Here is a 53,087-nt window from a genome sequence, read left to right as displayed (position 1 = left end):
CTGGCCTTCAGCCCGAGAACGAGCCGAAGCTCTCGAAATCGGAGGGTGGGACCACCTTGCCGAGCGCGTCCCCGCGCGCCGGCGTGTTCTGATTCCTCGATCCGACGGGAGCCGCCTTCTGGCGCTCGCGGTTGTGCAGGTGGGCGGTGCCGTATCCGGGCTGCTTCGACACGGACGGCCAGGCGCAGCGATCGGACTTGATGTGATTGTGCATTCACGCGTCCCATGGATGTGCGCAGAAGCGCGAGGTGTGCGTAGAATGCGGCGGCCCGGCCGGCGTTCCGGCGATCTCACCCAGAGTGTGATCCCGTACCAAGCGTCGGCCTTCGCCCCTCCGTAGCAGGCGATCCGCGACGATGCGGCGACGCATTCCGGACGGCTCCTCGCCGTGTAGCCCTGACAGGGGCGCGTCCTATCTAGGCCCCTACACCGAACGCCCCGCCTTTCCCGACACCTCCTTTTTCGGCCGAACGACATGATCGACCTCACCCTCGCGGCTGCCCAGACCATCGTCTCGCGGGCCCTGGAACAGGCACGAACCTCCGGGTTGAAGCCGCTTGGCGTCGTCGTGCTCGACGCCCGCGGCGCCCTCAAGGCCGCTCAGGTGGAGGACGGAACCTCGCTGCGCCGCGCGGAGGTCGCCTTGGGCAAGGCCAACGGCGCCCTCGCGCTCGGCATCGGCTCACGGGCGATCTCGGCGCGGGCCGAAGCGCAGCCGCATTTCGTGGCCGCCGTGAGCCACGTCATCGGCCCCGCCGCCCTCGTGCCCGTGCCGGGCGGTGTGCTGATCCGGGCGGGCGACGGCCGCCTGCTCGGCGCGGTTGGGATCTCGGGGGACACCTCGGACAACGACGAGATCTGCGCGGTGGCCGGCATCCGCGCCGCCGGTCTCGAGCCCGAGACGGGCGCGTGATCCACGGGGCAACCTTCCTCTTCGCGCGCACGCCACTCTAAGTCGTCGGCCCGCCTCGCGCGGCGCCCTCAACCGCGTGGCGAGGTCGGCGCGGACTGGGTCGGGGTGATCCTGCCCATGACGAGGCGACGTCCGGCGCTGAGCGGCCCCCAGAACAGGAGCAGCAGCCCGACCACCATCAGCGTCGAGACGAGCCCATTCGAGAAGAAGACCGAGAGGTCGCCGCCTGAGCCCAGCAGCGCTTGGCGGAAGGCGTCCTCGGCGCGGTCGCCCAGCACCAGGGCGAGGACGAGGGGTGCCAGCGGGTAATCGAGCTTCTTGAACACATAGCCGATCACCCCGAAGACGAGCATCAGCCAGATGTCGAAGCGCGAGGATTCCACCGTGTAGGCGCCGATGGCGCAGACGATGAGGATGATCGGGGCCACCAGCGCGAAGGGAATGCGCATGATCGCGGCGAAGACGGGCACCGTGGCCAGCACTATGAGAAGGCCCGCGACGTTGCCGAGATACATCGAGGCGATCAGGCCCCAGACGAACTCCTTCTTCTCGACGAAGAGCAGCGGACCGGGCTGGAGACCCCAGATCATCAGGCCGCCGAGCAGCACCGCGGCGGTGGCCGAGCCCGGGATGCCCAGCGCCAGCATCGGCAGCAGCGCCGAGGTGCCGGCGGCGTGGGCCGCGGTCTCGGGGGCGAGCACGCCCTCCATCTCGCCGCGCCCGAAATTCTCAGGCGTGCGCGAGAAGCGCTTGGCGAGGCCGTAGCCCATGAAGGAAGCCGCGATCGCGCCGCCCGGCGTCACGCCCATCCACATCCCGACGACGGAGGAGCGGATCAGGGTGGCCCAGTAGCGGGGCAGCGAGGCCCAGGTGCGGAGCACCACCTTGAGGTCGATCGCGGCCTTCTTGCCCTTGAAGTGCAGCCCCTCCTCGATGGTGAGCAGGATCTCGGAGACGCCGAACAGGCCGATCACGACGACGAGGAAGTCGAAGCCCTTGATCAGCTCGCTGACGCCGAAGGTGAGCCGCAGGTCGCCCGAGATGGTGTCGAGGCCGACCGCGGCGAGGAGGAAGCCGATGGCGAGCGACGCGACGATCTTGGCCTTGTTCTCCTTGCCCATGCCGATGAAGGAACAGAAGGTCAGGAAGAACACCCCGAAGAACTCGGCCGGCCCGAAGCGCAGGGCGAACTTGGCGACGAGCGGGGCGACGAAGGTGATGAGCACGACGCCGGCGAGCGCGCCGATGAAGGAGGCGGTGAAGGCCGCCGTCAGGGCCTCGCCCGCCCGGCCCTGCTGGGCCATCGGATAGCCGTCGAAGGTCGTGGCCACCGACCAGGCCTCGCCGGGGATGTTGAACAGGATCGAGGTGATGGCGCCGCCGAACAGCGCGCCCCAGTAGATCGAGGACAGGAGGATGATCGCCGAGGTCGGGTCCATGCCGAAGGTCAGCGGCAGCAGGATCGCGACGCCGTTCGGGCCGCCGAGCCCCGGCAGCACGCCGACGACGATGCCGAGCAGCACGCCGACGACCATGAACATGACGTTGGTCCAGGACAGGGCGACCTGGAAGCCCAACAGGAGCTGGTGGAGATCGTCCATGGCGGTTCCTCGGTCTCTCTATCGGCGGCCTAGTAGCCGAGCATCGCCTCGACGGGACCTTTGGGCAGGGACAGCCGGAACTGCACCTCGAACACCCAGAAGGCGATGAGCGGCACGGCGACGACGGCGAGGAGCGTCTGCCACCAGCGGAAATCGCCGAGCATGATCATGAACAGCGCCATGAAGAGCGCCGAGGCCACGTAGAGGCCCAGGAACTCGATGCCGGTCACGTAGAGGAGGAGCGGCAGGAAGACGGAGGCCACCATGCGAAGCTGGCCGTAGGTGACGAAGACGCTGTCCTCGCGCCTGAGCGCGCTCACCAGGGCGGCCACCGCCGCGATCAGCAGGATCCAGCCGACGCGGGCGGGGAAGAACCCGTTCTGCGGGCCGCCGTCCCAGCCCGCGCCGCGCTCGTAGGAATCCCACAGCACCATCGCCGCCAGGCCCATCAGGATCAGGGCGACGAGGATCTCCACGACCCGGCGCGACAGGCCGGCCTCGGGAGCCGTGTCAGAGGCATCCGCCATCATCAACTCGTTCCGGTAGAGGAGGAGCGGGCCCGGTGGTCCGGACCCGCCGCAGGGCTCAGTTCGTGCCGATGAAGCCGGCCTTGCCCATCAGGTCCTTGTGCTTCTGCTCGTCGGTCGTGAGGAAGTCGACGAAGGCCTGGCCGGAGCGGAAGTCGGGCACGAGGGCGTTGCGCTCGACATAGGCCTTCCAGTCGGCCGTCTCCGTCACCTTCCGGAAGAGCTCGACGTAGAAGGCCTGCTGCTCCGGCGTGACCTTGCCCGGCATGAACATGCCGCGCAGCATCTGGTAGTTCACGTCGAGGCCTTGCGACACGCAGGTCGGGACGTCCGCCCAGGACATGTCCGCGGTGATCTTCTGGTTGTACGCCAGCGGCTTGTCCGAGAACACGCAGAGGGGCTTGACGGCGCCGGAGCGCCAGTTGGCGATCTCCTCGGCGGGGTTGTTCATGTTGGCGTCGATATGCCCGCCCGCGAGCTGGACCGAGGACGGCCCGCCGCCCTGATAGGGGATGTAGGTGATCTTGATGCCCGCTGCCTGCTCCATCGTGACGGAGATCAGGTGATCCTCGCGCTTCGAGCCGTTGCCGCCGGTCTTGAGCGGCGGGTTGGCCTTCTTGGCGGCCTCCACGAAGTCCTTGGCGTTCTTGTAGGGCTGGCTTGCGTTCACCCAGAGCAGGAAGGCGTCCTGGGCCATCATCGCGATGGGGGTGAAGTTCTTCCAGCTCACGGGGAGCTTGGTCGCGAGCGGGGTCATGTAGATGCCGCTCGAGGTGGTGATCAGCTTGTGGGGATCGCCCGCCGATTTCTGGATGTCGAGCATCGCCTCACCGCCTGCCGCGGCCGGCTTGTTCACGATGATGATCGGCTGGGAGACGAGGTTGTTCTTCTGGATCGCGCCCTGGATCGTGCGCGCCATCTGGTCGGACGAGCCGCCGGGCGGGAAGGGCACGATGATCTCGATGGGCTTGGTCGGTTCCCAGGCCTGGGCCGACGCGACCGGCAGCGCTGCGGCCAGCACGGCCGCCGTCACGAAGCGTCTCATGGGCGTCTTCCTCTCAAGGGTGCTCTTCTCGGCACCGTCATCCTGCGACAGGTATGAGGCTTTGGGAGCCGTTGGCAACCGGCCGGGATGGACGCCTCACCGTCAAAGCGAGCTTGTATTACAAATACCAAGCGTTCAAGGGGCTGACATCCCCGGCAATCGCTTCGAATCATCAAAGGCTTGATGGATCGATCCCGAGACCGGGCTGCGCGGCAAGGATTGCGCCTCTCGCGGGAGGCCACGGACGAACGGGGGCAGCATGGCGCAGAGCGCGTCGGGAAAGCACGGTCCGTTGCGCGGCCTCAGGGTGATCGAGCTCGCCCACATCATGGCGGGTCCGGTCTGCGGCCTGATGCTCGGCGACATGGGCGCCGAGGTGATCAAGATCGAGAAGATCGACGGCGGCGACGACACCCGCCGCTCGGTCCCACCGGTGATCCAGGGCGAGAGCGCCGCCTACATGATGATGAACCGGGGCAAGCGCGGCATCGCCCTCGACCTCAAGAGCCCGGAAGGCGTCGCGATCCTGCGCCGGCTGCTCGCGGAGGCCGACGTGCTCATCGAGAATTATCGCGCCGGCACCATGGAACGCCTCGGGCTCGGCTACGAGACGCTGAAGGCCGAGTTCCCGGGGCTCATCTACTGCGCGCTCTCGGGCTTCGGGCGCAGCGGTCCCTACGCGGAGTGGCCGGGCTTCGATCTCGTGGCGCAGGGCATGAGCGGGCTGATGTCGGTGACGGGCACCGGACCGGGTGAGGCGCCGATGAAGTGCGGCGCGCCCGTCACCGACATCACGGCCGGCATCCTCGCGGCCATGGGCGTGCTCGCGGCCTACACCCACCGTCTCAAGACAGGCGAGGGCCAGGCCGTGGACACCTCGCTGTTCGAGGCCGGCATCACCCTGACCTACTGGCAATCCGCCATTGCGATGGCCACCGGCGTGGCGCCTACGCCCATGGGCTCGGCCCACCCGCTCAACGCGCCCTACGAGGCCTTCCGGACGGCCGACGGCTGGATCACGGTGGGCGCGGCGAACCAGACCAACTGGCTGCGTCTGCTCGCGGTGCTCGGCGCCGAGGCGCTCGCCGACGACCCGCGCTTCGCCCGCAACGCCGACCGCCTGGAGAACCGGGCCGCGCTCGCCGAGCGGCTCGGCCCCTATTTCCACGCGGCCTCGTCCGAGATCTGGCTCGCGCGGCTCGAGGCCGGCGGCGTCCCGGCCGGCCCCGTCCTCGACGTGCTCGCTATGCACGCCGATCCGCAGGCCCAAGCGCGCGAGATGGTGGTCGAGGTCGACCACAGCCGCATCGGCGCGATGCAGACCCTGGGGCTTCCGGTGAAGTTCTCGGAGACACCGGGCCGCGTGCACGGGCCGGCGCCCCTGCTCGGCGAGCACAGCCGCGCGATCCTGCGGGAGGCGGGGTACGACGAGGCGGCGATCGAGGGGTTTTTCGAACGGGGCGTCGTGCGCGAGACGGTGGGATAGCCAATCGCGAACCCTCCCCCGCAGAGGGAGGAGGGAAGAAGCCGAGGGTTTCGATCCTTCACGCCGCTTTGAGCGCCCCATCCAGCACCCGCGCCACGTGCTGCGCCTCCAACCCCAATCCGTCGTGGATTTGATGCCGGCAGCTCGTGCCGTCGGCGATGACGAGGTCGTCGGGACCGGTCTTGCGCAGGGCCGGGAACAGCGACAGCTCGGCCATGGCGAAGGACACGTCGATCGTGTCCCGGCCGTAGCCGAAGGCGCCGGCCATGCCGCAGCAGCTCGATTCGATGACCCGGACGTCGAGCCCCGGCACGCCCCGCAGAACGGTTTCCACCGCGCCCATCGCGCCGAAGGATTTCTGGTGGCAATGCCCGTGGAGATGCGCGACGCGCCCGCCCTGGTCCGCCAGCGGCAGCGTGATCCGTCCCGCCGCGAGGTCGGCCGCGAGCAGCTCCTCGAAGAGCAGGCTGCTCTGGCCGAGCCGCGCACTGTCCTCGCCGGGTAGGAGCGCGGCGAACTCATCGCGGAAGGTGAGCAGGCAGGAGGGCTCCAGCCCGACGATCCGGGCCCCGGCCCGCACGAAGGGCAGAAGAGCGTCGAGGGTGCGTCGCGCCTCCGCTCGCGCCTTATCGGTCTGGCCCGAGGCGAGGTAGGTCCGCCCGCAGCAGAGCGGCCGCTTGCCCTTGTGCGGGAAGACCTTGTGCAGCCGGTAGCCCGCCGCGAGCAGCACCCGCTCGGCCGCCTCCAGGTTCTCGCGCTCGAAGGCGCGGTTGAAGGTGTCGCCGAACAGGATGATGTCGCGGAACTCGCCGGCCACGTCGGTGGGGTGGGCCGCCTCCCCCTCCTCCCGCCAGGGCCGCCGCCAGGGCGGCAGGGTCCGCCGCGCCGAGATCCCGGCCACCCGCTCGGCGAGCCGCGCCAGGGCCGGCACCCGATTGCGCAGGTTCAGGAGCGGGGCGAGCATGGCCGCCACGCCGGCATAGCGCGGCAGCTCGCCCACCAGCCGCTCCTTCAGGGGCAGACCGTGGCGAGCATGGTAGTGGTGCAGGAACTCGACCTTCATCTTGGCCATGTCGACGCCGGTGGGGCATTCCCGGCGGCAGGCCTTGCAGGAGACGCAGAGATCGAGCGTCCGCTTCATCTCGTGGCTGGTGAAGGCCTCGGGCCCGAGCTGGCCGGAGATCGCGAGGCGGAGAGAATTCGCCCGGCCCCGGGTGAGGTGCTGCTCCTCGCCCGTCGCGCGGTAGGACGGGCACATCGCCCCGCCGACGCGCTTCCGGCAGGTGCCGTTGTTGTTGCACATCTCGACGGCGCCGCCGAAGCCGCCCCAATCGGACCAGTCGAGAGCCGGCTTCACCGGCTCGGTGACGGCGTAGCCCGGCGCGAAGCGCATCAGCGAGCGGTCGTCCATCTTCAGCGGGCGCACGATCTTGCCCGGATTCAGGCGGTTGTCGGGATCGAAGCCGTCCTTCACGGCTTCGAACGCGCGGGTCAGCCGGGCGCCGAACAGCGGCTCGACATATTCCGACCGCGAGATGCCGTCGCCGTGCTCGCCCGAATACGAACCCTTGAACCGGCGCACGAGGGCGGAGGCCTCCTCGGCGATGGAGCGCATCTTGGCGACGTCGCCGCCCTGCTTCATGTCGAGGATCGGGCGCACGTGCAGGCAGCCGACCGAGGCGTGGGCGTACCAGGTGCCCCGCGTGCCGTGCCGCGTGAACACGTCGGTGACCGCGTCGGTGTAGTCGGCGAGGTGCTCCAGGGGCACCGCGCAATCCTCGATGAAGGAGACGGGCTTGGCGTCGCCCTTCGTCGACATCATAATGTTGAGGCAGGCCTCCCGCACCTCCCAGACCGAGCGCTGGCGCGCGGGCTCGGGCACCTCGACGACGGCGTTCGTGAAGCCGTGATCGCTCATGCAGGCATCGAGGCGCTTGAGGTCGCCCAACAGCGCGTCGCGGTCCTCGCCGGCGAATTCCGTGAGCAGCAGGCAGTTCGGCCTGCCCCGCGTGATGTCGGCGAGCGTCGTGCGGAAGAGCGGGATGTCGGCGCCGAGCACGAGAACGTTGTTGTCGACTAGCTCGACTGCGACCGGGTTCAGGTCGACGATCGCCTTCGTGGTCTCCATCGCGGCACGGAACGAGGGGAAGTGGCAGACCCCCATCACCCGGTGCATCGGCAGGCGCGAGAGCTTGAGCGTCACGCTCGTCGTGGCGGCCAGCGTCCCCTCCGAGCCGACGAGGAGATGGGCGAGGTTCGGGCGCGGCTCGATCAGCGCATCGAGGTTGTAGCCACCAACCCGGCGCTGCACCCGCGGATACATCGCCAGGATCTCCTCACGCTCGGATTCCGCCAGCGCCAGCATGCGAGCGGCCAGGTCCTCGGCCCGCGCCGAGCCCCGCACGCCCGAGGCGTCGTTGCCGGTGAGCGCGAAGCCGAAGGGCTCGCCGTCGTGGAACAGGGCGTCCAGGGCGAGGACGTTGTCGCTCATTTTGCCGAAGCGCAGGGAGCGGGCGCCGCAGGAATTGTTGCCGGCCATGCCGCCGATGGTGCAGCGGCTCGCGGTGGAGGGCTCGACGGGAAAGAACCAGCCGTCGGCCTTCACTCGCGCGTTCAGGTGCTCGAGCACCATGCCGGGCTCCACCGTGATCGTGCCGGCTTGCAGGTCGTAGGCGAGGATGCCGTTGAAGTGGCGCGAGCAATCGACGATAAGCCCCCGCCCGATCGGCTGCCCGTTCTGGGAGGTGCCGCCGCCGCGCAGGATCACCGGCACGTCGTGCTCGGCCGCGACCTTCAGGGTCGCGGCGATGTCGGCCTTGCTCTTGGGAAAGACCACGCCCGCGGGCATGATCTGGTAGATCGAGGCGTCGGTGGCGTAGCGCCCGCGCGTGAAGGCGTCGAAGCGGACCTCGCCCCGCACCGCCTCGGCGAGACGCCGGGCTAGGCCCGCACCGTTTCGCCCCGCCGCGCGGGGGGTCGTCGCGGGCTCAGCCGTCGCTGCCATGGATCGCTGCCCTCGAACCTTGCTTCACAGGATTGTCTTGCCGGTCGCCGCCTACGTAATACGGTATTCCAGGGGCGTGAACACGGAAGCGGCGATCCGTCCCGCCTCTCCCGGCGCCCGCGGTGACGGAACGACGGGGTGCATGGTCCCGACGACCCGAGACGGCTAAACCGCCCTCATCCGCGCCGGGTTCAGTGGGCCGAAGGACCCTTCAGATGATCGATCTCTACAGCGATACGCAGACGCGGCCGACGCCCGGGATGCGCGAGGCGATGGCCCGCGCAGTCGTGGGCGACGAGCAGTCGAACGACGACCCGACCACGCGCGAGCTCTGCGCCCGCGTCGCCGCGCTGCTCGGCAAGGCCGACGGCGTGTTCATGCCGTCCGGCACGATGTGCAACCTCGTCTCGATCCTGGTCCAGACGCGAGCGGGCGACGAGATCATCGTCGACGATCAGTCCCACATCTACAACACGGAGGCCGCGGGCGCCGCCGCCATCGGCGGCGTCTCGGTGGCGCCGCTGCGCACGCCCGCGGGCATCTACACGCCCGAGGCCTTCGAGGCCGCGATCCGCACGCCCGGGCGGACGGCGCCGCGCTCGGCGCTCGTCTCGGTCGAGCAGACGACGAGCTTCAGCGGCGGATCGGTCTGGCGCCTCGAGGACATGCGCCGCATCCGCGACATCGCCCATGACCGCGGGCTGATCGCCCATATCGACGGCGCCCGCCTCCTCAACGCGGTCGCCGCCACCGGCATCCCGGCGGCGGAGTACGCGGATGGCTTCGACAGCGTCTGGCTCGACCTCAGCAAGGGCCTCGGCTGCCCGGTCGGCGCGGTGCTCTGCGGTTCGAAAGACTTCATTGTCGAGGCCTGGCGCTGGAAGTACCGGCTCGGCGGCGCCATGCGCCAGTCGGGCGTGATCGCGGCCGCCGGGCTCTACGCCCTCGACCATCACGTCGAGCAGCTGGGCCGCGACAACGCTCATATCCGCCTGCTCCACGAGCGCATCGCCGACCTGCCCGGCCTCGCCTTCGACCCGACGGCGGGCCAGTCGAACATCCTGTGCTTCTCCGTCGAAGGCCTCGGCGTCACCGCCGCGGAGTTCGCGCGTGCCTGCCTCACCGAGGATGTCCGCGTGCGCGCGATCGGCGCCTACCGGATCCGCGCGACGACCCATCTCGACGTTGACCGCGCCGGTGTCGAGCGCGCGGCCGAGGTGATCCGCGCCAAGGCCGCCTCCTTCCTGTCAGGCCGCTGAGTCGGAGCGGATTCATTCCGATCGCGCAGGAAGACCGAGAGTTTGGCCGACGGCGTTCACGGGTTGAAGATCGACCGGGTGCGGGCGACGCTCCGAGGATGGGTGACGGAATGACGACCACGCTCGCGGATCATATCGGCCAGGCTGCGACCCGAGCGCGCCGGCAGGCGCTGAACTTTCCCGGATCGATCAAGAAGGACGACCTGCCCTGGGCGGTCATCGATGCCTTCGACGCGGATATCCGCGGGAATGTCGAGCGCGATCGCCGGATCGAGGAGGAACGCGATCGCGTCCTGATCGCCTCGGTCAAGCTCGCCGAGACCCCGCCGGACGAAGAGGACGAAATCGCCGCCGCCCGCCGCCATCTCATCGATGCCATCGACTACCTGGAGCAGGCCGTGCTGCGCTTCGGCATCGTGAACCGCCGCGGGGCGAAGCTCGGCCTGAGCTAGGGGCCGACGCCGCGCCCGGCGGACGCTAGTCTTCTCGGCGCCCGCCTCGCGCCTAGGCGGCCTGCGGCAGGAACGCGCCCGCGAGCGCCTTCTCGATCAGCGCCCGCGTCTCGGCGACGCCGTAGAGGGCGATGAACGAGCCGAAGCGGGGGCCGCGTGCCTCCCCGAGGAGCACGTTGTAGATCGCCGTGAACCAAGCCTGAGAGACGCCGGGCCGTCCGTCGGGGCTCTTGGCCTTGCCGCTCAGGTCGGGGAAGTGGCGCCGCCCGACCTCGTAGACCACGGCCTGCAGCGCCTCCGGATCGGTCGAGCCGGCATGGTCGGCCAGCGTCGCGGCGAGGTCGGCGAGCGCCGCGTGCTCGGGCTCGCTCGCCGCGCGGTAGGTCTTGGCCGGACGCACGAAATCGCGGAAGTACGCGACCGCGTGCCCGACCAGGCGGTCGAGCCCCGGATGGCTCTCCGGCCTGAGATCCGGGGCGTAGCGCCGGATGAAGCCCCAGAGCACGCCCGGATCCTCGGTGTTGGCCACCGCCGCGAGGTTGAGGAGCATGGCGAAGGTCAGCGTGCCGCCGGCCGCCTCGGGCTTCGGCGGATCGCCGGCATGGAGGTGCCAGACGGGGTTGCCGAGCTGGAGCTTCGGCTCCTGTCCCCGGAATCTTTCCAGGAAGTTCAGGTAGTCGTCGACGTGGCGCGGGATGACGTCGAAGAACAGGCGCTTGGCCTCGCGGGGCTTGTTGTACATGAACAGCGCCAGGCTCTCCGGCGTGCCGTAGACCAGCCATTCGTCGATGGTGAGCCCGTTGCCCTTCGACTTCGAGATCTTCTGGCCCTTCTCGTCCAGGAAGAGCTCGTAGTTGAAACCCTCCGGCGGCTCGGCCCCGAGCGCGCGGGCGATCTCACCCGAGAGCTTGACCGAGTCGATCAGGTCCTTGCCGGCCATCTCGTAATCGACGCCGAGCGCCACCCAGCGCATCGCCCAATCCGGCTTCCATTGCAGCTTGGCGTGCCCGCCGGTGACGGGGGTCTCGTAGGCCTCGCCCGTCTTCGGGTCCCGCCACACGAGGGTGCCGGAGGCGGGCCGCACCTCGTCAATCGCGACCTGCATCACCTCGCCCGTCACCGGGTGGATCGGCAGGAAGGGCGAGTAGCTCGCCGAGCGCTCGGCGCGGAGCGAGGGCAGCATGATCGCCATCACGGCGTCGTAGCGCTCCAGCACCGTCATCAGGGTCGCGTCGAAGACGCCCGACCGGTAGCATTCGGTCGCCGAGCGGAACTCGTATGCGAAGCCGAAGGCGTCGAGGAAGCGGCGCAGCTCCGCGTTGTTGTGCGCCCCGAAGCTCTCGTGGGTGCCGAAGGGGTCCGGCACCCGGGTCAGCGGCTGGTTCAGGTGAGCCTGCAGAAGCTCGCGGTTCGGCACGTTGTCGGGCACCTTCCGCAACCCGTCCATGTCGTCGGAGAAGGCGACGAGGCGGGTCGGGACGCTGCCTTTCGTCAGCACCCGGAAGGCGTGGCGCACCATCGAGGTGCGCGCCACCTCGCCGAAGGTGCCGATATGCGGCAGGCCCGAGGGGCCGTAGCCGGTCTCGAACAGCACTTCGGGTTTCGGGTTGCGCTCGATCCTGGCCAGAAGCTTGCGCGCCTCCTCGAAGGGCCAGGCGGCGGCATGGGTGGCGGCCTCGATCAGGGCCGGGTCGAGGGAGAGCGGGGACGGCATGGGGCGGGAACGCGCGGTCTGTCAGGGATTTGCGGGAGTGCCGGCACCCTAGGCAGCCCCCTCCCCCCGGTCAACGCGAGGCGGGCGATCGACCGGCCCCGCTAGAAGGGGCTGATGGGGAAGAAGCGCAGGTAAAGCTCGGCGTACTTCCCGTCGTCCCAGATCCGTTGGAGAGCGTCGTCCAGCGCGCGCGCGAGCGCCGCATCCTCCTGCCTCGTGACGAGGCCGATCCCCTCGCCGAAATAGCGGTTCTCGAGGTAGCTGCCGCCGACGAGGGCGCAGCAGCCCCCGGCCTCGATCCCGCCGACCCAGAGGGCGAGGCTGAGCCCGTCCGCGAACAGGTACTCGGCCTCTCCGCGGCGCAGGGCGCCCTGCGCCGCGGAGAGATCGGTGAACTCCTTCGCCTGCGCCTCGGGGAAGAAGGCCTTGAGGTAGGCCGCGTGCGCGCTGCCGGCGAGCACCGCGACGCTCCGGCCGGCGAGCGCCTGCGCCGAGGGGGCCGGCGCGGCGCGGTCCGAGCGGGCGGCGAAGCGGGCCGGCCACCGGAAATAGGGCCGCGTCGCCAGGAACCGGCTGCGGAGCGTCGGCGTCAGGGGAATCGCGGCGGCGACGACGTCGCCCTGCCGGTCGGCCAGCGCGTCGAGCAGCGTGTCGAAGCGCCGGGCCTGCACCGTGCAGGCGATCGACAGGCGCTCGCAGACGGCGCGGGCAAGCTCGACCACGAAGCCCGTGGGGGTGCCGTCGGGACCCGCGAAGTGCAGCGGCGGGAACTCGTCATCCGTGAGGAAGCGAATCGCGCGTCCCGTCTGCGGCGCCTCGATCCGCTCGCCCCGGCTGCGCGGGTTCCAGAAATTCGGGATCGTGACGCCCGTGGCGGGCTTCTCCTGTGACCGCGCCGCGTCGGTGCCGACGAACAGGAGCGCCATCACCAGCAAAGCGACGGACGCGCCCTGCACCCGCCTTGACGCAGAAGTTGTACGCGTGATGCGCTGGTTGCAGGCAGGGGCGATTGGGCTCACCCTGCCTCCCTAGCACGTTCCGGAGCCGCCGGGAGCCGGTCCTTTGTCGATCCTGGGCTTCAGGTTTCCGCTGCGCGACGCGGTGGCGCTGCCGCCGGAGATCGCCTTTCTCCTCGCGCAGGGTTTCGCGCCCGCCGTCCTGACGAGAGCCGTCGCCGACGCCCGGGCAAGCGGGAGCGATGCGGCCACGGCCCTCATGAATGCCGGGCTCATCGCGAAGGAGACCTACTATCGGGCCTTCGCCCGGGCGCTCGGGGCGCCCTTCCTCGCGGGCGACATCCCCCTCGGCGAGGGCGCCCGCTTTCCGGAGAGCCTGATTGCCGGCGCCGCACCTCTCGCGCCTGGATCCGCGGCCGCGCTCGTCCTCGCACCCCGCGGCAGGGCCATCGTGGAACTCCTCGAAGGCCGCAGTCCAGCCCGCCGTCTGCCAGCCATCACGATGCCCTCGTCGCTGCGCGCAGCGATCTTCGCCGCCATGCCCAAGGGCATCGCTGCCTATGCGGCCGACGCGCTCCAGGTGCACCGTCCCGATTGGGCCTTCAAATCCGCGCCGAAGGGACCGTTCCTGGCCATTGCCGGCATGGTTCTCGGGGCAATCCTCCTCGCGGCCGTGCTCCTGCCGCCGGCGGTTGCTGTGACGGCCTGGGTCGTTCTGCAATTCCTGACGCTCGGGACGCTCACCTTCCGGATCGCGGCGCTCGGGATCAGGGACGGTCTTGACGCCCCACGGGCCGGATCGCGGGTGCCGGACCGCGATCTTCCGATCTACACCGTGTTCGTCGCGCTGCACCGCGAGGCCGCCGTCGTGCCGCGCCTCGTCAAGGCCTTGGCAACGCTCGATTATCCCCTGACCAAGCTGGACATCAAGTTCCTGATCGAGGCAGGGGACACAGAGACCGCTGCGGCGCTCGCCCGCGCCTCGCTCCCGGCCCGGTTCGAGGTCATCGTCGTGCCGCCCGGCCTGCCGAAAACCAAGCCGCGCGCCCTCAACGCCGCCCTGCCGCTGGCGCGCGGCACCTGCCTCGTCGTCTACGATGCCGAGGACGTGCCCGATCCCGGTCAGCTCAGAGCGGCCGCCGAGATCTTCGCCCGCACGACCACCGACACGGCCTGCCTGCAGGGGCGCCTCGTCATCGACAACGCCCGCGATTCCTGGCTCACCCGCTGCTTTGCCCTCGAATACACCGCCCTCTTCGACGTGCTCGGTCCGGCCCTGGCCGCCTGGCGGCTCCCGACGCCGCTCGGCGGCACCTCCACGCATTTCCGCACCGAGGCGCTGCGGGCGGTCCATGGATGGGATGCCTGGAACGTCACCGAGGATGCCGATCTCGGCCTGCGCCTGGCCCGCGCGGGTTACCACGTCGGAGACCTGCCGAGCAGCACCATTGAGGAGGCGCCAGCCCGGACAAGTGTGTAGTGCAGGATCAAATGGCACAGCCTGGGTATGCGGGATTAGCCGGAATCCTGTGGGAACTAGTGGGCTAATTTGCCTTGCGGATCAGCAACATCGCGAGGTGAAGCGGCCGCGGAAAGCTTGGCAGTCTCGCGCAAGATCAAATGGCGCAGTTCCAGCTTCAATCCGGGATGAAGGGCCGGGCCTTCCTAGGGGAGGCGCTTATGAGATGTCGCTAAGTGGGATGATTGGCACAGCATCCCACTTAGCTGCCGGAGCGGGCCAAAAACTGAGGATTTCCTGAGGCTTACAGAGAAAAGCGTCGAAAAGGCCGCTTGGCTAGGTGGGATGCTAAGTGGGATGTTCGCCAACTGATAGCGCGGGCTGTCAGAATGGCAGGTCGCGAAAGATGAGGGGCACCTGGCCGTAGGTTGCCAGCACCACCGGTTCTTCGAAGTCCCCCAATTCAGTGTCGCCGGAACGCCTAAGTACCACCACCCCCGCTTTGGACTTCGCTAGTCTTTCGCCCAAAGAGAGCGCGTGAGGCTCGTCGCGCGCCTCACGCGGCTGCTCCGCCTCTAGCCCTCGTCCTTTGGGGCGAAACCCTTGAACAATGAACGTGTCTCTCGAACCCTTGGCCATGACCGTCCCTTCCAAGTGAGAACGGCAGACTGAGTTGAGAACATAACAGGAACAAGAGTGGCCAAAAAGATGCTGTGAACAGCGGGGACAGCGTCAGCGCATCAACGTCCGCGCTGGCCAATCTTCGCCTGTATGACGGTCGCCTGAGCCTTGGCCGTTTCCATTGCTGCAGCGTCGAGGCGCCCACAATCAATCTTGAAGGCTCCTTGATCGGTTCCATCGACGCGACTTGATCCTGAGAGGAGTATGACCATCCGCCATGCGCAGGCGAGCGTCGGATTGTTGGACACGCTGCCGTCACAGCCGTTGCGCAAACAAAAGGCGACGTTCCTCTGGCTCTGGTAGTCACCGCGATAGGCTTTGGGGAACTGTTCTCGGAACTGTTGGCGGCTCACCTGGCACGCGGCGTCATTTGCAACAGTTGCACACGTCGTCAGGTGGTCGCGCGCGTTCTGCGCATGCGCAGCGCCGGACAAGAACAGGCCAAGCGTCAGGACGATCCGTTTCATATGGGCCTCCCGAACCAAGCCACACGCGCCTGAAAATTTAGATTTTCGACCTCGCTTCGCGGCACTGTTTCTGATGGATATCGTTCATTGTCGGCGATCAACATTAGACCGCCGAACGCCAAGAGGCTGACGCGCTTCACCACAACTAGACCATTAACGACCAGCACATAGATCTTGCCGTTCACAACCTCGCCATAGCCCCGGTCGACGAGCATCAGGTCACCGTCGTGAATGGTCGGCCACATGCTGTCGCCTTCGGCAGTCAGGAACTCCGCGTTCTGAGGCGCAATACCGAGCGCTCTTAGCCACGAACTGCGGAAGGCTATCTGCCGGCCCTCATCACCTTCCTCCATCATCGGAGCGAGCCCAGAGCCTGCGGAGGCGCGAACCTCCAGATGTGGGATCGGGATGAAGAGTTCCGTCGTGTCTGATGTGACACGCTGCGGCGTGACGGCTCGGCCAACAACCTCGTCGAGCGTCATCCGAGCGGCATCCGCTACCTTGATAAGCGTCGGTAGCTTCATCGCCACGCCTGACAAATAATTATTTAGTGATCCCAACGGGATGCCGGAAATCCGGGCGAATTCCTTGTTGCCGCCGTGCGCGTCGACGATCGCACGCAGCCGCTGCGCTGCAGCGATGTCCGTTCTGGCATCGTCGATGCTTTTTGCGACCAAAATCATCCCGCGCAATGCCAGTTCTAGGTTGACGCTGCATCCCAGATTAGGCATCGTTCTAACAAGTGAGTCTTAATACGCAGGTTATAGCGTGACCCCTCCGCCGAGAAGTGGCACTGCCCCGCCCCGGATCTGGGATCAACAGGCCGTTCTGGCCGAGATCCGTCGCCGTGGGTCCTCAATCTCGGACCTCTCTCGAGCCAATGGTCTGAGCCGAGGAACGCTCTACTCGGCCTTCTACAAGCGATATCCGAAGGGCCAACTTCTCATTGCGGACTTCCTCGGCATCCGCCGCCACGACATCTGGCCGCGTTGGTACGGCCCCGATGACACTTTGCTGCCCCTCCAGGGGCAAGGCACCGGCGGGCGGGCTGCCTGATGGCGAACCCGTACCTCGCCTTCCCAATCGATGATGTCCCTCTTTCCGATATCTACGTCGGTGACAGACTTCGCCCGGTAGACCCAGCCTTTGCCGAGGCTATGGCGGCATCGCTGCTCTCTGGGAGCCGCCTGCCCCCGATCATCCTGCGCCGGCCTGCGCCGGCCGAGGGGATCAACAAGCCGTTCGCCCTGGTGATCGGCGGTCATCGGCACGCGGCGGCCGTCCTGGCAGGCTGGACCACTTATCGTGCCGAGATCAGCAACTGGAGCGCGCTTCAGGCCCGCTTGGAAGAGGTCAAGGAGAACCTCGTCAGGAGCGAGCTCAACCCGCTGGACCGTGCGATCTTCATCGACGAGCACAAGCGCGTTTGGGAACTGCTCCACCCCGACGCTGGCCGCGGCGGTGATCGACGATCAAAGAAGGCGACCAAAGTGCAGGCTTTGCACTTTGGTCCGCGGACCTTCTCGGCAGATGTGGCAGAGCGCTGCGGTGTCGGCGAGCGGACCGTCAAGTACGCCCTCGCCCTCGTGAAGAGCCTCGCTCCTGAGGCTATTGCGCTGTTGCGCGGTACGGATTGGTCCCGCAACGCCGCCGAATTGCAGCGCCTCGCTGCAGAACCGATCGAGCGCCAGGTCCAACTCGCCAAGCTCCATGCTCGCGGTGGCGCAGAGACTGTGGCGAAGGCGCGCCTGGCGGCCGGTTACGCACCAACAGGCGAGGCCGACCCGCAGGAAGAGCTGTTCCGGCGCATCGTTGCGAACTGGGAGCGCCTCGACGCGAAAGGCCGCAAGCGCTTCCTCGCCCATACCGGCCTCACCGAACAGGCTAAGCCGCGCCAGCGCATGCCGAGGATCTCCGAGATCGTTCCGGAGGTCGACCCCAGGCAGATCGACCTTGAGGACGCGATCGCTGCGAAGAACGGAGCTGTCGCGTGAAGCTCTGGCTCACCGCCTCCGAAATCGCCGACCTTGCCCTGCCTGGCCTGCCGCGCACCAAGCGGAACGTGAATGCCCTAGCCGAGGCTGCAGGCTGGGCCGACAGGAAGAGCCTCTGGCGCAAGCGTCGGCATGCCGGCGGCGGGATCGAGTACCACCTCGATCTTCTCCCGCCCGACGCCCGCAAGGCCTACGTCGACTGCTTCGTGTCCGATGCAGTCCCGATGGCTGCAGCAGCTGCTGCCGAGGCCGAGCCTGCTGCAGCCGGCCTGCGGGACGATGCTGCAGAGGCCCGCGATGCTCGCCTCGCCATTCTCGCGGCGGCTGATCGGATCTTCGAGACGGCGAAGCTGCCGCGCCAACACGCCGATCTGCTGACGATCGCCGATTATCAGAGTGGACGCCTAGGTCTCCCCGAATGGGTCCGGGCGGAGGTGCCCAAGCTGACGCTGCGGACACTTCAGCGCTGGCGAGCGGCTGCGAAAGCAGGGCGGACGGCGGCTCTGGCGGTCGACCGTGGTGCGGCCCGTCGTGGATGCGGCGTCCTGGAGCAGGCAAACGACGGCCAAGTTCGCGTGTACTGCCTCGCGCTGATCGTGAGCCGGCCGCACCTCTCCGCCGATCATGTGCGCGCCATGCTGCGGGAACGCTTCGGCGACACGCTCACGCTCTCGAAGGCGGGTGGCTCGATCCGGACGGTGCCATTGCCGCCGATCCGCACCATCCAGGACGCCCTCAAGCGCTGGAAGTCCTCGGAGAAGGTCGCGCTCACGGCGCTGACCAACCCGGATGCCTTCAAGAGCCGCTACAAGCTCTCCGGCTCGCACACCGACCGCACGGTCACCCGCCTCAACGAGGTCTGGCAGATCGATGCGAGCCCCATGGACGCCCTCTGCGTCGATGGCCGCCACTCGGTCTACCTGGCGATCGACGTCTTCTCGCGGCGCGTCGTCGTCTACGTCTCGCGCACGCCACGCGCCGAAGCGGTCGGCCTGATGCTGCGCCGTGCACTCCTGGCTTGGGGCGTGCCCGAGCGGATCAAGACGGACAACGGCAGCGACTTCACTGCGAAGGCGAGCGAGCGGCTGCTCGCCAACCTTGGGATTGAACGGGAGCTGTCACCAGCCTTCACACCTGAGGCGAAAGCCTTCGTGGAGCGCGTCATCGGGACCTTCCAGCGTGATCTCGGCCCCCTCCTCCCGGGGTTCATCGGTCACAGCGTCGTCGATCGAAAGGTGATCGAGGCCCGCAAGGCCTTTGCCGATCGCCTCGGCGAGACCGATGCCAGAGCGTTCTGTGTGACGCTCACCGGTGCCGAGCTGCAGGCCTATTGCGACGGCTGGGCCGAGAACCGTTACCAGCACCGGCCCCACGCCAGTCTAGACGGCGTGACGCCCTACGCTGCGGCCGCTGCCTATGCCGGCCGCACACGTCGCATCGAAGACATGCGCGCCCTCGACCTTCTGCTGGCGCCGGTCGCCGGACGAGATGGCCTGCGCATCGTCGGCAAGCAGGGCCTCCGGATCGACCGTTCGATCTACCTCACGCCTCACCTCATGCCGGACACCCAAGTCTTCGTGCGGATGGACCCGTGCGACCTCGGCCGCGCCTTCCTGTTCGCGCCGGACGGCGGCCAATACCTCGGCGAGGCCGTCTGTCCCGACGTCCTCGGCGTCGATCCTGTGGCGGCTGTCGCTCACGCCAAGCGTGCGCAAAAGGAAATGATCGACACCGCGACCGCAGAGATCCGCAAGGAGGCAAAGCGGATCAAGCCTCGCGATTTCGCGGATACGATCCTCCGCCAAGCTGCAGAGGCCTCAGGCAAGCTCGTCGCATTCCCGCGACCCACCGACGTGCACACCACGCCTGCCCTGGAGGCCGCCGCCGAGGTCTCGAAGCCTGCCCTCCCCCGGGCCGCGCTCGAACCTGCTGAGCGCACCCTCATGACCGAGATCGAGGCGGATCTCTCATCCGTCCCGCCAGTCACAAACGTCCAGCCGCTTCGGCGCGGCGACACCCCACAGCTTCGCTTTCGTCGCGCGCTCGATCTGCGCGCCCGTATCGATCGGGGCGAAGCCATCGAGACCGCCGATGCCCTTTGGCTGGGCGGCTACGAGGCCGGGCCGGAGCACCGGTCTTTTCAGGATCTCTACGACGACTTCGGAGAGGCAGCGCTGAACTGACGGACCAAAGAAAAGCCCCGGCGCAAGACCGGGGCGGAAAGTGGAACGGGCATCAACATGACCACGAACGCCAACGACGACAAGAGCAAGAGCCACGCCGCCCTGCAGAATGTGCGAGCGATGATGGCCCTCGTCCGCAAGCTCCAGGGGCGCCGCCCGCATCTGCCGAACATCGGCGTGATGCATGGTCCCTCCGGCTACGGGAAAACCCAAGCCGCCATCTACGCGCAGAACAAGACAAACGCGGTGCGGGTCGAGGTCGGCGACAGCTGGACCCGCAAGACCCTCATGAAATCGATCCTGATCGAACTCGGCGTCGTGCCGCGGGGCACGGTCGCGGACATGGTGGAGCGCGCCGTCGAGCTGCTGGGTGCCGAATTCGATCGGCCCCTTATGATCGACGAGGCGGACAAGCTCGTCGACAAGGGCATGATCGAGCTGGTCCGCGAGATTGCGGAGTGCAGCCAAGCGCCGGTCGTTCTCATCGGAGAGGAGGCGCTTCCCTCGAAGCTCGTGAAGGTCGAGCGCGTCCACAACCGAGTGCTCGACTGGGCGCCGGCGGAGCCCTGCGATCGCGAGGACACCCGCAAGCTCGCCGCCCTCTACGTTCCCCACCTGCAGTTCACGGATGGGCTACTGGATCGGGTCTGCGACCGCAGCGAGGGCCGCGCCCGCCGGATTGTCACGAACCTCGACCACATCTCGGAATGGGCCCGCCACAACGGCGCGAAGACTGTCGACGAGAGCTACGACGGCCGGTTCTTCACCGGCGACGTCCCGAAGGTGCGCAATCCTAGCCGCATGCTGCGGAGGGCGGCATGAAGCGCCAGCATCAAATCAAGGCGGGCGGACCTAAGGCCTACTGGCGTGCGATGTGTGCCCTCACGAAGCGGGCGAGTGGCTTCACGATCCGGGACATCGTCGAGCTCTGCAAGGCGGAGAAGCCGAACACGGTCAAATGCTACGTGCGGTCCTGCTACCGGGCCGGCCACCTCGAAGAGGTCGGTGAGCGGCCGTTCCCGTCCTCCCGTCGCCAGCCACAAAAGCTCTACGCCGTTAAGGATACTGCTCCGGAAGCCGCGCCCTTCGAGAAGCCGGATCGGGTGGGCCTACTCGGCGCCGCGCACCAGCAAATGTGGACCGCCATGCGCGGCCTGCAGTCCTTCACATCGAGGGAGTTGGCCGCGACTGCCTCGACCGACGACGTCATGATCAGCTCGGACACGGCACGGATCTTCTGCTGGAAGCTGGAGCAGGCCGGCTACCTGCAGGTACTCGGCAAGAACGGGCGCTGGAAGGTGCTGCGCATCCGGCCCGGGAAGAACACGGGTCCGGACGTGCCCGTCATCACCGGGGCTGGCGACGTCATCGACCGCAACGCCCGCAGCATGCGCCGGTGCGCGTCATGAGCGGCGGCATGAAGGTTTCGGCCACCGAGAAGGCCGCTGCCGCCTGGGGACCGGCGATCCCCGACGAGGTGCGCGAACTCGCTCTCTACGTCGATCGGAACACTGGTGCCGCTGCTGCGAAGGCGATTGGCTACTCGCCCGCTGTCGTGAGCCACCTGCTCTCTGCTCGCTACCCGGGCGATCATGACGCCGTCTTCGCGAAGATCCGGGGCGCCCTCATGGGCGAGGTCGTGATCTGCCCCGTGCTCGGGGAGATCGGCCGCGACCGCTGCCTCAACGAGCAGAAGATGCCCTTCGCCACCTCCAACTCGGCCCGTGCTCGCGTCTATCGCGCCTGCCGCTCGGGCTGCCCGCACTCACGCTTGAAGGGGGCTTGAATGGCCGAATTCCTCAATCCTGTGCCGGCGGTGGAGGATCTCCTCCACGTCTTCGAAGAGGGCGCCCGCGAGGGCGGCCTCCAGCTCGACGCTGACCTCTGCGGCGCGATCGTCCAAGGCTTACGCGAGGCGGCGAGCAGTGTGGCGACCATTGTCGACTTCGCCCGCGCCCACGGCCTTGTGCATGCGCTTGTTGAGCACGAGGTCGCGCCGCTGACCCCTACGGCGCGCCGCCAGCTCGCCCGCCTTGCTGTGCCGCTCGATCCCGAGGGTCGCGTCATGCGCCTTCCCACGGCGGCGGGCGTGCCGGTCCGGCAGGGAGGGTCGGCCGCATGAACGCACCCGTCCGCTCCCCCGCCATTTCGCTGCTGACCGTCGAGGAAACCATCGCGGCCGCCAGTCGGGTCCGGATGACCGACGACGCCAATCTGCGGCGGGCAGCCACCGGCCTTTCCCTCAACGCGATCTGCTCGATGGCCGTGCTCGTCGGCCAGCTCGACGCGATCGCCCGCTCGGCCGCGGCCTACTCCACCGGCACTCCCGATCCAGACCGCTACGCCGAGCTGCAGGAGCGCCTGCTCGCCGCCGGCTACCTGCCCCTCCCCCGAGCAATTGCAGAGGAGCCCGTCGATGGCGCGCGCTAAGACCAAGGCGGCCGGCACCAACCTGCCCGTGCCGCAGAATGATGCTGAGGCCGAGCAGTTGATCGCGAAGCTCGGCGCATCGCAACGCGATCAGACCGAGGCGCAGGCCCGGCACGACGCCGTGATCGCCGCACACGAGGCCGAGCATGGCAAGACGCTAAAGGAGTTCCAAGAAGCACAGACCGCAATCATCGAAGCCCTCGCGATCTGGGCCTCAGCGAACCGCGAGCGCCTCACCCAGGGCGGCAGGTCCAAAACCGTGCAGCTCCCGACCGGCACCGTCCTGTGGCGGGAGGGCCGCTTCTCGGTGAAGCACCGCGGCCTACGGAATGAGGACGTCGTCGAGGCCATCCGAGAGCGGATCGCGGTTCTCGAAGCGGCCATGGCCGACGCGAAGCAAGCCCGGCGCAACGTCGAGGCGGCGGAGCACTACGCCAAGATCCAGATCCTGGAGGGCTTCCTGCGGACGAAGGTCGAGCCGAACAAGGATGCCATGCTCGCCGCCCGCGAGGTCGCGGAGACGGTGCGGGGCGTCATCGTTACACGCAGCCCGGAAGAGTTCGCCGTCGAGCCGCTCGCCTCTCAGATCCGCGAGGTGGCGTGATGAAGACGTTCCTCGGCCGCGTCTCCCTCGCCCTTCTCGAATGGGCGGCCGCCTCGGTCGCCGTCGGCGCATCGGTCCAAGCTGCCTCGGCCGGGTCGACCGAGCCCATGCTCATCGCCGGCATCGCGGCGATCGCCGCCGCCAGCACTCGCAGCCTCGCGATGAGCCGGGCCGCTGGCCGACGCTTCGACGCGATGATGGCAACGCTGCGGGATGTCACTCGCCCTGATGACGGGAGGCCGTGATGCGCGCGCCTCCCCATCAGGACAGTGCTCTTGCCGCCCTCGCTGCGGCCGCGGCCGCCGCTGCGCCCGTCATCCGGGCTGCCGTCACCGACTGCAGGGACGGCAGCACGATCACGGGCGAGATCACCGCGGAGCTGTCGGACACGCACGTCCGTCTCCGTTGCGACGACGGCTTGGTGTTCGCCGTGCCCAAGGCGGCCCTCGTCTTCCTCCCGATTGAGAGGAGCGCACGATGAACGCGCAGACCGCCTTCCGGCCAAAGCTCAACCTCACCATACGCCAGCGCCAGCTTCTCGACTTCATCAGCGCGCGCGTCGCTGCCGGCCTGGAAGCACCGAGCTACACCGAGATGGCCGATCACCTCGGTGTGGCTTCCAAGAGCAACATCCATCGCCTCGTCCAGGGACTGATCGAGCGGGGCTATCTCCACGAAATGCCAGCTAACCGGAAGAGGGCTCTCACCCTCGTGTCTGAGAGCGCATCAGCCGCGATGGCGGCCCCCACGTCGGCGCCGGCGTTGCCGCCACAAGCGGGCTTGGTGCGGATCCAGAACGTTGATGCGGCAACCGGGACGGCGACCCTCGATTATGCGGTGAAGCTGCCCACCGCTCTCGCCTTGGAACTGCTCGAGCACTGCCAGAGCCGCCAGGAGGCGCCCAACGAAATCGTCATCACCGCGATCGTCCGGCACCTTCGGAGGCAGCCATGAGCACGTGGGAGATGGTGGGGTACGGCTACCTCCTCCTCAGTGTCGGCGCCTCGATCGGCTATGTCCTCGGCGCTTTCATGGCATCCGGCAAATGAGTGCCGTCCCGATCACTCCCGAGCAGATCCGCGCGATCCACGCGATCAAGACGCGCACGCGCCTCGACGAGGCCTCCTACCGGGCCATGCTGCAGGCTTACGACGTCTCGACGTCAAAGGATCTGAGCCGTGCGGACGCCGATCGCCTGCTTATCCGCCTGCGCGAGATCCCGGGCGCTTCAAGGCCTGTTGAACGCCCCTCCAAGGCGAAGGCAAGCGGCCGCTTCGCCCCGAAGCTGCAAGCGATGTGGATCGCTGGCTGGAACCTTGGCGTCGTGCATGATCGGACGGACGGTGCAATGCACGCCTTCGTCGAGCGGCAGACCGGCGTCCCGCACTCACGCTTCCTGCGGGACGCGATGGACGCCCGTGCTGCGATTGAGGCGCTGAAAGGTTGGCTCGCCCGTGAGGCGGGCGTGGTCTGGCCACTTCTCGACACCGATCGCGACGTCGCGCTGAGCCAAGTCAAATGGGCCATCCTGCGCGCCCAGTGGCGGCGCTGCATCAACCTCGGCGCTGTGCGGGCCTTTGGTCCGGTCGAGAGCTACAGCGGCCTCGTCGACTACGTCTCGGCCGTAACACGCGGCGCCTCGGGACGGATTGGCGTCGAGGCCGACGTCACGCCGGCCGAGCTGGACAAGGCGTCCTCGGCGCTCGGCGCCAAGCTCCGCCGCGCCCAGTCCGGAACGGCGGAGGTGCGTCGTGCCGGTTGAATTCACCTGCTGCGAATGCGGCCACAGCGTCTTGGACGCCACCAAGGAGGAGCCGCCACTTTTCCGGCTCTGCCGGTTCTGTCTGCTTGAACCTGGTTGGTTCCGATCCGCCTTCCTAAGGGCCTTCATCGACGCACAGCACGACGGTCTGGAACACGGACTGGAGCAGCGCGATGCCGAGTGAAGCATGGCGCCGCCGACCACCTCGGGCGCGGCCGCTGGTGATGAGGTCAACAGCAAGGGAGCCCTGGAGAGATCCGGTCTTTCAAGAGCTGCGATTGGAAAACGATCGGCTTCGGGCTGAGAACAGCCGGCTGAACGCGATCCTGGCGCCGGCTTATAGCTTCCCTCGTCGTTGGGATCTGACCGGTCAGCAGGCCCAGGTTCTCGCGCTTCTCTACTCTCAAGGTGGCTGCCTATCCTACGCCAGGATTGCGGCCGCCATGACCAAGGGCACGGGTGACCGGTCGACCCGCCACATCAGCGTGGTGATCCGGCGTATTCGCGAGAAGACGGAGAGTTTCGGGGTCGAGATCGAGAACTATCAATCCGTTGGCTACGGACTGAGCGTCGAAGGTCGGGCGGTCGTTAAGGCCGCGCTCGGGGCGCGTGCCTGATGGCTGGCAAGCTCCCTGTGTCACGTCCGGCTCCGCAGGATCTGCCAATTTGCTTCGCAGCGGATTTCGCGAGCGGGCACCCTACGGGTTCGGCTGCACCCTTCGAACTTTTGGGCAGCATTACTGCGCGAAGCATGCCCCCTCCAAGGCCGGGGCTGTGTTGGTCGCCGACGAGCCTCCGGAGGCTGCCCGTGGCCGCTGAATTCGACTGCTGCGAATGCGGTCGGCGCATCATCGCCATCGCGGCAGCAGCGCCGCCGGAGCTCCCACTCTGCGCCCATTGCCTCACGTTGCCGGGCTGGTTTCGGCTGCCCGAGGTTCGCGAGCAGTTTGATCCGGACCATGACGGGCGAGAAGTCTGGGAGCGCGAGCTGCCATGACGTCGACTGTCAGCAGCCTTCGACTGCCGCCTGTCCTTCGTGACATCGCAGACGTCGCCGGCGTTGCGGCTGCCTTGAAGCTGGCGCAGGCGAAGGGTGGCACCCGGATCTATGTGCCCCGCAAGATCTCCGAAGGACACTGGCTCGCCGAGCTGCTCGGCATGGAAGCTGCGAGTGCTGTGCGGAAGCTCTATGCGGGAGAGAACATCGCTGTGCCGCTCGGGCTCTCCGGCGCCCTGCAGAATGCCAGGCGCATCGCCCGTGAAGCTTTGGACAAGGGCGCCAGCGTATCCCAGGCCGCGCGCGCCGCTGGCCTAACCGAGCGCTCGATCTACAACCTCATGAGCCGCGAAGAACGGGTGCGTGCCTCAGGTCAGCGCAGCCTTTTCGATGAGTAGCGCAAGAGTAGTGCTGTAGAACTTTAGCGGGAATATGCTTGTGGTCATTAGACATATTCAGCCTTGAAGTTCGGGATCTTCCCCGCACCGAGCCTGGCCGAGCATGTCCACCAAAGCAATCCAGCAGGCGCTCGTGGCGCGGGGGTTCAGCGTCGGCCCGAAAGGTGCGGACGGTCGCATCGGGCCTGGCACCACCAGGGCCATTAAGGCCTTCCAGGTCGCGCACGGGCTGTCGCCGGACGGCAAGGTTGGGACGCTGACGAGGGCGGCGCTTTTTCCCCACACAGTGCCGAAGCGGACGGACGATCTTCCGACGTTCGAGCCGGCCCGCGCCGAGGCCCGGGTCTCCGGCGAGCCTTGGCCTCGCCAGCGCGACTGCATGACCTTCTACGGCGGCGTTGGCCTCCATCAGGTCAAGGTCAAGCTCCCCTTCGCAATGCGGCTGGCCTGGGACAAGAGCACGCTGATCCGCGCGATCTCGCTGCATGAGAAGGTAGCCGACAGTGCCGGCCGCGCTTTTGAGCGGATCGCGGATGTCTACGACGAGGCGGCGCGCAAGAAGCTCGGGCTCGACTTGTTCGGGGGCTCCCTGAACGTCCGGAAGATGCGGGGCGGCTCGTCCTACTCGATGCATAGCTGGGGCATCGCGATCGACTTCGATCCTGAGCGCAATCAGCTCGCATGGGGCGGCGAGAAGGCGCGCCTGGCGAAGCCGGACGCCGAGAATTTCTGGAAGATCTGGGAGGGTGAAGGCTGGGTCTCGCTCGGCCGCGCCCGGGACATGGACTGGATGCACGTTCAGGCAGCGAGACTGTCATGAGCGCGAAGGGTATTCTGCGCGTCGCCGAGGGCGGCCTCCTCATGTTCTGGTGCCCGGGCTGCGACGGCGCGCACAGCGTGAGGGTCGGCGAGGGGGCGGGACCACGCTGGGGCTTCAACGGCGACTATGACCGGCCGACCTTCACGCCGTCCGTGCTGGTGCGCTCCGGCCATCACATCCCGGAGCAGGCCGGCAAGCCGTGCTGGTGCTCCTACAACGCCGAGCATCCCGAGCGGCCCGCCCCCTTCACATGCACCGTGTGCCACTCGTTCGTCACGGACGGGCAGATCCAGTTCCTGACCGACAGTACGCATGCCCTAGCCGGTCAGACGGTGCCGGTGCCCGTCTTCGATGAGGCCTGCGCCGCCTGAGCCAGCCGCTCACCACCAAGGAGCACGATCATGAACGGCACCCCCGCCAACACTGAGACCAAGCCCTGGTACCTGAGCAAGACGATCATCGGCACCGCCATCACGGGTGTGGCGATCGTCGGCGGCTTCTTCGGCGTCGATCTGGACGAGGAGACCAAGAAGCTCGTGGTGGACCAGACAGAGGCCCTGGTGGTGGCCGGCGCTGCCCTGGGCGGGACGGTGCTCACCATCTATGGCCGCTTCGCCGCGAAGAAGGCGCTTCGCTGAAGTGTCCGTCCTCGCGCTCATCAAGGCCGTCGTCCAGCTCCTCGGCCTCGTGATGAGCCGGGCTAATACCGAGCGCGAGCGCGGCCTCGGGCGAACCGAGGCGATCGCCGCCAGCCTCGAACAGACGGTGGTGACGATCCGCACGGCGCGAGAGGTCGAGGCGCAGGCCGAGGCGGCCCATCGCGCCGACGCGACGGACGGCGCCTTCGATCAGGAATTCAGGAGGGATTGAGATGGAGGAAAAGCTTCAGCCACTACGTGTCGAGATGCGAAGCGACGTGCTCAGTCTCACGGTAGGCATCTCTACGCTTCGGGAGATGATTTTAGCATCCTACGAACGAGAAAAAGTCGAGGCTGGGAAAGTCCAGATCGACGATGATTACTCGCTCGCCTGCGCGATCGTGATCGAAATGCGTCGTATGAGCGGAGACGGCAACTGCTTCGCGACGAAGATGCTTCAAGCCGCTGCGCATCGGTCCGGCGGCGTCAGCTTCCTGGGGTGAACTGAAGCCCACCTGCGTCGGCCTCCTTTCCCTCCCTTTGCGCCGATCCGACGGATGGCGCCTTCGACCAGGATTTCCGCAGGAGCGACTGAGATGTCTGAGGCCGAGTTCGAAGAACAGCTCATAGAGCTCATCAGCAAGGCTCAAGATAGCGGCCTGACCGATGACACGATCGTAGGAGCGATGGAGCTTCGCATCATGGCGTTGGAAGAAGAGGCGGAGGATTAGGGATGCTCACCTGCGTCGGCCTCCTCTTCATCTTCCAGTGCACCCCGGCCGAGGCTCCGCCCCCGGCCGCACCCTACTGCGACATCGCGCGGCCCATCCGGTGGTCGGCCCAGGACACGCGCGCCACCAAGGAACAGGCCGACCGGGAGAACCGGAAGTGGAAGCGTTTGTGTTCGGCCGGGACGACGGCCCGATGAGGCGGGGGGCGGCGCGCGCCGTAGGCCCCTTGGTCCGGTTCATCGAGAGGTTGTTCGGAGACGGCGTGCCCGGCTTCAACTTGGCCATGGGTCTTTTCGCGACGGTCTGGGCGGTGCTGATGCCGCTACGGCCCGAGACCTTCGACACAGGCCGTTTTGCCGGCATGCACTGGCTGCCGGACGCTGCCTGGATAGCCTTCTTCGCGTCGCTGGCTCTCCTACACGCGGCTGCCTTCCTGCGCCCGGCCCGATCGAACATCGTCCTCGTCGCGGACATGCTCACCGCCTGGATCTGGCTGAGCGTCGCGGCAAGCTTCCTGCGCATTGAGGTCAAGACCGGCGGGCTGGCGCCAGGGACCTTCATCTACGTCATCATGGGGTTCGCGGCTCTCTGCCACGGCGTCTACTGCGCGGGACGCCCTCGGACCGGGGGCTGACATGGAGAAGTACGCCGAGCTGCTCACCCAATTCGTTGCCGTCACCGGCCCGGCGGGTTCGCTGATCGCCGCCCTGATCGTCGGGCTGGCGCTGGCGGTCATCCTGTACGCGCGCACGAAGGGCCTGTTCCAGGGTGTGGAGGCCGGCGAGAGCAAGCAGAACTTCGTCGATCAGCTCATCGAGCAGGTCGACCGCCTGGCGGCGCGAGAGGAGCGGCTCCAGCACGAGGCGGACAAGGTCGAGCGCGAGAACGACCGTCTGAAGGACCGGCAGCGCGAGCTGCTGACCAAGATCGAGTTGATGCGCAACCAATTGCGGCGGGCCATCGATCTGTTGCGCGCCGTGAGAGAGGGCCGCCTGCCTCCGGAGGCAATCGAGGCGGCCGACACGATCGAGCTGTCGCCATGAGCGTCGAGGTCTGGCTCGCCCTGGGGGTGGGCGCATTCGTGCTCCTGATCTTTGCCGCTGCCATCCTCGTGCCGCGCACCCCACGCCCGTCGCGAACAACCGACGGCAAGATCGAGGACGTTCGGCGGCGGCTCGACGATGTGGAGCGACGGCAGAAAGAAACAGACCATGACGTCCGCGCCGTCCGGATGGTGGTCAACCATTTGGCCACCAAGGACAGCGTCACCAATGTCGGGCTGCAAGTCGCCGAGATGCGAGGCGAGGTGAAGGGCCTGGTCATCAACACGCAGGCCACCACCCGCTCCGTCGAGCGGATCGAAGACTTTTTGATGAGATCGACGGCTGAAGTGATCGCCGGCGGCACCGCGAAGGGGAACGAGGCAGGGTCATGAGCAAACCGGATTTCAGCCGCCACATGGAGGAGGATGCGCGTCTCGTCATCCTCAAGGAGCTTGCCGCGCAGACGAACTACAGTCTCAGCGACACGATCCTGCAGAAGGTGGTGGAGGCGTTCGGGCACAACCGAAGCCGTGATTGGGTCCGGACGCAGCTGCGCAAGCTTGAAGAGCTCGGCGCGGTCCGGAACGCCGAAACGGGCTCGGTGCTGATCGCCACCATCGTTCAGCCCGGCATCGATCACGTGCTGCGACGCTCCATCATCGAAGGCGTCGCGCGCCCGTCCCCGGGGGTGTGAGGTGAGCGAAGCCGCCGATCGCGCCGAGGACCGCCGGCTCGGCCGCGGCCGCCTCTCCACGATCGACCTGTTGCCCGAGGAGGCGCAGGACGATGTGGTGTGGGCGGTGGGCGAGCTGAACCGGCGCGAGCGCACGGCCGCGGACATCCTGTTCGAGCTCAACGACCGCCTGCAGGTGAAGGGCATCCCGCCGATCTCGAAATCGGCGTTCAACCGCAAGTCCATGAAGCTCGCGGCCATGTCGAACCGCCTCAACGAGGCCCGGCACATCTTCGCCGGCCTGGCCCCGCAGTTCACGGCCGAGAAGGTCGACGAGCACACCCTCGTGCTCGGCGAGTTCATCAAGCTCCTCATCTTCGAGATCGTGCAGACGGACGGCGCCGAGCTGTCCTCGAAGGGCGCTATGGAGCTGGCGCGCGCGCACCTCGCTGTCATCCAGGGGCAGAAGATCTCCAGCGAGCGGCGCGCGAAGCTTGAAGCCGACTTCAAGGCCGGTGCGGCCGAGGCGATCGACAAGGTGACGAAGGCCCGCGGTGTCTCGGCCGAGGTGACGGCCGAGCTGCGCCGCGAGCTGTTCGGAGTGCCCGCCGATGGGACGTGAGATCGGGCGCGACGCCTGGGTGGAGATCCGCCGGGCGGAAGGCCGCGCCACCTCCGACGACTGGAAAGCGACGCGGCCGCTGCTCTCCTACCAGGCTGAGATCAGCGCCACGTCGGCCGCCTACGACGTTACCTTCGTTGAGAAGAGCCGGCGTACCGGCGCGACCTTCGGTGCCGCAGCCGATGGCGTGCTGCGCTCCGGTGCGCAGCGCGCCGCCGGCGGCATGGACACCCTCTACATCGGCACCTCGGCCGACATGGCCAAGGAGTTCGTGGACGCCTCCGGCTTCTGGGCGCGCATCCTCGGCCACACGATCGAGGCGCAGGGCGAGGTCCTGTTCGACGACGGCTCCGAGAAGGGGATCAAGGCCACCCGGATCGACTTCGCCTCGGGCTTCTCGATCGTCGCCCTGCCGTCCAAGCCGCGGGTGCTCCGCGGCCGCCAAGGCTTCGTCATCATCGACGAGGGGGCGTTCGTCGATAACCTCCGCGAGATGCTGAAGGCCGCGATCGCGCTGACCATGTGGGGCGGCAAGGTCCTAGTGATCTCCACCCACAACGGCGCCTCCAACCCCTTCGCCGAGGTCATCGGCGAGATCCGGGCGGGACGCCTGCCCTATGGGCTCGTGCGCTTCGACCTGGACGATGCGCTGCGCGCCGGTCTGTACGAGCGCATCTGCCTCGTCAGTAACGGGCGCCAGGTGTGGTCGCCCGAGGCCGAGGCGGATTGGCGTGAGAACCTGATCCGGACCTACGGCGACGGCGCGGACGAGGAGCTCTACGTCATACCCAGCCAGGGCGGCGGCGTGGTGCTGCCGCGCGTCCTCGTGGAGGCGCGAGCCCGGGAGGACATCCCGGTCCTCCGCCTCGCCTATCCCGACAGCTTCAAGCTGCTCGCGGCCGAAGTCCGCGAGGTCACGGTAGCTGAGTGGTGCGGGCGCGAGCTGGCGCCGTTGCTGGCTCTGCTCGATCGACGCCTGAGCCACGCCCTGGGCGAGGATTTCGGCCGGCTCTCCGACCTGACCATTCTGTGGCCGCTGGCCATCCAGAAGGATCTGCGACGGCACACGCCCTTCGTGGTCGAGCTGGCGAACGTGCCCTTCGAGCAGCAGCGCCAGATCCTGTTCTACATCTGCGACCGTCTTCCCCGCCTCTTTGCCATCAAGCTCGATGCCGGCGGCAACGGCGCCTACCTCGCCGAGGTCGCGACCCAGCGCTACGGCGAGCACGTCGTGGAGGAGGTCAAGATCTCCGCCGGCTGGTATCTGGCCGAAGTGGCGCCCTTCAAGGCCGCGTTTGAGGACGATGCGATCACGATCCCGAAGGATGCGGACGTGGTTCGCGACCTCGCGACCCCGGTCTACCATGGCGGTATCCCAACGATCCCGAACCTCCGCCAAGCCGGCGAGGGCGGCGTGAAGCGCCATTGCGATGCCTTCGTTGCCGGCGTCATGGCCTACGCGGCGAGCCGCGCCGACATCATCGAGTATGCCTACACCCCAGCCTATGCGGACGACATCGGCGACATGTTCCTGGCCGATCAGGCTGGGGGACGGTCGCTGTGGTAGCCGAGGCCAGCCATCGCGTTCCCTGCTGTGTGCCCTTCTGCCGGCACTGGCGGCGGGGCAAGCCAGGTCAGGAATGGATCTGCTGGGAACATTTCAGGCGCGTCCCGCTCGTTCGCCGCCGAGCGTATTTCCAGGCGGTCGCCGAGCGGGTCCCGGGATGGCTCCGGCCTGAGCGTCGGACGCCGCGTTGGATGCTGCCGCGCCATCATCGGACGGCGCCCGGCGGCCGGCCGCGCTCGATCAACGCCGTGTTCCGCCTCTACGACGCGCTGAAGCGCGACGCGATCCAAAGGGCTCTGTGACATGGCGCCGACCCGCAAATCCGCGATCCTCGGTCCGGACGGGCGCGCCGTCGAGGTGCCGCTCTTCACGCAGGAGTTCGCGCCCACGATGCAGTGGGGCGTGCGCAGCATCCAGATGGATGCCGTCGCCTCCGGCCTCACGCCCGAGCGCCTGGCCGACATCATGCGCCAGGCGAACCACGGGCATGCCCGGGCCTACCTCACGCTCTCCATTGAGATGGAGGAGCGGTACATGCACTACCGCTCGCAGCTCCAGGTCCGCCGGCTCGCCTTCGACACGATCGACCCGCAGGTGACGACGCCTCAGGGGGTCAGCACGAAGATCACCGACGCGGTCACCGAGCTCGTGAACGACCCCGGCTTCCGCGCCGCCTGCTCCGACCTTCAGGATGGCGTGGCCAAGGGCTACTCGATGGTCGAGCCGATCTGGGATTACCAGCGCGGCATGATGCGACCGGTCCAGTACAAGCACCGCGACCCGCGCTTCTTCCAGTTCGATCGCGTCACCCTGGAGGATCTGCGGCTCGCCAGCGACACGAACTTCGACGGCGATCCGATCCCGCCGGGACTGTTCCTCCGGCACATGCCCTCGATCCTGACAGGCCTGCCGTTGCGGAGCGGCCTCGCGCGGCCCGTGGCTTGGTCGTTCATCGTCCAGTCCTTCACCCTTCAGGATTGGAGCGCCTTCGCGGAAATCTACGGCATCCCCTTCCGCGTCGGTAAGTACAACGCCGGCGCCAGCGACGGGGACAAACGGACGCTGCTGCACGCGGTGCGGTCGATCGCAAGCGACGCGGCCGCCATCATCCCCGCCGGGATGGAGATCGACTTCCATGCCGTCCAGGGCAGTCACGGCGAGGCCGTCTTCGGCGAGCTGCTCTCCTACCTGGATCGCCAGGTCTCCAAGGTGGTGCTCGGCCAGACCATGACGTCCGACGAGGGTTCGTCGCTGGGCCAGGCCAAGATCCACAACGAGGTCCGCATCGACATCAAGCGGGCGGACGGTCAGCAGACCGCCGGCACCGTCAATCGCGACCTGATCCCCTGGTTCGTCGCCTTCAACTTCGGCCCGCAGGACGTCTATCCGCAGGTGGACTTCCCGGTGGCCGAGCCGGAGGACATCAAGGCGATCACCGATGGCGTCGCCAAGCTCGTGCCGCTGGGCCTGCGCGTCTCCCAGCGGCAGATGCGTGAGAAGCTTGCGCTGTCCGAGCCCGAGGACGGTGAGGAGCTGCTGAAGCCCGAGGCCGTCCCGCCGACGCCACCGGCGCCCGGTAGGACGCCGCCCGATCCCACGATGCTCTCGCTACGCCCCGGCCATCCTGGAGGCTGCCACTGCGCCGGCTGCGCGGCCGTGCGGTTGGCCGCCCTCGATCCGACGCGCGACGCGATCGACGATCTCCAGGACGAGCAGCTCTCGGACTGGCAGGTGCTCACCGATCCGCTCCTGGAGGGTGTCTTCGCCCTGGCGGCCGACGCCACGAGCTTCGAGGACGTGCTCGCGCGCCTCGACACGCTGCGCACCGATAGCGGACCGCTCCGCGAGCGCTTGGCGCGGGCCAGTGCCATCGCCCGCGGGCTCGGCGATCTCGCCCGGTGAGCGCCGTGGCCCTGCGTGCCGGACCGACCATCCTCCGCCGACCCGGCGGGGGCCGGGGTGTTGGAAGCACCCCGAGCCGCGAGCGCAGACCTCGCACGACCGAAAGCGGCCGATCTCTCGGCCATCCCGCCACCGCTGCAGCGGCTCGGGCAACCTGGCGAACAAGAATGGAGACCCCGTTAAACCCGGCTTCAAGGCCGGGCGATCTTTGGAGCCTGGGAGATCACCGGCTGATCTGCGGAGATGCGACGGACGCCGCGACGGTCGCTCGCGTCTTGGCGGGTCACCGCCCCAACCTGATGGTGACGGACCCGCCCTACGGCGTGAACTACGATCCCGCATGGCGGGAGCGGATGCTGGGGAAGGCCGGCCGGGCACAAGGGCTGATCAGGAACGACGATCGGTGCGACTGGCGCGCGGCCTGGTCACTCTTTCCGGGCGACGTCGCCTATGTCTGGCATTCAACGCTCCACACGGCCGTTGTCGAAGCCAGCCTCCGCACCGCGGGGTTCCTGCCGCGCTCACAGATCATCTGGGACAAGGGCCGCCTCATCATCAGCCGCGGCCACTATCACTGGCGTCATGAGCCGTGCTGGTACGCGGTTCGGCGCGGCCGCACCGCGAACTGGCAGGGCGACCGGCGGCAGATGACGGTATGGCAGGTGCCACATCGTCGATCGGCGACGGGGCACCCTACGGAGAAGCCCGTCGAGATCATGCGGCGGCCGATCCTCAATCACACGCGTCCGGGTGACTTCGTCTACGATCCCTTCCTCGGCTCCGGGTCGACACTCCTGGCAGCGGAGGAGACCGGCCGGGCTTGCCTGGGCTTAGAGCTGACCCCTGAACATTGCGATCGGATCGTTCTTCGTTGGACAGCTTCCACCGGCGGCACCGCAAGACGTGAGGCGGCATGATGAGGGGTTTCGATCGCCGGAGCGGCGTCACTTCACGGGCGAGTAAATCTATCGGCATCGCGAGACCGCGGAGGTGGGCAAGGATGTCCGCCTGCCTGTTCGCTCTCGTGGCGCTGGCGTCAGGGTTCGCCGCCGCCGAGACGCCCCCAAGGCAGATGCCGACCTTCGGACGATCCAACTTCACCGGTGCGACGGTCGTTTACGGGCCGGACGGGTCGATCATCGATTTCACTGGTCCTCCCGCCTCCGCGGCAATCTCGGTCCAGAAGATCTCCGGCATCGGTACGACGGGCGCGCTCGTCTCCGCCCCTGACACGGCCAACCGGCGCACGGTGATGAACACCAGCGCCAGCATCACCTGCGAGCTCATGGGCAGTGCTGCAGCCTACGGAACCGGCTGGCCCTTGCCGCCCGGCGGCTTCTTTACCTTCGATGCATCCGGCCGGACCTCGGCCGCCCTGTACGTCGCCTGCGCATCCGCCGGCGGAACGGTCGCCGTGATGAGCTACTGAGGAGTTCGAGATGGCGGGGTCTGGCATAAACCTGCTCGTAGTAACCCTCTCCTCCGCCTCACTGGGTGCGGTGCTTGCTCTGGCGGGCGTGTCCAATGCGGCCGGACCTGGCGGGGAACGGCCGCTCGACCTCTCGGCCTATCCGACGAAGGCCGAGATCCAGTCTGCCATGGCGACAATGCAGGCTGCTATCCCGAAGCCGGCCACGGCCGCGCCGCCAACGGAGATGCCCGGCGGCAGCGTCGGCACCGCGGGCACCTATCGGCCGGCCGACGCGCGCCAGCCCCGCATCACCCGGAGCAAGACCGTCACGCTTGCGAGCGATGGCACGGCGACCTTCGACTGGTCAGCGCAGGGTGCGCTTGCCACGCCGGTGCAGGTTGCCCTGGCACCGGTCTATTCAGGCTCCGGCGTCCCGAGCTGCTGGCCGACGAGTGCGACCGCCACCAGCGTCTCGATCAAGTGCGTGGTCGCGATGACGCCCCAGAACCTGACCCTGTCCGCGCTCACCTTGGCGGCCACGGTCGGCGTTTCGCTCAACCCCTACACCGGGGCGCTCACGAATATGCAGGTCGGCGTGATCGTGCTGCCCGCCTCCTGAGAAGTGCCATGGCCACCCCGCAGAACAGCTTCCGCGTGCCCGCCGAGGTGCCGCGCTACTTTGCGGATCGCGGTCTCAAGCCCGGGTTTTCCTGGCTCGACATCTGGGGCGAGGAGCACGCCCACGCCTTCACCGTGGCGAAGGCCGTCGACGTCGAGCTGCTCGGCGTCCTGCGCGACAGCATCAAGCGGGCGATCGACAACGGGCAGGGCTTCGAGAACTGGCGGGCGGCCCTCAAGCCCGAACTGGAGCGGATCGGCTGGGGCAAGCCGCGCCTCGTCGTCGATCCGACCGGCGAGCGTCCGGATCGCAAGGTCGACTTCACCGCCCCGGGCCGGCTGCAGACGATCTTCTCCTCGAACATGCGTGCCGCCCAGGCCGCCGGGCAGTGGGAGCGCATCCAGCGCACCAAGGAAGCGCTGCCCTACCTGCTCTACGTGCGCACCACGTCGCTGGCCCCGCGGGACCAGCACCTGCGCTGGGCGGGTACGATCCTGCCGGCGGACGATCCCTGGTGGCGCACCCACTTCCCGCCGAACGGCTGGCGCTGCAAATGCGCCGTCCGCCAGGTCTCGCGGTTCGAGCGCGAGGACAGGCTCGGGCAGCCCGGCTTCTCCGACGAGCGCCCCGCCCTCGACGAGAAGCCCTTCCTCAACCGGCGCACGGGCGAGATCGTGCGGGTTCCGGACGGCATCGATCCGGGCTGGGCGCACAATCCCGGCCTCGCGGCCGAGCGCCGGCGCGCGGCGGCCGACGCGCTCGCCGGCCGGATCGAGGCGGCCGCGGCCGGGCCGAACCCAACCGCCGTGCGCCAGGCGCTTCGTCTTGGCGTCGAGGACCTGGTCCGCTCCGAGCCGTTCGAGCGCCACCATGCCGAGGCCCTGAACCTCGGCGCGCGCCGCGACGAGGCCGCGGCCACCGCTAAGGCAGCCGGCCAATCCAAGCCTGCCCAGGATGCGGCCGCCGCGAAGGCGGCGCCCTGGACGCACGTGAACCTGCCGATCGCCGTGCTGCCGCGCCGGCTCGACGCGTTGCGGGGCATCGGCCTGGAGCGCGCGCCGGTCACCATCACGGCCAGCGATGCCGCGATCGCGCACAGCCACGCGGCGCATTCGTCCGTGCCGGAGGACTGGGTCAAGCTGCAGGCTGTCCTGGATCAGGGCGAGATCCACACGTCACGAACGGACCCGACGCGGATCTGGGCGTTCGCGAAGGTGTCGGGCGAGGAGTGGAGCGCGGTGCTGACGCGCGTCCGAGGCGCCTGGCGGACCCTGACGCTGTTCCGGCCGGCCCGGAAGAGCTACCGCGCGAACCAGCGCGCCCGGGAGGGCCGCAGCGTCATGCTGAATGAGGGGGAGAACGATGCGGACGAAGGGCCGTAACCCCCTCCCACGCCCCGCTTGCACGGGGATGGCCGAACGGCCGCCCGAAGGCGAATTTTGCGTCCGCATGATCCACATACCACGGCCGGCCCGCGCGCTCAAACGGGGCTTCGCGAAAACGGCCCGCTGAAGGGCCTCCTGTTCCGAGACGCCCGTCTGCCCCCAAAATCTCTTGAAGATGAAATTGAAGCACCTGGGGCGATCCTGGAGGGGTTCCCGCGGCCGGGCAAAGCGGTAACGTCTGGACGACGAGCGCCGTGCGCCTCGGGCTGCCCCAATCAGCCGCCTGCCGGCTTACCGAGCTGAAAGCTTTCAGCAGGGTTCCGGCGTGGTCCCGCCGCCAGTGTGCGGCCGTGACCCAGCGCCCTGCCCCCTCATCGCTCGAACTGCCAGCCTTCGGCATCATCGCCGGCGAGGTGACGCTTGCGGCGACCGGCGGAGAGGCGCGGGCGCCCGAGTGGATCAGGGTGACGCCGCGGGGCAAGTTTGCGACCCGGGACGGGCGCAGCTACGGCTTCGATCCCGAGGTGCTGGCGGCGCGGTTCGTCTCGGACGCCGTCGACGTCGCCGTGGATACGAACCACGGCCTCGCCCTGCGGGCGACGCGCGGCGAGGACGTCGAGCCGATCGGCTACGCGGCCGAGCTGCAGGCGCGGCCGGACGGCACCTGGGCGCGGGTGAACTGGCTCGATCCGGCCACGGCCGCCGGCGTCGTGCGCAAGCACCGCTACGTCTCTCCGACCTTCTTTCCCGACGCGAGCGGCCAGGCCGTCTGGCTCCACTCGATCTCGCTTGTCGCAACCCCCGCCCTGTCGATGCCGGCGCTCCTGCATGCGCTCGGCGGCACCTTGGAGCCCAGCATGAAAGAGATCGCCAAGGCCCTCGGCCTGCCCGAGGACGCCACCGAGGCCGCCTGCCTTGCCGCCATCGGCGCGCGCGCCGAGGTGAAGCCGCTCGCCGCGGCGCTGGGCCTGCCGGAGACGGCCGACGCCGCCGCCTGCCTCGCGGCGATCGGCGGGCTGAAGGATGGTGGCGGCTCGCTGGTCACGCAGCTGCAGGGGCAGCTGGCAACGACGTCGGCACAGCTGAACGCCCTGACCAAGGCGGCGCGCGACAAGGAGGTCACGGATCTCCTTGAGGGCGCCTTGAAGGAGCGCCGGATCGTCCCGGCTCAGCGCGAAAGCCTCGTCACTCTGTGTGCCAGCGACGAGGGCCTGGCCGGGGTGAAGGCGATGCTCGCCGCCACCGCGCCGAACCTCCAGGGCTCCGGGCTCGACGGACACCAGCCCGGCACCGGCGGCGAGGTCGACCCCGTCACGCTGGCCGCCAAGGCCACGAAGATCCAGGCCGAGCACGCCTCCGCCGGCAACCCCATCGGCTACGCCGAGGCCGTGCAGCTCGCCGCCGACGCCAAGGCCTGAGGCCTCAAGCGCACCCCGCCATCGGAGATCCAGGTCATGCAGGACGGTTTCTACAAGTCGCACGCGATCACCGCCGATATCGCCGGCTTTCTGCTCGCGGCCTTTGCGGACCCGTCCAACGGCGACCGCGTCGCCCTGATGACCGGGCCGGGCCAGCCGGTCGCCGGTGTCACCGACAGCGTCGGCGGCACGGCCGCTCACGGGCTCGTCGACCTTCAGCTCACCCAAGTCGCCGACCTGCGCTTCGGCGGCGTCGTGGCCGCCGGCGACCCCATCACGGCCGACGCCTTTGGCCGGGGCGTCAAGGCCGTGAAGCCCGCCGCCGGCTCCGTCGTGTGGTGCATCGGGACCGCGCGCGGCCCGGGGCTCGCCGACGACATCGGCAAGGTCCTGATCTCGCCCTTCGCGATCTACGGCTGATCGCTCCCCTCCCGCAGCTCCTGAAGGTCCGCACTCATGGCTCCTCGTCCCTTCGTCACCAACCCGGTGATGACCGCCATCGCCATCGGGTATTCGAACCCGGCCAACACCCTCATCGCGGACCGTGTGATGCCCCGCATCCCGGTCCCGGCCGAGGAGTACAAGTGGACCGAGTATCCGATCGCCGAGATGTTCACGGTGCCACGCACCCTCGTCTCGCGCCGCGGCCGGGTCGAGCGGGTCGAGTTCAGCGGCATCGAGCGGGCGGGCCGTACCCGCGATTACGGCCTGGAGGACGGCATCCCGATCTCCGACATCAACGCGGCCGCCAACATGCGGGCGCGCAACCTCGGCAACTATGATCCGGAGAACCGCGCGGCCGAGGGCCTGACCAACCTGATCCTGCTCGATCGCGAAGTCCGCGTTGCCGCCAAGGTCCAGGACCCGGCCAACTACAGCCCGACGCGGCGCCTGGTACTCTCGGGCGCGGATCAGTTCTCCAACGGCGCCAGCGATATCATCGGCGTGTTGAAGGCCGCCTTCCAGAGCACCCTGATCTACCGGCCGAACTTCATGTCGATGGGGCGCGACGTCTGGACCGGGATCTCGTCCCACCCGCAGCTCGTGAACGCCATTCGTGGCAACGTCACAAGCAAGGGCATCATCAAGCCCGAGGAGTTCGTGGATCTCTTCCGCGGCGAGGGCCTGCGCGAGCTCGCGATCGGCGAGAGCTTCGTGAACGTGGCCCGGCCGGGTCAGGCGGCCAATCTCAGCCGCGTCTGGGGCAAGTCGATCCAGCTGCACTTCCGCGACCAGAACCTGCGCCCGGAACAGGGCGGCATCACCTGGGGCTTCACCGCCCAGCTCGGCACCCGGATCGCCGGCTCGTGGGAGGACCGCGACGTCGGCCTGGAGGGCGGCAAGGTCGTTCGCGTCGGCGAGAAGGTCGAGGAGCAGATCGTCGCCAAAGACGTCGGCTTCCTCATTCAGAACGCCGTCGCGTAGCCCTGCGAGGGTTTCGCGCGGCCCATCCACCACGGAGGGACGTCATCATGGCCGACATCACCCAGGCCGGCTCGACCGGTCGCAAGCCTCGTGGCGCGGGCGGCAACGCGCCGGCCGGTGGCGAGGGCACCGGCGGCACTGCGCCTGTCGCCGGCGCTGGCACCGAGGCGGCGCCTGCGAGCGTCGAGAAGGCGTCCACCGTTCCGGTCGCCGTCGCCGGCACCGCTGAACAGGCCGCCCAGGCCGCGAGCGAGCCAGTCGTGATCGGGGCGGGGCCAGTCCCGGAGATCCCCGGCGGTCCCGGCGTTGGCGCGGCTCGGACGGCTCGACCCGTCGACGGGGTCGAGACGCGGCCGCTGACCGATGCCGCCGCCGAAGGCCTCGGTCTGCGACCGGCTGGCGCGAACGACCCGCTGACGGCGCGCGAGCGCGACGAGCTCTACAGCCTGCGGCGTGCTCGCGACGGTGCCGGCTTCGTGGTCGACGCCGCCGAAGTGCCCGGCCAGCGCCTCGCTCGCGCGATGACGGCCATCCGGCGGGACGGCGTGCTCTACGCGCCGGACGGCGACAACCGCTGGGTTCCGGTCGATTTCCGCGCCTACACCGAACTCGTCGGCATCGGCGCGATCTCCGACACCCCCTGGAATGAGCTCGACGACGCCTCGGACGACTGAGGGGCGCGCGGCTCCGCGGGGTAGCTCAGCGCGGTAGAGCTTCGGGCTCATAACCCGGTGGTCGCCGGTTCGACCCCGGCCCCCGCACCCACGAATGCCCCGATGAGGGGCGCCGGTACAGGGACGCGGTCCCCGAGGCCGGCACCCGCGGTGCGGTGCTGTTGCATCGCGGGCAGCAGGGGGCAGCCCCCCCGCCGGCGGGACGATGTGCCCGCCGGCTTCCTCCCATTCTCGCCGGAGTTTGACATGGACGCCCGCGTTGAACCCGTCGCCGTCTACGTCTTGGGCCTGATCGCCGAGGAGGCCGGAGAGGTGTCTCAGGCCGCCGGCCAAGCCCTGCGCTTCGGTCTGGATACGCCGGCGGACCAGGTGCTGAGTGCGCGGCAGCGCCTGACGAAGGAACTGGGCGACATGTTCGCGGCGACCCACTACGCCGCGATGCTTGGGCTGATCAGCATCGACGAGGTCCATCGCATTGGTCATGCGAAGCTGGGAAAGCTTCTCGACCAAAGCCAGAAAGACAATCTCGGTCGCCCGCTGGCGCCCCTTCCAGAGGGGTCCTAGATGGCCGAGCGCCGCGCGCCCTTCGTCACTCTCGCCGAGATCCAGGCGCGCCACCCGCGCGAGCTGGCCGTGCTGGCGGCCGACGAGACCACGCGTCAGGTCGATCCCGTCCGCGTCGAGGCCGCCTGCGCCGACGTCTCGTCCGAGATCCGTGCCATCCTGGCGGCCCGCTACACCGGCGAGGACCTGGATCGGCTCGATGCGGAGAGCCGGAGCGTCCTGCGGCTCTACGCCATCGACATGGCGCTCTACCGCGTGGCGCTTTCCTTTGGACGGCAGACCGAGGCGATCCAGGTCCGCTATGCCACCGCTGTGAAGCGGCTTGAAGGCATTGCCGCCGGGCGAGGCGCCCTGAACTTCGAGGGCGGCAGCGCATCCGCGCCCGCCGGCGAGCCGACCACGAGCGGATCGCCCAACGAGGTCGTGATCGACGCGCCCGAGCGCCTGTTCACCCGCCGCCGGTTCGGGGGCGCCGGATGAGCGGCGTCTCCCTCACCCTCGACGTCCGCGACCTCGCCGCGGCCAACGCTCTGATCGGCCGCTTCGCCGAGCTCGACGAGGGCGCGCTCCTCACGACGATCGGCGGCATCGGCGAGATGCAGACCCGTCGCCGGATCGAGAGCGAGAAGACGTCGCCGGACGGCGCGCCCTGGCCGGCCAACCGGGAGGGCACCTCGATCCTGCTGCGCACCGGCGAGCACCTGCGCGACAGCATCGCGTTCGAGGTCGGCGCGAGCCAGGTGACCTGGGGCTCGTCGTGGGAATACGCGCACGTCCACCAGGACGGCGCGGTCATCACCGCCAAGGGCAAGTCCCTGTCCTTCGTCAGCGGCGGCCGCCGGCGCTTTGCCAAGCGTGTCACGATCCCGGCCCGGCCCTTCGTGGGCCTCTCGACCGCCAACGGCCGCGAGATCGAGGACGTCGTCACCGACTGGCTCGGGAGGCTGGCGCAGTGACCACGCTTGCCGACCTCCTCACCACGTCCCGCGCCTTCGAATACCGAACGGCGGTGGTCGACGCGCTGAAGGCCGCCTTCTCCGAGATCGAGGTCAAGGCGCTGCCCGCGCGCCTCGACATCGCGGATCTCGACCGCAAGGACATGTTCAGCCCGCCGTCGTTCGGCGTGGCGATCGCGCGCATCCGGCCGGCCGAAGATCGCATGAGCGGCCTGCGGGACGTGCCGGTCGAGATCGTCGTCTACGTCGTGGTCGAGGATCGGCTCGTCGGCGATCCGCCGCGGCTCGCCTACCGGGACGAGCTCGGCCTCGCCCTCTGCGATGCCGTCCTCGCCCTCGTCGAGACACCGGCCGCGCGCTGGGGCCTGCCCGAGATCGGCATGCCCGAGGATGCCGAGGCCCGCCCGATCCTCAACGTCATGACCGAGGACCGAGGAACGGCCTACTTTGCCGTGACCTGGTGGCAGATCCTGTACGCGCAGGGTCAGCCCTTCATGGACATGGAGAGCCCCGTCCCTCTCGACGCGATGGGGCGGGCGATCCTGCCCGGCGATCCGGATTGGGTGCCGCCGGCGGCGGGAGGCAATCCATGAGCTACATCGGCTCGGAACTGCGCCGCCTGCGCAAGGAGAACGTCCGGCTCAACCGCAAGCTGGCGCTGCAGCGCATCGGCGGGCCCGTGGCAGAGCGGGACGAGAAGACGCGCAAGGTCCGGATCGAGCTCGGCGAGGACCCGGAGACCGGCGAGAAGATCCTCGGCCCCTGGACCCGCGTGCAGTCGAACTCGGCCGGCGCCTTCAAGACCTTCGTCCTGCCCTCGATCGGCGAGCAGATGTACCTGGAGAGCGCTTCCGGCGTGGTCGGCGCCGACAGCGTCGCGGTGTTCGGCACCTTCAACGACACAAACAAACATCCCGAGCAGGGGGCCGATGAGGCCGTGCTGTTCGAGAACGGCAGCGTCCGGATGTCTGTGACCAAGGACAAGGTGGTCCTGAAGCACGGCAGCCAGGGCTTCGAGCTCACCGGCGACGGGCTGCAGATGCTCGGTGTTTTCAAGGCGAAGGGCGGCTCGCGCCCCGCTCACTACAAGGGCGGCAAGGATAGCGGCGGGGACCTCGCCGTCGATGGCAACGATCAGCTTCTCGTCTGATGGAGATCTCCATGGCCGACACCGCCGAATACGAACTCACGGAGCGGGCCGGACCCCGCGTGGCCGGCCGCGTCGTGGTCAAGGGGCAGACGCTGACCCTCACCGCAGCCGAGGCCGAGCACGGCTTGCGTGAGGGCACCATCGTTCCGAAGGGCAAGACGCTGCCGAAGGTGTTCACCTTGGGCTCGAAGCGGCTCGACCGCATGCGGGAGGAGGCCGTCGCGCTGCGCACCCGCGCCGCGCTCCTCGCGAGCGAGGTCGAGGAGGCGCATGCGAGCCCAGGTGAGCCGGCCGGTGCCGAGGCCGAGACCGCCCCATGATCCGCTACCGCTCCGGCATCGACCGTCGAACGGGAAAGGCTCTTCGGGGCTTCGACCACGTCCGGCAATCGGTCGAGGTCATCCTCCGGACCCTGCTGACCGAGCGCCTGATGCTGCTCGACTTCGGCTTCCCGGGCGTGCGCCACATCGGCCGGAACCTGACCGCACCCGTGGTGCTCGCGATCTATCGCGACGCCCGCAAGGCGATCCGCCGGTGGGAGCCGGAATACGACATCCGGCGCTTTCAGCTCGTGCGCGCCGATCGCACGGGGCTCCTCGCGCTGGGCACCACCGGGATCTACTATCCGGAAGGCCGCCTCAACAACTTCAAGATCGCCGAGCGTGTTACCGCGACGTTCGCCCTGAACGATGCAGAGACGGCGGGGCCGGCATGACCCGCTTCACCGATATCGACCTTGCCCGCCTGCCGGCACTTCCGCTCGGAACCGACACCTTCGCGGCGATCAAGCTTGCACGGATCGCGGAGCTCGAGGAGCGCTTGGCGCGCTATGGGTTCGCCTTCGACGTCGGGATGCTCGAGACGGACCCGATCGTGGTGGCCAATGCCGAGGCCGGCGGCGTGCGCGAGCTGCTTGCGCTCACGCGTCGGGACGATGCGATCCGGGCGGTGCTTCTCGCCACGAGTTGGGGAGCGTTCCTGGACGGCCTCGGGGCGACGCAGGTTCCGGCCGTGGCGCGTCTGCCTCTGGTGGCTGAGCCGCGTGACTTCGCGACCAGCCCCGAGGACTGGGAGCTCGACGACGACTTCCGACGCCGCATCCAGCTCGCCCCCGAGACCCTGTCGGCCGCCGGCCCGGAGGGCGCCTACCTCGCCTTCACGCTCGCCACGCCGGGCGTGAAGTCCGCCTCGGTGTACGGGCCGATGAGCTTCGGGGGGACGCGGGCGACCCCTTTCACGCCGCTCGGCGAGGTTCACGTGGTCATCGTCGCGGTCGAGGGTGACGGAACGGCGTCGCCCCAGCTCGTTGCGGCCGTCCAGGCCGAGCTGCGGCAGGAGGACCGCTACCCGATCGCGGACTTCATCCGCGTCTTTGCCGCCGAGATCGTCACCTATGAAATCTCGGCGTTGCTGAAGGTCGGCCCCGGCGCCGACAGTAGCGTTGTCCGGGACGAGGCCCAGGCCCGGCTCGAAGCCCAGGCGAGGCGCCAACACCGGCCTGGCGCCGCCCAGCTGCTGCAGATGCTCTACGGCGCCGCCTACGTCGCCGACGCGACGGGCGCGATCGTCGTCGAGGAGGTCGAGCTCGCGCCAGGTGCCGTGGACGTCAACGCGGCGCCGATCACGCCGGCGACGCCGGCGGCGGCCTACCGGGCACCCTACTGCTCGATGGTCACCGTGACGACGGAGATCGGCGATGAGTGAACTCGTCTATCCCGACCGCGATTTCGTCCTGCCGGGTGACGCGACGCCGCTTGAGTTGGCGATCGCCGACACGGAGGGCCGCCTCGACGATATCGACATGGACGAGATCCGGCGGGTCCGCTCCGTCGCGGACGCGCCGGCCGTCTACCTGAAGCACCAGGCTTGGGAACGATCGGTCGACGTCTGGGACCCGCTCTGGCCTGAGGACATCAAGCGCGCGGTGATCGAGGCTGCGCCGATCGTGCACTCCTACAAGGGCACGCGCTACGCCGTCCGGATTGCCCTCGCCGCCCTGAAGGCGGATACCGTCATCACGGAATGGTGGGAGGAGAGCCCGCGCGGGGTCCCCTACACGTTCGCCGTCAAGGCCTACGCCCGAGCCAGGCTCTACGAGGGGCCGGTCCTCGACGATCGTCTGATCCGGGTGATGTTCACCTCGATCATGCGGGCGAAGCCCGCCAGCCGCGCCTTTGGGTTCACGGTCGGCGCGACCTTCCCACGCTCGCTCGGTCTCGCTCCCGTGGCGGCCGGCAAGGTCGCCTCCCGTCGAGCCCTGCATCCCAGTCTGGATGCGAAGTCCGGGCGTACACTCGGCCTTGCGCCGATCGCGCTCGGCACGGTCACACCGCGCGTCGCCCTGCATCCCACGCTCGACGCCCGCTCCGGCCGGACGCTTGGTCTGACCAGCGTCGCGCTCGGCCGGACGCGGGTGCGCGCTCCCATCCTGTTGAGGTCTGCCCCATGAGCGCGCCGCTGATCCCTGTTCTCACCAATGTCGGACTGGCGGCGATCGCCAACGCGGAGGGCACCGGCCTGCAGGCCGTGATCGACCAGGTCGCGATCGGTCGCGGCGCGCTCGTCGGCGGCGTCTACAAAGGCTACGCGCCCGCCCGGACGGCGACGGCGCTGACCGGCGAGATGGCGCGCGTGCCGATCCTGTCGGGCGCGCGGCGCGACCCGGCCGGCTTTACGGTCCTCTCGCTCCTGCCGGCGAGCTCGCCCGGCGAGTACCCGATCAACGAGGTCGGCTTCTTCCTGAGCAACGGTACGCTGCTGGCGCTGTGGTCCGATCCGGCCTTCCCGCTGGCCTACAAGACGACGCTCGCCGACGTGGAGCTGGGCTTCGACCTCTTGCTGGAGGCGATCCCGACCTCGGCGCTCGCGATCACGGTGCTGAACCCGGACGTGCCGGACACCGCCGGGGCGCTCGCCGAGGGCGTCGCCATGATGGCCCGCCTGCTCATCGGCCAGATCAAGATCATCGACCGCCTCAACGCGGCCAAGCTCTAACTCTTACCGCGAAGGTTTTGCGCCCATGACCACCGTCGTCGAAGCCCTGCAGGATGCCACCCATGAGCTGCACGAGGCGGCCGCGCTGTACCAGGCCCGCGCTGACCAGGTCGCCGCTGATCGCGTCGCCACCATCGCTGGCGCGCAAACGATCATCAACAATTATGTGAACCGGGCGCCCTACCAGGAGTGCTTTTGCGACTTCAACAACGGCATCGACGCCGCCGGGCGCGGATCTCTGGCTGCTCCCTTTAAGACCGTTGATTATGCGCTCCTGCAGCGCGATCGCTCCGTCGTCAACGTCATCAACATGCTGACCGACGACACAATTAAGGTGGGTCATACAAGCTTCGCATCGCTGATCATTCGTGGCGTCTCGCCGGCACCGGGGCCACTTGGGCTCAGCTTCAGCTTTGCGCTTCGCAAGCTCTCGTTCTTCGGTGAGGCATCGAACTCGCCGACGCCCGGTTTGGGGCGCCGAGTAGCTGGCATTGACATGTATGGGGGCAGCCTCGGCTTCGGGTTTATCAATTTGCATTTGCCGACGACCCCCGCCGGCCTCGATTACGGCTACATGCTGAACTTCAATGGCGGGTCGTTCAATATGTCCGACTCTAGCCTCACGGTGGAGACGGCCGGCACGGCGGCTGTCCTGATCTCATCGGGCGGCGGCCAGCGCATCACGGCGTCGTTCCAAAATACGACGATCGGACCGAACGCGCCGGGCAAGATCTTCCGCGGCGTCGCCGCGGGACAGGATCCGCGGACGAACTTCACTTACGAAACAAACCTCGCGTCCGCTTGAGGCCGTCTAGGCTGAGCAAAGCCGCATCGCCTTGCTTTGTTGGGAGAATAGAATGACCAGTGAACCCTTGTTCAATATCGACCATGACGGTCAGGGCTACCGCAATATGAGCCTTGATGCCCTCGCCGCAGCTGGTGTGCCCGACGTACTGGTGCTGGACCAGGTCAAAGATCATCTCAAGGCCGGCGTCGACGCCAAGGCCGAGACCCTGCGCAACCTAATCATGACGCCCGGCTCCGGACAGGTCATGGAGTATCAGGAGGTCCAGGCGCAGGCCGTGGCCGCGCTGAAGGCGCCGTCCACAGCGACGGAAGCGAAGTATCCCATGCTGGCGGCGTCGATCGGCATCGACATCGATCCTTCGACGGGCGAGCCTGCGACCGACGTCCTCGGCGTGGCTCGCTCGATCAGTGCGGCTTACAGTCTCTGGCAGCAGGCGGGCTCGGCCATCCGTGGCGTCCGTCTCGCGGGCAAGAAGGCGATCGACGAGGCCACAACGGCAGAAGAGGCCGCCGAGGCCTACGGCGCGATCACCTGGCCGCCCATCGCGGGGTGAATTGCGGCCCTGAATAGCTTCAGGGCAGCAGAGATAAGGCGCCAATTCTAGGCTGGCCCGCACTGATCTCGCGGTCAAGCTAAGGAGCGCCTATGCCCGCCACCACGCCACATGTCGGCGTTCGCACGTTCCTGAACCGGACCGACAAGCAGCCCTTCATCATCGCGGATCTGGCCACGATCGGCGGATGCTTCACGGCAACCGGCGTGGACCGGGCTCTGTTTCCGCCGGATACGCCGGTGCATTTCACGACCGACGATGCGGACATGGTGGCGGGCGCCGGCGCCTCGGGCACGCTGCGCCAGACGCTGGACGCCATCGCCTCGGAGGGGGTGATCGCCTCCTTGGTGGCGGTAGTGCCAGACTTCACGGGCGCCGGCACCTTCGAGCAGCAGATGGCGCGCATCGTCGGCTCGCCTTCGCAGAGGACGGGCCTCTACGCCCTGCTCTCGGCCCAGGGTGAGACCGGGGTCGAGCCGGACAATCTCATCGCGCCGGGGTTCACCTCGCAGCGTCTGGGCAACGCCGCGAACCCGGCCGCCACGGCCCTGGATGCGATCTGCGAGCGCCTGCCGACCGCGCTAGCCTTCTGCGACACGCCGTCGAGCTCGAAGGAAGCGGCGGTCGAGTGGGCGGCCGACTTCTCGGAGACGCTCAACGTCGTCGCCATCGGGCAGGCCATCCGGGTGAGCGTCGAGGGCGTGCCGATCGTGCGCCCGGCCTCGCCGCACGCGGCGGCGCTGATGGTGAAAACCGACAAGGATCACGGCGCGCCGTACTACAATCCCGGCAACCAGGCCTTCAAAGGTATCCTGGGGCCAGACCGGGCGGTCGGCTTCTCGATTTCCGATCCGGATTGCGAGGCGAACTACCTGATCCAGCGCGGCGTCAACTCGATCGTCCAGATCGAGAAGAACCGCACCTCGCGCGCCTCGAACTCGCCGCAGGGCAAGACCTTCTGGGGGTTCTTCACCACCTCCAACGATCCGCTCTGGCGCGCGATCAACGTCATCCGGACCCGCAAGGCGGTGCGGGAGGTCATCCCGCGTACCCTCGTCAAGTACATCGGCAAGAACCTCGGCGCCCACGTCGCCGTGACGCTGCTGCAGGCGCTCGAAGACTTCATCTCCGAGCTCAAGAGCCTGCCCGAGCCTGCAATCCTTGGCGGACGCGTGGCTTGGGACCGTTCGCTCAACTCGAACGCGACGCTGCGCACCGGTGGGTTCGTCGTCACCCTCGACTTCGAGGAGGCGCCGCCGATCACGGACATCCAGGTCTACACCGGCCGCTATGAAGCGGCCTTCAACATCCTCGCCGACGAGATCCAGACGGCGATGAGCCAGTACGGCGTCGCGGGGCGGCTCGCCGCCTGAGGTCAGCAATCGGACACGGCGCAGCGTCCTCGGCGGCGCGCGCATAGCTTGGAGCGTTGAGCGATGGACAACGTCGTCAGAGGCGGAAACTGGTACTTCGACACGCTCAACACCTGGCGCGTGCTCGATGAGGTCGAGCTGCCGGAGGTCAAGCACGCCGAGGATGCCTTCACGCCCGGCGGCCACATGATTGCGACGAAGTGGCAGGAGGAGATCGAGGCCCTGGAGGCCAAGATCAAGACGAAGACGGCGGACCCGCAGATCCAGGGGCTCGTCGGCCGACTGCCGGGCGATTACGTCACCGCGACCTGGTACGAGAACCTTCTCTCGTTTCGCACCGGTGAGAACCGCGGCCGCGTCATCGTCATGAAGGGCCTCGTCACCGGCTCGAAGCAGGCGACGGTCAAGGGCCACAAGGCGGCCGGGCGCGACTACACCTTCGGGAACATTGTCTTCTACAACGACGTGGTCGACGGCAACTCGATCCACAAGTTCGATGTCTTTGCAGGCCCAGGTTCGACGCTGATCAACGGCAGGAACCCCTACGCCGGCATGGCGACGAACCTCGCGATCGCCGGCGGGATCGTGCTGTGAGCGGACCGGCGAACCATCGTCCGACGAGGCCCCTTAGCGAGTACCCCACAGCCGAGCTGCCTCCCCCGCCGCCTGAAGGGGCACTGGGTGAGGCCGCCTCGGCGACCCTTCCGACCGCCGCGGAGCCCCCACCGCCGGCCGAGGTGGCGATCCTTCGGTTCCTCGACCCGGGCTCGATCTCCAAGGAAGTGCCGATCCGGTACGCGTTCGAGTGGGAGGGACGCGAGGTTCGGAGCATCCAGGTCCGGCGACTGGCAGTCGCCGAGGTCGGCGCAGTTATTGCCGCCATGCCCGAGGGCATGCCCTACGACCTCTACCTTTTCCTCGCCGCCATGACGGGCCTTCCCGCCCCTGTGCTTCGCGGTCTCATCGATGACGACGGTGCGGAGTTGCTGGCAGCCGCCCGCCCTTTCTTGCCCCGCATCGTGGAGGAGATGTTCTACAGCCCGAGTTCCGCGCCTGGCGCGAGTACGCCGTCGCTGCGGCCCGAGGGCTGAACGAGCCCTACTCCTGCGTTCTCGCGATGCCCTGGGACGAGATGCTCCTCGCACATGCCGCGGCACAAGAGGTGGAAGCGGATAGTGGGCCGGCCGCGATCATGGCCTCGGCCCTCGCTGATCTCATCGCCGGCCTTTTGGAGGGTTGATCTGTGGCCAACCTGGACGTCGCGCTCCGGCTTAGGCTCATCAACGGCATCAAGCCCGGGGCGCAGGAGGCCAAGCGCGATCTCGATGCGCTCGGGGCTTCCGCGAAATCACTGAACAACGTCCGTGCTGGTTCGATCATCAGCCGTGACCTCGGGGTAATGGCGGCCGCAGGCGCGCGGGCAGGTACCGTCACGGCGCGACTGGGCGCCGAGCTGCGAGGCGTTGCGGTTGCCGGCGCGCGGGCCGGCAACGACCTTAAACGGCTGGGATCAGAACGGGCTGGGCTTGCCGGCCTCGACGCCGTTGCCCGCGCCCTCGGCCGAGATCTGGATCAGGCCGCGGCGGCAGGCCGGCGCCTGGGCACTGCGACTGACCGCCTGAACGATAGACGCGTAGCCGCATCGAGCGCCGCCATGCGCCGGCTTGCGTCCGACACAGAACGCGCGGTCGCGGCGACCTCCCGTCTAGCGAGGGAACAGGGCCGCCTTCGCACTGGGCGCCTCGGGGCTCCGGATGCGGAGGGCAGTCGCCGCCCGCCGACACGCCCAAGCGCACCGAAGGGAGCGGGCGGAGATCTTCGGCAGGACAAGGCCGAGGCTCTGGCTGCCGCGGGGCTGACCCGGTACGGCCCCGCCGGCGCCGCGGCCGGCGGCGTCTATGGGGCCGGGAAATCCTACGTCGAGTTCGCCGACGTCGAGCGCCGCATGACGCGGGTCGGCCTCACCGCCGAGGCGTCGCGCGAGGAGATGCGGGCGGTCACGCGAGAGGCCCAGGACCTCGCCATCAAGTACGGTCTGGCCTTTGACAAGATCGCGGACGGCTACGAGGCACTGGCGGCGCAGGGCCGGAAGATGCCCGAGATCCGCGCCTTCATGCCCTCCGTAGCCGCGACGGCCCAAGCGTCAGGCGCAGAAGTGGCCGACATCGCCAACACGGCCGGCGCGATCGGTGAGCAGATGGGGATCGCAGCCCCACGCATGCAGGCTGCGTTCGACATCCTTGTGGCAGGCGGCAAAGCCGGCAAGTTCGAGCTGAAGGACATGGCTCGCTACCTGCCCTCGCTGGCGCCGCTCGCGGCGTCGGTTGGCCTGAAGGGTGAGGAAGGCTTGCGCCGGCTCGTGGCGATCGCGCAGGTAGTCCGTAACCAGACCGGTACAGCCGAGGAAGCGGCCGCCTCGCTCAACAACATCTTCGCGAAGATGGAGAGCAAGGAGACGGCCAAAAACTTTAAAGAGATGGGTGTCGATCTTGAAGAGGGGATGAAAAAGGCTCGCGAGGAGGGGCGTGACCTGATCACCGTCTTCGCCGAGCTCGCCGACAAGGCCGTTGGCGGTGACCTGTCTAAGCTCCCGAAGCTCATCGGCGACATGGAATTCGCCCGCGGCGTCCGTGCGCTGCTGTCTCAGAAGGGGGCTGTCGACAAGTTCGTTGAGAGCTTCCGCAAGGTCGACGGCACGACGATGGAGGATCTGGGTCGGGTGCTCGACGACAGCCGAGCCAAGATCGACCGGATGTCAGGCTCCTGGCAGCGGTTCACGACCCAGCTTGGCGAGACGCTGTCCCCTCTCGTGACGCCGATGCTGGAGAGCATCACGGGTGCCCTGAAGGATCTCGACGACGCAACCGAAAGGGCCAAGGCCGCTGGCGCACCGCGCGAGGGACGCATGCTGTCCGACGCTGGGCAGGCAAAGGTGAACCGCCTGTTCAACACGGCCTATTACGGCGTCGATACGCCCGAGAGCCAGCTGGTGGCGCGCGCGGAGAGCGGAAAACACCGTCGGGAGGCCGAGGAGCGCAAGGCAGAGATCGTCAAGCAGATCGCGCTGCAAGAGGCTGAGGTCCGGAAGATGGAGGCAATCCAGCCCGGCCCCTTCGGCGCCTCGTCCAAGCACCGCGAGCTTATCGAGGGCACCAAGGCCAGGATCGAGGGTCTGCGCGCCCAGCTCCAGGCTGTGGATCAGGCGGCCGCCGACATCGATGCCGCTTTGCAGGCCTTCAAGGTCGCGAAGGCCGGGCGAGCTCGCTTTGAGAGCCTCAGGATCAGGGACGACGGCGACGGTCTGGATGAGCGGCCGAAAGGAGACGGGACGGGCCCGAGCGGCTTCCTCCCTGGGTTCACGCCCAGTGGCATCCCAGTGGCGCCTGATCGCCTTCCGAAGCCGGGACCGGATCGGTTCAGCCTCGACGGAGGCTCCGGCGCGCGCCCGGGCATGGAGAAGGCGATGACCGCTCTAGCGGAACGCCTGCGGGCAGAGCGCACCCCGATCGTCATCCCGCCGAGTGCGGGCAAGAGCTTCGGTGTTTCGGGTCCTGTCGCGCCAACGGGCGCTCCGCAGCTCCCGGCATCCGGCGGACCTGGTGCTTTTCCTTTGGCCGCCGATCTGGCGAAGGCGAAGTTCGATCCGCAGCCGATGATCATCGGCATGCAGCAGGTCCAGGAGGAGGCCAAGCGCCTCCGCACCGGCCTGTCGCAGGACCTTTCCGAGCCGGCACGACAGAGCATGGCGACCTACGTCACGGCCCTGTCGGCCGGGACGGCTGCAGCCACGGCAACGGTCACAGCAGCAGTGGCGCAGATGAAATCCGCC

Annotated in this window: 70 protein-coding genes and 1 tRNA gene; 61 read left to right on the top strand and 10 right to left on the bottom strand. The window is 68.2% G+C overall.

The features are described 5' to 3' along the window. Positions 1-7 precede the first annotated feature (7 nt). Positions 8-214, bottom strand: coding sequence for a hypothetical protein (locus MFF55_RS03120; RefSeq protein ID WP_238242623.1), 207 nt, complete (start codon positions 212-214; stop codon positions 8-10). Positions 215-475: 261 nt separating this feature from the next. Between MFF55_RS03120 and MFF55_RS03115 the strand changes: the two genes are divergently transcribed. After that, positions 476-913, top strand: coding sequence for a GlcG/HbpS family heme-binding protein (locus MFF55_RS03115; RefSeq protein ID WP_238242622.1), 438 nt, complete (start codon positions 476-478; stop codon positions 911-913). A gap of 68 nt (positions 914-981) precedes the next feature. Here MFF55_RS03115 and MFF55_RS03110 read toward each other — a convergent pair whose 3' ends face one another. The 3 genes from MFF55_RS03110 to MFF55_RS03100 are packed head-to-tail and all read right to left on the bottom strand — an operon-like array spanning position 982 to position 4,086. Beyond that, positions 982-2,514 (bottom strand): tripartite tricarboxylate transporter permease, encoded by a 1,533-nt coding sequence (locus MFF55_RS03110; protein ID WP_238242621.1) that lies wholly within the window; start codon positions 2,512-2,514, stop codon positions 982-984. 29 nt (positions 2,515-2,543) lie between these two features. Next, positions 2,544-3,041, bottom strand: coding sequence for a tripartite tricarboxylate transporter TctB family protein (locus MFF55_RS03105; RefSeq protein WP_238242620.1), 498 nt, complete (start codon positions 3,039-3,041; stop codon positions 2,544-2,546). A gap of 58 nt (positions 3,042-3,099) precedes the next feature. Then, entirely contained in the window at positions 3,100-4,086 is a 987-nt protein-coding gene (locus tag MFF55_RS03100; RefSeq protein WP_238242619.1) for a Bug family tripartite tricarboxylate transporter substrate binding protein, read from the bottom strand. A 259-nt stretch (positions 4,087-4,345) separates the two neighbouring features. Here MFF55_RS03100 and MFF55_RS03095 point away from each other — a divergent pair, with 259 nt between their 5' ends. Continuing rightward, positions 4,346-5,572, top strand: a complete 1,227-nt coding sequence (locus tag MFF55_RS03095) for a CaiB/BaiF CoA transferase family protein (RefSeq protein ID WP_238242618.1) — start codon at positions 4,346-4,348, stop codon at positions 5,570-5,572. A 58-nt stretch (positions 5,573-5,630) separates the two neighbouring features. On the opposite strand, the gene MFF55_RS03090 is transcribed toward MFF55_RS03095, so the two are convergent. After that, on the bottom strand, positions 5,631-8,576 hold the full coding sequence (locus tag MFF55_RS03090; protein ID WP_238242617.1) for an FAD-binding and (Fe-S)-binding domain-containing protein: 2,946 nt from the start codon (positions 8,574-8,576) through the stop codon (positions 5,631-5,633). Positions 8,577-8,791: 215 nt separating this feature from the next. On the opposite strand from MFF55_RS03090, the gene MFF55_RS03085 reads away from it, so the two are divergent. Both MFF55_RS03085 and MFF55_RS03080 read left to right on the top strand, forming a co-directional pair. Next, on the top strand, positions 8,792-9,835 hold the full coding sequence (locus MFF55_RS03085) for a threonine aldolase family protein (protein ID WP_238242616.1): 1,044 nt from the start codon (positions 8,792-8,794) through the stop codon (positions 9,833-9,835). A gap of 110 nt (positions 9,836-9,945) precedes the next feature. Beyond that, entirely contained in the window at positions 9,946-10,287 is a 342-nt protein-coding gene (locus tag MFF55_RS03080) for a hypothetical protein (protein ID WP_238242615.1), read from the top strand. A 52-nt stretch (positions 10,288-10,339) separates the two neighbouring features. Here MFF55_RS03080 and MFF55_RS03075 read toward each other — a convergent pair whose 3' ends face one another. Together MFF55_RS03075 and MFF55_RS03070 are read right to left on the bottom strand one after the other, a co-directional pair. Then, the gene (locus MFF55_RS03075) at positions 10,340-12,001 is read right to left on the bottom strand and encodes a lysine--tRNA ligase (protein ID WP_238242614.1); all 1,662 of its coding nucleotides are present in this window, start codon (positions 11,999-12,001) and stop codon (positions 10,340-10,342) included. A 101-nt stretch (positions 12,002-12,102) separates the two neighbouring features. Next, positions 12,103-12,927 carry a transporter substrate-binding domain-containing protein gene (locus MFF55_RS03070; RefSeq protein ID WP_238242656.1) on the bottom strand — a complete coding sequence of 275 codons (825 nt, stop codon included), beginning with the start codon at positions 12,925-12,927 and terminating at the stop codon, positions 12,103-12,105. A 136-nt stretch (positions 12,928-13,063) separates the two neighbouring features. Between MFF55_RS03070 and MFF55_RS03065 the strand changes: the two genes are divergently transcribed. Further along, positions 13,064-14,437, top strand: coding sequence for a glycosyltransferase (locus MFF55_RS03065; RefSeq protein ID WP_306421377.1), 1,374 nt, complete (start codon positions 13,064-13,066; stop codon positions 14,435-14,437). A gap of 363 nt (positions 14,438-14,800) precedes the next feature. Here the strand turns inward: MFF55_RS03065 and MFF55_RS03060 are convergent, their stop codons facing one another. The 3 genes from MFF55_RS03060 to MFF55_RS03050 all read right to left on the bottom strand — a co-directional run bounded on the left by MFF55_RS03060 (position 14,801) and on the right by MFF55_RS03050 (position 16,295). Beyond that, entirely contained in the window at positions 14,801-15,055 is a 255-nt protein-coding gene (locus MFF55_RS03060; protein ID WP_238242613.1) for a hypothetical protein, read from the bottom strand. 101 nt (positions 15,056-15,156) lie between these two features. Then, positions 15,157-15,564: a hypothetical protein gene (locus MFF55_RS03055; RefSeq protein ID WP_238242612.1), complete on the bottom strand. Its 408-nt coding sequence runs from the start codon at positions 15,562-15,564 to the stop codon at positions 15,157-15,159. After that, entirely contained in the window at positions 15,561-16,295 is a 735-nt protein-coding gene (locus tag MFF55_RS03050) for a LexA family transcriptional regulator (RefSeq protein WP_238242611.1), read from the bottom strand. The genes MFF55_RS03055 and MFF55_RS03050 overlap by 4 nt, the downstream gene beginning before the upstream one ends. A gap of 37 nt (positions 16,296-16,332) precedes the next feature. On the opposite strand from MFF55_RS03050, the gene MFF55_RS27065 reads away from it, so the two are divergent. The 56 genes from MFF55_RS27065 to MFF55_RS02780 form a co-directional block, all read left to right on the top strand. Next, the gene (locus tag MFF55_RS27065; protein WP_373874704.1) at positions 16,333-16,620 is read left to right on the top strand and encodes a helix-turn-helix domain-containing protein; all 288 of its coding nucleotides are present in this window, start codon (positions 16,333-16,335) and stop codon (positions 16,618-16,620) included. Between the two features lie 101 nt (positions 16,621-16,721). Next, positions 16,722-17,558, top strand: a complete 837-nt coding sequence (locus MFF55_RS03045; RefSeq protein WP_373874703.1) for a ParB/RepB/Spo0J family partition protein — start codon at positions 16,722-16,724, stop codon at positions 17,556-17,558. Next, positions 17,555-19,741, top strand: a complete 2,187-nt coding sequence (locus tag MFF55_RS03040) for a TnsB C-terminal domain-containing protein (RefSeq protein ID WP_238242609.1) — start codon at positions 17,555-17,557, stop codon at positions 19,739-19,741. Before MFF55_RS03045 ends, MFF55_RS03040 begins: the two co-directional genes overlap by 4 nt. A gap of 57 nt (positions 19,742-19,798) precedes the next feature. Further along, on the top strand, positions 19,799-20,563 hold the full coding sequence (locus MFF55_RS03035) for an AAA family ATPase (protein WP_238242608.1): 765 nt from the start codon (positions 19,799-19,801) through the stop codon (positions 20,561-20,563). Continuing rightward, a complete protein-coding gene (locus MFF55_RS03030) occupies positions 20,560-21,150 on the top strand; it encodes a hypothetical protein (RefSeq protein WP_238242607.1) in 591 nt (196 codons plus the stop codon). Before MFF55_RS03035 ends, MFF55_RS03030 begins: the two co-directional genes overlap by 4 nt. A gap of 8 nt (positions 21,151-21,158) precedes the next feature. After that, positions 21,159-21,527, top strand: coding sequence for a transcriptional regulator (locus MFF55_RS03025; RefSeq protein WP_238242606.1), 369 nt, complete (start codon positions 21,159-21,161; stop codon positions 21,525-21,527). Continuing rightward, positions 21,528-21,863 (top strand): hypothetical protein, encoded by a 336-nt coding sequence (locus MFF55_RS03020; RefSeq protein WP_238242605.1) that lies wholly within the window; start codon positions 21,528-21,530, stop codon positions 21,861-21,863. Beyond that, positions 21,860-22,171 (top strand): hypothetical protein, encoded by a 312-nt coding sequence (locus tag MFF55_RS03015; RefSeq protein WP_238242604.1) that lies wholly within the window; start codon positions 21,860-21,862, stop codon positions 22,169-22,171. Before MFF55_RS03020 ends, MFF55_RS03015 begins: the two co-directional genes overlap by 4 nt. Then, complete coding sequence (locus MFF55_RS03010; RefSeq protein ID WP_238242603.1) at positions 22,158-22,775, top strand: host-nuclease inhibitor Gam family protein; 618 nt, start codon at positions 22,158-22,160, stop codon at positions 22,773-22,775. Before MFF55_RS03015 ends, MFF55_RS03010 begins: the two co-directional genes overlap by 14 nt. After that, complete coding sequence (locus MFF55_RS03005) at positions 22,775-23,020, top strand: hypothetical protein (protein ID WP_238242602.1); 246 nt, start codon at positions 22,775-22,777, stop codon at positions 23,018-23,020. Before MFF55_RS03010 ends, MFF55_RS03005 begins: the two co-directional genes overlap by 1 nt. Next, positions 23,020-23,256, top strand: a complete 237-nt coding sequence (locus tag MFF55_RS03000) for a hypothetical protein (protein ID WP_238242601.1) — start codon at positions 23,020-23,022, stop codon at positions 23,254-23,256. The genes MFF55_RS03005 and MFF55_RS03000 overlap by 1 nt, the downstream gene beginning before the upstream one ends. Further along, complete coding sequence (locus MFF55_RS02995; protein WP_238242600.1) at positions 23,253-23,729, top strand: LexA family protein; 477 nt, start codon at positions 23,253-23,255, stop codon at positions 23,727-23,729. The genes MFF55_RS03000 and MFF55_RS02995 overlap by 4 nt, the downstream gene beginning before the upstream one ends. A 91-nt stretch (positions 23,730-23,820) precedes the next feature. After that, entirely contained in the window at positions 23,821-24,537 is a 717-nt protein-coding gene (locus MFF55_RS02990; RefSeq protein ID WP_238242599.1) for a regulatory protein GemA, read from the top strand. Next, on the top strand, positions 24,527-24,721 hold the full coding sequence (locus tag MFF55_RS02985; RefSeq protein WP_238242598.1) for a hypothetical protein: 195 nt from the start codon (positions 24,527-24,529) through the stop codon (positions 24,719-24,721). Before MFF55_RS02990 ends, MFF55_RS02985 begins: the two co-directional genes overlap by 11 nt. Positions 24,722-24,980: 259 nt before the next feature. Then, complete coding sequence (locus MFF55_RS02980) at positions 24,981-25,154, top strand: hypothetical protein (protein WP_238242597.1); 174 nt, start codon at positions 24,981-24,983, stop codon at positions 25,152-25,154. Positions 25,155-25,345: 191 nt separating this feature from the next. Then, positions 25,346-25,534 carry a hypothetical protein gene (locus tag MFF55_RS02975; protein WP_238242596.1) on the top strand — a complete coding sequence of 63 codons (189 nt, stop codon included), beginning with the start codon at positions 25,346-25,348 and terminating at the stop codon, positions 25,532-25,534. After that, positions 25,531-25,932, top strand: coding sequence for a hypothetical protein (locus MFF55_RS02970; protein WP_238242595.1), 402 nt, complete (start codon positions 25,531-25,533; stop codon positions 25,930-25,932). Before MFF55_RS02975 ends, MFF55_RS02970 begins: the two co-directional genes overlap by 4 nt. Before the next feature lie 103 nt (positions 25,933-26,035). Further along, entirely contained in the window at positions 26,036-26,752 is a 717-nt protein-coding gene (locus MFF55_RS02965; RefSeq protein ID WP_238242594.1) for a peptidoglycan-binding protein, read from the top strand. Beyond that, entirely contained in the window at positions 26,749-27,123 is a 375-nt protein-coding gene (locus MFF55_RS02960; RefSeq protein ID WP_238242593.1) for a ubiquitination-like system serine protease family protein, read from the top strand. The genes MFF55_RS02965 and MFF55_RS02960 overlap by 4 nt, the downstream gene beginning before the upstream one ends. Before the next feature lie 30 nt (positions 27,124-27,153). Next, a complete protein-coding gene (locus MFF55_RS02955; RefSeq protein ID WP_238242592.1) occupies positions 27,154-27,390 on the top strand; it encodes a hypothetical protein in 237 nt (78 codons plus the stop codon). A 1-nt stretch (position 27,391) separates the two neighbouring features. After that, a complete protein-coding gene (locus MFF55_RS02950; RefSeq protein WP_238242591.1) occupies positions 27,392-27,622 on the top strand; it encodes a hypothetical protein in 231 nt (76 codons plus the stop codon). A gap of 1 nt (position 27,623) precedes the next feature. Continuing rightward, positions 27,624-27,893 carry a hypothetical protein gene (locus MFF55_RS02945; protein ID WP_238242590.1) on the top strand — a complete coding sequence of 90 codons (270 nt, stop codon included), beginning with the start codon at positions 27,624-27,626 and terminating at the stop codon, positions 27,891-27,893. Between the two features lie 93 nt (positions 27,894-27,986). Further along, positions 27,987-28,121, top strand: coding sequence for a hypothetical protein (locus tag MFF55_RS26720; RefSeq protein ID WP_283206690.1), 135 nt, complete (start codon positions 27,987-27,989; stop codon positions 28,119-28,121). Between the two features lie 2 nt (positions 28,122-28,123). Then, positions 28,124-28,318 carry a hypothetical protein gene (locus tag MFF55_RS02940; protein ID WP_238242589.1) on the top strand — a complete coding sequence of 65 codons (195 nt, stop codon included), beginning with the start codon at positions 28,124-28,126 and terminating at the stop codon, positions 28,316-28,318. Positions 28,319-28,383: 65 nt separating this feature from the next. Beyond that, a complete protein-coding gene (locus tag MFF55_RS02935; RefSeq protein WP_238242588.1) occupies positions 28,384-28,755 on the top strand; it encodes a hypothetical protein in 372 nt (123 codons plus the stop codon). Between the two features lies 1 nt (position 28,756). After that, on the top strand, positions 28,757-29,164 hold the full coding sequence (locus MFF55_RS02930; protein WP_238242587.1) for a hypothetical protein: 408 nt from the start codon (positions 28,757-28,759) through the stop codon (positions 29,162-29,164). After that, positions 29,161-29,556 (top strand): DUF2730 family protein, encoded by a 396-nt coding sequence (locus tag MFF55_RS02925; RefSeq protein WP_238242586.1) that lies wholly within the window; start codon positions 29,161-29,163, stop codon positions 29,554-29,556. Before MFF55_RS02930 ends, MFF55_RS02925 begins: the two co-directional genes overlap by 4 nt. Next, positions 29,553-29,858: a VpaChn25_0724 family phage protein gene (locus MFF55_RS02920; RefSeq protein WP_238242585.1), complete on the top strand. Its 306-nt coding sequence runs from the start codon at positions 29,553-29,555 to the stop codon at positions 29,856-29,858. The genes MFF55_RS02925 and MFF55_RS02920 overlap by 4 nt, the downstream gene beginning before the upstream one ends. Before the next feature lies 1 nt (position 29,859). Next, on the top strand, positions 29,860-30,459 hold the full coding sequence (locus tag MFF55_RS02915; RefSeq protein WP_238242584.1) for a DUF3486 family protein: 600 nt from the start codon (positions 29,860-29,862) through the stop codon (positions 30,457-30,459). Beyond that, positions 30,449-32,026, top strand: a complete 1,578-nt coding sequence (locus tag MFF55_RS02910; protein WP_238242583.1) for a hypothetical protein — start codon at positions 30,449-30,451, stop codon at positions 32,024-32,026. The genes MFF55_RS02915 and MFF55_RS02910 overlap by 11 nt, the downstream gene beginning before the upstream one ends. Positions 32,027-32,329: 303 nt before the next feature. Continuing rightward, positions 32,330-33,928 carry a DUF935 domain-containing protein gene (locus MFF55_RS02905; protein WP_238242582.1) on the top strand — a complete coding sequence of 533 codons (1,599 nt, stop codon included), beginning with the start codon at positions 32,330-32,332 and terminating at the stop codon, positions 33,926-33,928. A 167-nt stretch (positions 33,929-34,095) separates the two neighbouring features. Further along, the gene (locus tag MFF55_RS02900) at positions 34,096-34,845 is read left to right on the top strand and encodes a DNA-methyltransferase (RefSeq protein WP_306421376.1); all 750 of its coding nucleotides are present in this window, start codon (positions 34,096-34,098) and stop codon (positions 34,843-34,845) included. Positions 34,846-34,928: 83 nt separating this feature from the next. Next, positions 34,929-35,357 carry a hypothetical protein gene (locus tag MFF55_RS02895; protein WP_238242580.1) on the top strand — a complete coding sequence of 143 codons (429 nt, stop codon included), beginning with the start codon at positions 34,929-34,931 and terminating at the stop codon, positions 35,355-35,357. Positions 35,358-35,367: 10 nt separating this feature from the next. Beyond that, positions 35,368-35,958, top strand: coding sequence for a hypothetical protein (locus MFF55_RS02890; RefSeq protein ID WP_238242579.1), 591 nt, complete (start codon positions 35,368-35,370; stop codon positions 35,956-35,958). An 8-nt stretch (positions 35,959-35,966) separates the two neighbouring features. Beyond that, positions 35,967-37,340: a phage head morphogenesis protein gene (locus MFF55_RS02885; protein WP_238242578.1), complete on the top strand. Its 1,374-nt coding sequence runs from the start codon at positions 35,967-35,969 to the stop codon at positions 37,338-37,340. A 353-nt stretch (positions 37,341-37,693) separates the two neighbouring features. Continuing rightward, positions 37,694-38,761, top strand: a complete 1,068-nt coding sequence (locus tag MFF55_RS02880) for a phage protease (protein WP_238242577.1) — start codon at positions 37,694-37,696, stop codon at positions 38,759-38,761. Between the two features lie 36 nt (positions 38,762-38,797). Next, positions 38,798-39,181 (top strand): hypothetical protein, encoded by a 384-nt coding sequence (locus MFF55_RS02875; protein WP_238242576.1) that lies wholly within the window; start codon positions 38,798-38,800, stop codon positions 39,179-39,181. A 36-nt stretch (positions 39,182-39,217) separates the two neighbouring features. Continuing rightward, a complete protein-coding gene (locus MFF55_RS02870; RefSeq protein WP_238242575.1) occupies positions 39,218-40,186 on the top strand; it encodes a capsid protein in 969 nt (322 codons plus the stop codon). A 47-nt stretch (positions 40,187-40,233) separates the two neighbouring features. After that, positions 40,234-40,860, top strand: coding sequence for a hypothetical protein (locus MFF55_RS02865; RefSeq protein WP_238242574.1), 627 nt, complete (start codon positions 40,234-40,236; stop codon positions 40,858-40,860). Between the two features lie 14 nt (positions 40,861-40,874). After that, positions 40,875-40,951: transfer RNA gene (locus MFF55_RS02860), tRNA-Ile, on the top strand. Between the two features lie 155 nt (positions 40,952-41,106). Then, positions 41,107-41,424 (top strand): hypothetical protein, encoded by a 318-nt coding sequence (locus MFF55_RS02855; RefSeq protein ID WP_238242573.1) that lies wholly within the window; start codon positions 41,107-41,109, stop codon positions 41,422-41,424. Beyond that, a complete protein-coding gene (locus MFF55_RS02850) occupies positions 41,425-41,904 on the top strand; it encodes a phage protein Gp36 family protein (protein WP_238242572.1) in 480 nt (159 codons plus the stop codon). It abuts the gene before it with no gap. Next, the gene (locus MFF55_RS02845) at positions 41,901-42,380 is read left to right on the top strand and encodes a phage virion morphogenesis protein (RefSeq protein WP_238242571.1); all 480 of its coding nucleotides are present in this window, start codon (positions 41,901-41,903) and stop codon (positions 42,378-42,380) included. Before MFF55_RS02850 ends, MFF55_RS02845 begins: the two co-directional genes overlap by 4 nt. Beyond that, positions 42,377-42,973 (top strand): hypothetical protein, encoded by a 597-nt coding sequence (locus tag MFF55_RS02840; RefSeq protein WP_238242570.1) that lies wholly within the window; start codon positions 42,377-42,379, stop codon positions 42,971-42,973. Before MFF55_RS02845 ends, MFF55_RS02840 begins: the two co-directional genes overlap by 4 nt. Further along, positions 42,970-43,530, top strand: a complete 561-nt coding sequence (locus tag MFF55_RS02835) for a phage baseplate assembly protein V (RefSeq protein ID WP_238242569.1) — start codon at positions 42,970-42,972, stop codon at positions 43,528-43,530. Before MFF55_RS02840 ends, MFF55_RS02835 begins: the two co-directional genes overlap by 4 nt. Positions 43,531-43,541: 11 nt before the next feature. Then, entirely contained in the window at positions 43,542-43,850 is a 309-nt protein-coding gene (locus MFF55_RS02830) for a hypothetical protein (RefSeq protein WP_238242568.1), read from the top strand. Beyond that, the gene (locus MFF55_RS02825) at positions 43,847-44,245 is read left to right on the top strand and encodes a GPW/gp25 family protein (protein WP_238242567.1); all 399 of its coding nucleotides are present in this window, start codon (positions 43,847-43,849) and stop codon (positions 44,243-44,245) included. The genes MFF55_RS02830 and MFF55_RS02825 overlap by 4 nt, the downstream gene beginning before the upstream one ends. After that, the gene (locus tag MFF55_RS02820) at positions 44,242-45,234 is read left to right on the top strand and encodes a baseplate J/gp47 family protein (protein ID WP_238242566.1); all 993 of its coding nucleotides are present in this window, start codon (positions 44,242-44,244) and stop codon (positions 45,232-45,234) included. Before MFF55_RS02825 ends, MFF55_RS02820 begins: the two co-directional genes overlap by 4 nt. Further along, the gene (locus MFF55_RS02815; RefSeq protein ID WP_238242565.1) at positions 45,227-45,979 is read left to right on the top strand and encodes a phage tail protein I; all 753 of its coding nucleotides are present in this window, start codon (positions 45,227-45,229) and stop codon (positions 45,977-45,979) included. The genes MFF55_RS02820 and MFF55_RS02815 overlap by 8 nt, the downstream gene beginning before the upstream one ends. Next, a complete protein-coding gene (locus MFF55_RS02810; RefSeq protein WP_238242564.1) occupies positions 45,976-46,524 on the top strand; it encodes a phage tail-collar fiber domain-containing protein in 549 nt (182 codons plus the stop codon). The genes MFF55_RS02815 and MFF55_RS02810 overlap by 4 nt, the downstream gene beginning before the upstream one ends. Positions 46,525-46,549: 25 nt before the next feature. Beyond that, entirely contained in the window at positions 46,550-47,329 is a 780-nt protein-coding gene (locus tag MFF55_RS02805; RefSeq protein WP_238242563.1) for a hypothetical protein, read from the top strand. A gap of 52 nt (positions 47,330-47,381) precedes the next feature. Next, on the top strand, positions 47,382-47,885 hold the full coding sequence (locus MFF55_RS02800) for a hypothetical protein (RefSeq protein ID WP_238242562.1): 504 nt from the start codon (positions 47,382-47,384) through the stop codon (positions 47,883-47,885). Positions 47,886-47,977: 92 nt separating this feature from the next. Continuing rightward, the gene (locus MFF55_RS02795; protein ID WP_238242561.1) at positions 47,978-49,258 is read left to right on the top strand and encodes a phage tail sheath family protein; all 1,281 of its coding nucleotides are present in this window, start codon (positions 47,978-47,980) and stop codon (positions 49,256-49,258) included. Between the two features lie 63 nt (positions 49,259-49,321). Then, positions 49,322-49,852, top strand: a complete 531-nt coding sequence (locus MFF55_RS02790) for a phage major tail tube protein (protein ID WP_238242560.1) — start codon at positions 49,322-49,324, stop codon at positions 49,850-49,852. Beyond that, positions 49,849-50,349 (top strand): hypothetical protein, encoded by a 501-nt coding sequence (locus MFF55_RS02785; protein WP_238242559.1) that lies wholly within the window; start codon positions 49,849-49,851, stop codon positions 50,347-50,349. Before MFF55_RS02790 ends, MFF55_RS02785 begins: the two co-directional genes overlap by 4 nt. Positions 50,350-50,501: 152 nt before the next feature. Then, positions 50,502-53,087, top strand: a 2,586-nt coding sequence (locus MFF55_RS02780) for a phage tail tape measure protein (protein WP_238242558.1), incomplete at its 3' end; no start/stop codon positions are given.

The sequence above is a fragment of the Methylobacterium iners genome (genome assembly GCF_022179305.1).
GTDB lineage: Bacteria > Pseudomonadota > Alphaproteobacteria > Rhizobiales > Beijerinckiaceae > Methylobacterium > Methylobacterium iners.
The sequence above is the reverse complement of the archived record's forward strand: the minus strand, read 5'-3'. Positions and strand labels throughout refer to the sequence as shown.

Excerpts from the sequence above, each read along its gene's own strand:
- MFF55_RS03020 (WP_238242605.1), top strand. The coding sequence starts at position 21,528 with ATGGCCGAATTCCTCAATCCTGTGCCGGCGGTGGAGGATCTCCTCCAC.
- MFF55_RS03100 (WP_238242619.1), bottom strand. The coding sequence starts at position 4,086 with ATGAGACGCTTCGTGACGGCGGCCGTGCTGGCCGCAGCGCTGCCGGTC.
- MFF55_RS02895 (WP_238242580.1), top strand. The coding sequence starts at position 34,929 with ATGTCCGCCTGCCTGTTCGCTCTCGTGGCGCTGGCGTCAGGGTTCGCC.
- MFF55_RS26720 (WP_283206690.1), top strand. The coding sequence starts at position 27,987 with ATGTCTGAGGCCGAGTTCGAAGAACAGCTCATAGAGCTCATCAGCAAG.
- MFF55_RS02925 (WP_238242586.1), top strand. The coding sequence starts at position 29,161 with ATGAGCGTCGAGGTCTGGCTCGCCCTGGGGGTGGGCGCATTCGTGCTC.
- MFF55_RS03025 (WP_238242606.1), top strand. The coding sequence starts at position 21,159 with ATGAAGGTTTCGGCCACCGAGAAGGCCGCTGCCGCCTGGGGACCGGCG.
- MFF55_RS02845 (WP_238242571.1), top strand. The coding sequence starts at position 41,901 with ATGAGCGGCGTCTCCCTCACCCTCGACGTCCGCGACCTCGCCGCGGCC.
- MFF55_RS03015 (WP_238242604.1), top strand. The coding sequence starts at position 21,860 with ATGAACGCACCCGTCCGCTCCCCCGCCATTTCGCTGCTGACCGTCGAG.
- MFF55_RS03055 (WP_238242612.1), bottom strand. The coding sequence starts at position 15,564 with ATGAAACGGATCGTCCTGACGCTTGGCCTGTTCTTGTCCGGCGCTGCG.
- MFF55_RS03095 (WP_238242618.1), top strand. The coding sequence starts at position 4,346 with ATGGCGCAGAGCGCGTCGGGAAAGCACGGTCCGTTGCGCGGCCTCAGG.
- MFF55_RS02810 (WP_238242564.1), top strand. The coding sequence starts at position 45,976 with ATGAGCGCGCCGCTGATCCCTGTTCTCACCAATGTCGGACTGGCGGCG.
- MFF55_RS02825 (WP_238242567.1), top strand. The coding sequence starts at position 43,847 with ATGATCCGCTACCGCTCCGGCATCGACCGTCGAACGGGAAAGGCTCTT.
- MFF55_RS02875 (WP_238242576.1), top strand. The coding sequence starts at position 38,798 with ATGCAGGACGGTTTCTACAAGTCGCACGCGATCACCGCCGATATCGCC.
- MFF55_RS03090 (WP_238242617.1), bottom strand. The coding sequence starts at position 8,576 with ATGGCAGCGACGGCTGAGCCCGCGACGACCCCCCGCGCGGCGGGGCGA.
- MFF55_RS02900 (WP_306421376.1), top strand. The coding sequence starts at position 34,096 with ATGGAGACCCCGTTAAACCCGGCTTCAAGGCCGGGCGATCTTTGGAGC.
- MFF55_RS03110 (WP_238242621.1), bottom strand. The coding sequence starts at position 2,514 with ATGGACGATCTCCACCAGCTCCTGTTGGGCTTCCAGGTCGCCCTGTCC.
- MFF55_RS02940 (WP_238242589.1), top strand. The coding sequence starts at position 28,124 with ATGCTCACCTGCGTCGGCCTCCTCTTCATCTTCCAGTGCACCCCGGCC.
- MFF55_RS03035 (WP_238242608.1), top strand. The coding sequence starts at position 19,799 with ATGACCACGAACGCCAACGACGACAAGAGCAAGAGCCACGCCGCCCTG.
- MFF55_RS02850 (WP_238242572.1), top strand. The coding sequence starts at position 41,425 with ATGGCCGAGCGCCGCGCGCCCTTCGTCACTCTCGCCGAGATCCAGGCG.
- MFF55_RS02960 (WP_238242593.1), top strand. The coding sequence starts at position 26,749 with ATGAGCGCGAAGGGTATTCTGCGCGTCGCCGAGGGCGGCCTCCTCATG.
- MFF55_RS03115 (WP_238242622.1), top strand. The coding sequence starts at position 476 with ATGATCGACCTCACCCTCGCGGCTGCCCAGACCATCGTCTCGCGGGCC.
- MFF55_RS03005 (WP_238242602.1), top strand. The coding sequence starts at position 22,775 with ATGAAGACGTTCCTCGGCCGCGTCTCCCTCGCCCTTCTCGAATGGGCG.
- MFF55_RS02855 (WP_238242573.1), top strand. The coding sequence starts at position 41,107 with ATGGACGCCCGCGTTGAACCCGTCGCCGTCTACGTCTTGGGCCTGATC.
- MFF55_RS02805 (WP_238242563.1), top strand. The coding sequence starts at position 46,550 with ATGACCACCGTCGTCGAAGCCCTGCAGGATGCCACCCATGAGCTGCAC.
- MFF55_RS03080 (WP_238242615.1), top strand. The coding sequence starts at position 9,946 with ATGACGACCACGCTCGCGGATCATATCGGCCAGGCTGCGACCCGAGCG.
- MFF55_RS02990 (WP_238242599.1), top strand. The coding sequence starts at position 23,821 with ATGAGTGCCGTCCCGATCACTCCCGAGCAGATCCGCGCGATCCACGCG.
- MFF55_RS03045 (WP_373874703.1), top strand. The coding sequence starts at position 16,722 with ATGGCGGCATCGCTGCTCTCTGGGAGCCGCCTGCCCCCGATCATCCTG.
- MFF55_RS03120 (WP_238242623.1), bottom strand. The coding sequence starts at position 214 with ATGCACAATCACATCAAGTCCGATCGCTGCGCCTGGCCGTCCGTGTCG.
- MFF55_RS03105 (WP_238242620.1), bottom strand. The coding sequence starts at position 3,041 with ATGGCGGATGCCTCTGACACGGCTCCCGAGGCCGGCCTGTCGCGCCGG.
- MFF55_RS02790 (WP_238242560.1), top strand. The coding sequence starts at position 49,322 with ATGGACAACGTCGTCAGAGGCGGAAACTGGTACTTCGACACGCTCAAC.
- MFF55_RS03030 (WP_238242607.1), top strand. The coding sequence starts at position 20,560 with ATGAAGCGCCAGCATCAAATCAAGGCGGGCGGACCTAAGGCCTACTGG.
- MFF55_RS03085 (WP_238242616.1), top strand. The coding sequence starts at position 8,792 with ATGATCGATCTCTACAGCGATACGCAGACGCGGCCGACGCCCGGGATG.
- MFF55_RS02905 (WP_238242582.1), top strand. The coding sequence starts at position 32,330 with ATGGCGCCGACCCGCAAATCCGCGATCCTCGGTCCGGACGGGCGCGCC.
- MFF55_RS02815 (WP_238242565.1), top strand. The coding sequence starts at position 45,227 with ATGAGTGAACTCGTCTATCCCGACCGCGATTTCGTCCTGCCGGGTGAC.
- MFF55_RS03075 (WP_238242614.1), bottom strand. The coding sequence starts at position 12,001 with ATGCCGTCCCCGCTCTCCCTCGACCCGGCCCTGATCGAGGCCGCCACC.
- MFF55_RS02920 (WP_238242585.1), top strand. The coding sequence starts at position 29,553 with ATGAGCAAACCGGATTTCAGCCGCCACATGGAGGAGGATGCGCGTCTC.
- MFF55_RS02995 (WP_238242600.1), top strand. The coding sequence starts at position 23,253 with ATGAACGCGCAGACCGCCTTCCGGCCAAAGCTCAACCTCACCATACGC.
- MFF55_RS02820 (WP_238242566.1), top strand. The coding sequence starts at position 44,242 with ATGACCCGCTTCACCGATATCGACCTTGCCCGCCTGCCGGCACTTCCG.
- MFF55_RS03000 (WP_238242601.1), top strand. The coding sequence starts at position 23,020 with ATGCGCGCGCCTCCCCATCAGGACAGTGCTCTTGCCGCCCTCGCTGCG.
- MFF55_RS02965 (WP_238242594.1), top strand. The coding sequence starts at position 26,036 with ATGTCCACCAAAGCAATCCAGCAGGCGCTCGTGGCGCGGGGGTTCAGC.
- MFF55_RS03070 (WP_238242656.1), bottom strand. The coding sequence starts at position 12,927 with ATGGCGCTCCTGTTCGTCGGCACCGACGCGGCGCGGTCACAGGAGAAG.
- MFF55_RS03010 (WP_238242603.1), top strand. The coding sequence starts at position 22,158 with ATGGCGCGCGCTAAGACCAAGGCGGCCGGCACCAACCTGCCCGTGCCG.
- MFF55_RS02795 (WP_238242561.1), top strand. The coding sequence starts at position 47,978 with ATGCCCGCCACCACGCCACATGTCGGCGTTCGCACGTTCCTGAACCGG.
- MFF55_RS02930 (WP_238242587.1), top strand. The coding sequence starts at position 28,757 with ATGGAGAAGTACGCCGAGCTGCTCACCCAATTCGTTGCCGTCACCGGC.
- MFF55_RS02870 (WP_238242575.1), top strand. The coding sequence starts at position 39,218 with ATGGCTCCTCGTCCCTTCGTCACCAACCCGGTGATGACCGCCATCGCC.
- MFF55_RS02980 (WP_238242597.1), top strand. The coding sequence starts at position 24,981 with ATGACCAAGGGCACGGGTGACCGGTCGACCCGCCACATCAGCGTGGTG.
- MFF55_RS02835 (WP_238242569.1), top strand. The coding sequence starts at position 42,970 with ATGAGCTACATCGGCTCGGAACTGCGCCGCCTGCGCAAGGAGAACGTC.
- MFF55_RS03050 (WP_238242611.1), bottom strand. The coding sequence starts at position 16,295 with ATGCCTAATCTGGGATGCAGCGTCAACCTAGAACTGGCATTGCGCGGG.
- MFF55_RS03060 (WP_238242613.1), bottom strand. The coding sequence starts at position 15,055 with ATGGCCAAGGGTTCGAGAGACACGTTCATTGTTCAAGGGTTTCGCCCC.
- MFF55_RS02830 (WP_238242568.1), top strand. The coding sequence starts at position 43,542 with ATGGCCGACACCGCCGAATACGAACTCACGGAGCGGGCCGGACCCCGC.
- MFF55_RS02865 (WP_238242574.1), top strand. The coding sequence starts at position 40,234 with ATGGCCGACATCACCCAGGCCGGCTCGACCGGTCGCAAGCCTCGTGGC.
- MFF55_RS02890 (WP_238242579.1), top strand. The coding sequence starts at position 35,368 with ATGGCGGGGTCTGGCATAAACCTGCTCGTAGTAACCCTCTCCTCCGCC.
- MFF55_RS02955 (WP_238242592.1), top strand. The coding sequence starts at position 27,154 with ATGAACGGCACCCCCGCCAACACTGAGACCAAGCCCTGGTACCTGAGC.
- MFF55_RS02945 (WP_238242590.1), top strand. The coding sequence starts at position 27,624 with ATGGAGGAAAAGCTTCAGCCACTACGTGTCGAGATGCGAAGCGACGTG.
- MFF55_RS02885 (WP_238242578.1), top strand. The coding sequence starts at position 35,967 with ATGGCCACCCCGCAGAACAGCTTCCGCGTGCCCGCCGAGGTGCCGCGC.
- MFF55_RS02910 (WP_238242583.1), top strand. The coding sequence starts at position 30,449 with ATGGGACGTGAGATCGGGCGCGACGCCTGGGTGGAGATCCGCCGGGCG.
- MFF55_RS02970 (WP_238242595.1), top strand. The coding sequence starts at position 25,531 with ATGACGTCGACTGTCAGCAGCCTTCGACTGCCGCCTGTCCTTCGTGAC.
- MFF55_RS02800 (WP_238242562.1), top strand. The coding sequence starts at position 47,382 with ATGACCAGTGAACCCTTGTTCAATATCGACCATGACGGTCAGGGCTAC.